Source organism: Klebsiella sp. K5-204 (assembly GCF_030128585.1).
Lineage (GTDB): Bacteria > Pseudomonadota > Gammaproteobacteria > Enterobacterales > Enterobacteriaceae > Klebsiella > Klebsiella quasipneumoniae.
On record NZ_JAKUZS010000003.1, the window covers coordinates 335,900 to 393,570 of the forward strand.

General features: G+C 56.1%; 51 protein-coding genes (2 of these 51 running past the window's edge). 39 read left to right on the forward strand and 12 right to left on the reverse strand.

Going from position 1 to position 57,671, the window contains the following annotated elements:
- Positions 1-1,314: the 5' portion of a nucleotide 5'-monophosphate nucleosidase PpnN gene (gene ppnN / locus MKR05_RS10350; protein ID WP_023290840.1), read on the reverse strand. It extends 54 nt beyond the left edge of the window; 1,314 of the gene's 1,368 nt are visible here — the first part of the coding sequence; it begins with the start codon at positions 1,312-1,314; the stop codon falls past the left edge of the window.
- A gap of 111 nt (positions 1,315-1,425) precedes the next feature.
- On the reverse strand, positions 1,426-2,271 hold the full coding sequence (gene queF / locus MKR05_RS10355) for an NADPH-dependent 7-cyano-7-deazaguanine reductase QueF (RefSeq protein WP_023290839.1): 846 nt from the start codon (positions 2,269-2,271) through the stop codon (positions 1,426-1,428).
- Between the two features lie 68 nt (positions 2,272-2,339).
- Between queF and syd the strand changes: the two genes are divergently transcribed.
- From syd to MKR05_RS10395, 8 genes are all read left to right on the forward strand, one after another.
- The gene (syd, locus tag MKR05_RS10360) at positions 2,340-2,885 is read left to right on the forward strand and encodes a SecY-interacting protein (protein ID WP_023290838.1); all 546 of its coding nucleotides are present in this window, start codon (positions 2,340-2,342) and stop codon (positions 2,883-2,885) included.
- A gap of 632 nt (positions 2,886-3,517) precedes the next feature.
- A complete protein-coding gene (locus tag MKR05_RS10365; protein ID WP_023290837.1) occupies positions 3,518-3,847 on the forward strand; it encodes a YqcC family protein in 330 nt (109 codons plus the stop codon).
- Entirely contained in the window at positions 3,847-4,641 is a 795-nt protein-coding gene (gene truC, locus MKR05_RS10370; protein WP_064157666.1) for a tRNA pseudouridine(65) synthase TruC, read from the forward strand. The genes MKR05_RS10365 and truC overlap by 1 nt, the downstream gene beginning before the upstream one ends.
- A 4-nt stretch (positions 4,642-4,645) precedes the next feature.
- The gene (locus MKR05_RS10375) at positions 4,646-5,089 is read left to right on the forward strand and encodes a flavodoxin (protein ID WP_004205560.1); all 444 of its coding nucleotides are present in this window, start codon (positions 4,646-4,648) and stop codon (positions 5,087-5,089) included.
- A 470-nt stretch (positions 5,090-5,559) separates the two neighbouring features.
- Positions 5,560-6,912: an MFS transporter gene (locus MKR05_RS10380; protein ID WP_023290835.1), complete on the forward strand. Its 1,353-nt coding sequence runs from the start codon at positions 5,560-5,562 to the stop codon at positions 6,910-6,912.
- 2 nt (positions 6,913-6,914) lie between these two features.
- The gene (locus MKR05_RS10385; RefSeq protein WP_023290834.1) at positions 6,915-8,255 is read left to right on the forward strand and encodes an enolase C-terminal domain-like protein; all 1,341 of its coding nucleotides are present in this window, start codon (positions 6,915-6,917) and stop codon (positions 8,253-8,255) included.
- 18 nt (positions 8,256-8,273) lie between these two features.
- Positions 8,274-9,614, forward strand: coding sequence for a glucarate dehydratase (gudD, locus tag MKR05_RS10390; RefSeq protein ID WP_060591965.1), 1,341 nt, complete (start codon positions 8,274-8,276; stop codon positions 9,612-9,614).
- A 72-nt stretch (positions 9,615-9,686) separates the two neighbouring features.
- Entirely contained in the window at positions 9,687-10,826 is a 1,140-nt protein-coding gene (locus MKR05_RS10395; protein WP_023290832.1) for a glycerate kinase, read from the forward strand.
- A 229-nt stretch (positions 10,827-11,055) separates the two neighbouring features.
- On the opposite strand, the gene barA is transcribed toward MKR05_RS10395, so the two are convergent.
- Complete coding sequence (gene barA / locus MKR05_RS10400; RefSeq protein WP_023290831.1) at positions 11,056-13,806, reverse strand: two-component sensor histidine kinase BarA; 2,751 nt, start codon at positions 13,804-13,806, stop codon at positions 11,056-11,058.
- 112 nt (positions 13,807-13,918) lie between these two features.
- On the opposite strand from barA, the gene rlmD reads away from it, so the two are divergent.
- The 5 genes from rlmD to eno all read left to right on the forward strand — a co-directional run bounded on the left by rlmD (position 13,919) and on the right by eno (position 21,783).
- Positions 13,919-15,223, forward strand: a complete 1,305-nt coding sequence (gene rlmD / locus MKR05_RS10405) for a 23S rRNA (uracil(1939)-C(5))-methyltransferase RlmD (protein ID WP_248569148.1) — start codon at positions 13,919-13,921, stop codon at positions 15,221-15,223.
- 121 nt (positions 15,224-15,344) lie between these two features.
- Entirely contained in the window at positions 15,345-17,582 is a 2,238-nt protein-coding gene (relA, locus tag MKR05_RS10410) for a GTP diphosphokinase (RefSeq protein ID WP_023290829.1), read from the forward strand.
- A gap of 111 nt (positions 17,583-17,693) precedes the next feature.
- Positions 17,694-18,485, forward strand: coding sequence for a nucleoside triphosphate pyrophosphohydrolase (gene mazG / locus MKR05_RS10415; protein ID WP_032453910.1), 792 nt, complete (start codon positions 17,694-17,696; stop codon positions 18,483-18,485).
- Between the two features lie 280 nt (positions 18,486-18,765).
- Entirely contained in the window at positions 18,766-20,403 is a 1,638-nt protein-coding gene (pyrG, locus tag MKR05_RS10420; protein ID WP_023290827.1) for a glutamine hydrolyzing CTP synthase, read from the forward strand.
- Between the two features lie 81 nt (positions 20,404-20,484).
- Positions 20,485-21,783, forward strand: a complete 1,299-nt coding sequence (gene eno, locus MKR05_RS10425; protein WP_002915213.1) for a phosphopyruvate hydratase — start codon at positions 20,485-20,487, stop codon at positions 21,781-21,783.
- A 63-nt stretch (positions 21,784-21,846) separates the two neighbouring features.
- Here the strand turns inward: eno and MKR05_RS10430 are convergent, their stop codons facing one another.
- Positions 21,847-22,956: an SDR family oxidoreductase gene (locus MKR05_RS10430; protein WP_023290826.1), complete on the reverse strand. Its 1,110-nt coding sequence runs from the start codon at positions 22,954-22,956 to the stop codon at positions 21,847-21,849.
- A gap of 478 nt (positions 22,957-23,434) precedes the next feature.
- Here MKR05_RS10430 and queE point away from each other — a divergent pair, with 478 nt between their 5' ends.
- A complete protein-coding gene (queE, locus tag MKR05_RS10435) occupies positions 23,435-24,106 on the forward strand; it encodes a 7-carboxy-7-deazaguanine synthase QueE (RefSeq protein ID WP_023290825.1) in 672 nt (223 codons plus the stop codon).
- A 40-nt stretch (positions 24,107-24,146) separates the two neighbouring features.
- Here the strand turns inward: queE and queD are convergent, their stop codons facing one another.
- On the reverse strand, positions 24,147-24,512 hold the full coding sequence (queD, locus tag MKR05_RS10440) for a 6-carboxytetrahydropterin synthase QueD (RefSeq protein WP_004174641.1): 366 nt from the start codon (positions 24,510-24,512) through the stop codon (positions 24,147-24,149).
- A 316-nt stretch (positions 24,513-24,828) separates the two neighbouring features.
- Here queD and cysJ point away from each other — a divergent pair, with 316 nt between their 5' ends.
- The 3 genes from cysJ (at position 24,829) to cysH (ending at position 29,173) form a co-directional block, all read left to right on the forward strand.
- A complete protein-coding gene (cysJ, locus tag MKR05_RS10445; RefSeq protein ID WP_048298136.1) occupies positions 24,829-26,628 on the forward strand; it encodes an NADPH-dependent assimilatory sulfite reductase flavoprotein subunit in 1,800 nt (599 codons plus the stop codon).
- Complete coding sequence (cysI, locus tag MKR05_RS10450) at positions 26,628-28,340, forward strand: assimilatory sulfite reductase (NADPH) hemoprotein subunit (protein WP_004205585.1); 1,713 nt, start codon at positions 26,628-26,630, stop codon at positions 28,338-28,340. The genes cysJ and cysI overlap by 1 nt, the downstream gene beginning before the upstream one ends.
- A gap of 98 nt (positions 28,341-28,438) precedes the next feature.
- Positions 28,439-29,173 (forward strand): phosphoadenosine phosphosulfate reductase, encoded by a 735-nt coding sequence (gene cysH / locus MKR05_RS10455; RefSeq protein WP_004205586.1) that lies wholly within the window; start codon positions 28,439-28,441, stop codon positions 29,171-29,173.
- Positions 29,174-29,241: 68 nt separating this feature from the next.
- On the opposite strand, the gene MKR05_RS10460 is transcribed toward cysH, so the two are convergent.
- The gene (locus MKR05_RS10460; protein ID WP_032453906.1) at positions 29,242-30,288 is read right to left on the reverse strand and encodes an aminopeptidase; all 1,047 of its coding nucleotides are present in this window, start codon (positions 30,286-30,288) and stop codon (positions 29,242-29,244) included.
- 246 nt (positions 30,289-30,534) lie between these two features.
- On the opposite strand from MKR05_RS10460, the gene cysG reads away from it, so the two are divergent.
- The 13 genes from cysG to rpoS all read left to right on the forward strand — a co-directional run bounded on the left by cysG (position 30,535) and on the right by rpoS (position 41,760).
- Positions 30,535-31,941 carry a siroheme synthase CysG gene (cysG, locus tag MKR05_RS10465; RefSeq protein ID WP_284118247.1) on the forward strand — a complete coding sequence of 469 codons (1,407 nt, stop codon included), beginning with the start codon at positions 30,535-30,537 and terminating at the stop codon, positions 31,939-31,941.
- 9 nt (positions 31,942-31,950) lie between these two features.
- Positions 31,951-32,859, forward strand: coding sequence for a sulfate adenylyltransferase subunit CysD (gene cysD / locus MKR05_RS10470; protein WP_002915160.1), 909 nt, complete (start codon positions 31,951-31,953; stop codon positions 32,857-32,859).
- A 9-nt stretch (positions 32,860-32,868) separates the two neighbouring features.
- Positions 32,869-34,296, forward strand: a complete 1,428-nt coding sequence (cysN, locus tag MKR05_RS10475) for a sulfate adenylyltransferase subunit CysN (protein ID WP_023290822.1) — start codon at positions 32,869-32,871, stop codon at positions 34,294-34,296.
- Entirely contained in the window at positions 34,296-34,901 is a 606-nt protein-coding gene (gene cysC / locus MKR05_RS10480; protein WP_002915158.1) for an adenylyl-sulfate kinase, read from the forward strand. Before cysN ends, cysC begins: the two co-directional genes overlap by 1 nt.
- Positions 34,902-34,951: 50 nt before the next feature.
- Positions 34,952-35,278 (forward strand): DUF3561 family protein, encoded by a 327-nt coding sequence (locus tag MKR05_RS10485; protein WP_004205590.1) that lies wholly within the window; start codon positions 34,952-34,954, stop codon positions 35,276-35,278.
- A gap of 140 nt (positions 35,279-35,418) precedes the next feature.
- Positions 35,419-35,736 (forward strand): cell division protein FtsB, encoded by a 318-nt coding sequence (gene ftsB, locus MKR05_RS10490; protein WP_002915156.1) that lies wholly within the window; start codon positions 35,419-35,421, stop codon positions 35,734-35,736.
- A gap of 19 nt (positions 35,737-35,755) precedes the next feature.
- Positions 35,756-36,466 carry a 2-C-methyl-D-erythritol 4-phosphate cytidylyltransferase gene (ispD, locus tag MKR05_RS10495; RefSeq protein ID WP_048298131.1) on the forward strand — a complete coding sequence of 237 codons (711 nt, stop codon included), beginning with the start codon at positions 35,756-35,758 and terminating at the stop codon, positions 36,464-36,466.
- Complete coding sequence (gene ispF / locus MKR05_RS10500; RefSeq protein WP_004181093.1) at positions 36,466-36,945, forward strand: 2-C-methyl-D-erythritol 2,4-cyclodiphosphate synthase; 480 nt, start codon at positions 36,466-36,468, stop codon at positions 36,943-36,945. Before ispD ends, ispF begins: the two co-directional genes overlap by 1 nt.
- Complete coding sequence (truD, locus tag MKR05_RS10505; protein ID WP_048298130.1) at positions 36,942-37,991, forward strand: tRNA pseudouridine(13) synthase TruD; 1,050 nt, start codon at positions 36,942-36,944, stop codon at positions 37,989-37,991. The genes ispF and truD overlap by 4 nt, the downstream gene beginning before the upstream one ends.
- The gene (surE, locus tag MKR05_RS10510) at positions 37,972-38,733 is read left to right on the forward strand and encodes a 5'/3'-nucleotidase SurE (RefSeq protein WP_004205600.1); all 762 of its coding nucleotides are present in this window, start codon (positions 37,972-37,974) and stop codon (positions 38,731-38,733) included. Before truD ends, surE begins: the two co-directional genes overlap by 20 nt.
- Positions 38,727-39,353 carry a protein-L-isoaspartate(D-aspartate) O-methyltransferase gene (locus tag MKR05_RS10515; RefSeq protein ID WP_023290820.1) on the forward strand — a complete coding sequence of 209 codons (627 nt, stop codon included), beginning with the start codon at positions 38,727-38,729 and terminating at the stop codon, positions 39,351-39,353. The genes surE and MKR05_RS10515 overlap by 7 nt, the downstream gene beginning before the upstream one ends.
- Positions 39,354-39,478: 125 nt before the next feature.
- Positions 39,479-40,609: a murein hydrolase activator NlpD gene (gene nlpD / locus MKR05_RS10520; RefSeq protein ID WP_023290819.1), complete on the forward strand. Its 1,131-nt coding sequence runs from the start codon at positions 39,479-39,481 to the stop codon at positions 40,607-40,609.
- Positions 40,610-40,767: 158 nt separating this feature from the next.
- Positions 40,768-41,760, forward strand: coding sequence for an RNA polymerase sigma factor RpoS (gene rpoS, locus MKR05_RS10525; RefSeq protein WP_002915106.1), 993 nt, complete (start codon positions 40,768-40,770; stop codon positions 41,758-41,760).
- Between the two features lie 52 nt (positions 41,761-41,812).
- Here rpoS and MKR05_RS10530 read toward each other — a convergent pair whose 3' ends face one another.
- Positions 41,813-42,190, reverse strand: a complete 378-nt coding sequence (locus MKR05_RS10530) for a hypothetical protein (RefSeq protein WP_032453902.1) — start codon at positions 42,188-42,190, stop codon at positions 41,813-41,815.
- Complete coding sequence (locus tag MKR05_RS10535; protein WP_023290817.1) at positions 42,187-43,389, reverse strand: MFS transporter; 1,203 nt, start codon at positions 43,387-43,389, stop codon at positions 42,187-42,189. Before MKR05_RS10535 ends, MKR05_RS10530 begins: the two co-directional genes overlap by 4 nt.
- Positions 43,390-43,497: 108 nt before the next feature.
- Between MKR05_RS10535 and MKR05_RS10540 the strand changes: the two genes are divergently transcribed.
- Positions 43,498-44,385 (forward strand): LysR family transcriptional regulator, encoded by an 888-nt coding sequence (locus tag MKR05_RS10540; protein WP_048298129.1) that lies wholly within the window; start codon positions 43,498-43,500, stop codon positions 44,383-44,385.
- Positions 44,386-44,393: 8 nt separating this feature from the next.
- Here MKR05_RS10540 and MKR05_RS10545 read toward each other — a convergent pair whose 3' ends face one another.
- On the reverse strand, positions 44,394-44,801 hold the full coding sequence (locus MKR05_RS10545; RefSeq protein ID WP_023290815.1) for a MarR family winged helix-turn-helix transcriptional regulator: 408 nt from the start codon (positions 44,799-44,801) through the stop codon (positions 44,394-44,396).
- 172 nt (positions 44,802-44,973) lie between these two features.
- Between MKR05_RS10545 and MKR05_RS10550 the strand changes: the two genes are divergently transcribed.
- The 4 genes from MKR05_RS10550 to MKR05_RS10565 all read left to right on the forward strand — a co-directional run bounded on the left by MKR05_RS10550 (position 44,974) and on the right by MKR05_RS10565 (position 47,823).
- Entirely contained in the window at positions 44,974-45,567 is a 594-nt protein-coding gene (locus MKR05_RS10550; RefSeq protein WP_048298128.1) for a non-oxidative hydroxyarylic acid decarboxylases subunit B, read from the forward strand.
- Positions 45,567-46,994 (forward strand): non-oxidative hydroxyarylic acid decarboxylases subunit C, encoded by a 1,428-nt coding sequence (locus MKR05_RS10555; protein WP_284118223.1) that lies wholly within the window; start codon positions 45,567-45,569, stop codon positions 46,992-46,994. Before MKR05_RS10550 ends, MKR05_RS10555 begins: the two co-directional genes overlap by 1 nt.
- 10 nt (positions 46,995-47,004) lie before the next feature.
- A complete protein-coding gene (locus MKR05_RS10560) occupies positions 47,005-47,241 on the forward strand; it encodes a non-oxidative hydroxyarylic acid decarboxylases subunit D (RefSeq protein WP_032453899.1) in 237 nt (78 codons plus the stop codon).
- Positions 47,242-47,670: 429 nt separating this feature from the next.
- Complete coding sequence (locus tag MKR05_RS10565) at positions 47,671-47,823, forward strand: Hok/Gef family protein (protein WP_048298707.1); 153 nt, start codon at positions 47,671-47,673, stop codon at positions 47,821-47,823.
- Positions 47,824-47,942: 119 nt separating this feature from the next.
- On the opposite strand, the gene mutS is transcribed toward MKR05_RS10565, so the two are convergent.
- Complete coding sequence (gene mutS / locus MKR05_RS10570) at positions 47,943-50,510, reverse strand: DNA mismatch repair protein MutS (protein WP_048298127.1); 2,568 nt, start codon at positions 50,508-50,510, stop codon at positions 47,943-47,945.
- A 147-nt stretch (positions 50,511-50,657) separates the two neighbouring features.
- On the opposite strand from mutS, the gene MKR05_RS10575 reads away from it, so the two are divergent.
- Together MKR05_RS10575 and MKR05_RS10580 are read left to right on the forward strand one after the other, a co-directional pair.
- Positions 50,658-52,112 carry a tyrosine-type recombinase/integrase gene (locus MKR05_RS10575; protein ID WP_072072807.1) on the forward strand — a complete coding sequence of 485 codons (1,455 nt, stop codon included), beginning with the start codon at positions 50,658-50,660 and terminating at the stop codon, positions 52,110-52,112.
- 14 nt (positions 52,113-52,126) lie between these two features.
- Positions 52,127-52,741 carry a hypothetical protein gene (locus MKR05_RS10580; protein ID WP_048298125.1) on the forward strand — a complete coding sequence of 205 codons (615 nt, stop codon included), beginning with the start codon at positions 52,127-52,129 and terminating at the stop codon, positions 52,739-52,741.
- A gap of 530 nt (positions 52,742-53,271) precedes the next feature.
- Here the strand turns inward: MKR05_RS10580 and MKR05_RS10585 are convergent.
- Positions 53,272-53,826 carry a hypothetical protein gene (locus MKR05_RS10585; protein WP_048298124.1) on the reverse strand — a complete coding sequence of 185 codons (555 nt, stop codon included), beginning with the start codon at positions 53,824-53,826 and terminating at the stop codon, positions 53,272-53,274.
- 996 nt (positions 53,827-54,822) lie between these two features.
- Here MKR05_RS10585 and MKR05_RS10590 point away from each other — a divergent pair.
- Positions 54,823-55,713, forward strand: a complete 891-nt coding sequence (locus MKR05_RS10590) for a site-specific integrase (protein ID WP_077263847.1) — start codon at positions 54,823-54,825, stop codon at positions 55,711-55,713.
- 104 nt (positions 55,714-55,817) lie between these two features.
- Positions 55,818-56,899, forward strand: a protein-coding gene (locus tag MKR05_RS10595) for an IS3 family transposase (protein ID WP_228703139.1) whose coding sequence is annotated in 2 segments (ribosomal slippage) — positions 55,818-56,049 and positions 56,049-56,899 — 1,083 coding nt in all. Because the reading frame shifts where the segments join, the coding sequence is not laid out codon by codon here.
- A 334-nt stretch (positions 56,900-57,233) separates the two neighbouring features.
- Here MKR05_RS10595 and MKR05_RS10600 read toward each other — a convergent pair.
- Positions 57,234-57,671, reverse strand: partial view of a retron Ec48 family effector membrane protein gene (locus tag MKR05_RS10600; protein ID WP_048298122.1) — the 3' portion only. Its footprint extends 225 nt past the window's final position; only the last 438 of its 663 coding nucleotides appear in the window; the start codon falls outside the window, past its right edge; its stop codon occupies positions 57,234-57,236.

Here is a 57,671-nt window from a genome sequence, read left to right on the forward strand (position 1 = left end):
GCGGTGCTGGGCGACGAAGCCCTGCAGCAGATCGTCCATGCGGCGCATCATCTCCGGGTCGCCGTGCAGCTTATAAGGACCGTACTGCTCGATGGCCTGGATGCCCACCTCTTTGACGTTACCCGCGACAATGCCGGAGAAGGCGCGGCGCAGGTCGGCGGCCAGCACTTCCACCGGCTGGTCCGGGGAGAGTTTGAGGTTGGCCATGTTTTCATGGGTCGGATCAAACGGCATCTGCAGGTCCGGCGAGATACGAATCGACCAGTTGAAGCTGTAGGCGTCGTCGGTCTCGCGACGGCTCTCTTTCACCAGCGGCATCGCTTTTTTCATCTGCCGCGCCACTTCCGCCGGGTCGTCGATGATGATCCGGTAGTGGCGACGGGCGGATTCGCCCAGAGTATGGGTGATAAATTCGTCCAGCACGCGGAAGTAGTCAGCGCTCTCTTTCGGTCCGGTGAGGATCAGCGGCAGCACCTGCGCTTTGTTATCCGGATGCATCAGAATACCCAGCAGGTAAAGCAGCTCTTCGGCGGTGCCGACGCCGCCCGGGAAGATGATGATCCCGTGGGCGATGCGCACGAAGGCCTCCAGACGCTTTTCGATGTCCGGCATGATGATCAGTTCATTGACCAGCGGGTTTGGCGGTTCCGCAGCGATAATGGACGGTTCGGTCATGCCGATAAAGCGGCTGTCTTTGTAGCGCTGCTGCGCGTGGCCGACGGCGGCGCCTTTCATCGGCGCTTCCATCGCGCCAGGCCCGCAGCCGGTGCAGATATTGAGTTCCCGCAGTCCCAGCTGCGTACCGACGCGGCGGGCGTAGAGGTATTCGTTTTCGTTGATCGAGTGGCCGCCCCAACAGACGATCATGTTCGGCGCTTCGCCGACGTGCAGCGCGCGGGCGTTGCGCAGGATCGAGAACACCAGGTTGGTGATATGGACCGAACTTTCGAGATCGAGGTTCGGGAAGCGAACGGTATTGTGGATCTGGCCGTACACGAACAGGATATCGCGCAGCACGGCGAACAGGTTGGCCTGCAGGGAACGAATAATGCGCCCGTCAACGAAGGCCTCTTCCGGCGGGTTGATCAGTTCCAGCTTCACGCCGCGTTCGCGACGCAGCACGTTAATATCGAAATTTTCAAAACGGGACAGAAGCTCCTTGCTGTTATCGGTCAGGCTCCCCGAGTTGAGCACAGCAAGCGAGCAGTTGCGAAAGAGTTGATACAGATCGCTGCTGGCGGTGCGCTTAAGCATATCCACTTCCAGCTGCGACAGCATATCCATTGAACCAAGCGGGCTAACATGTGTAATCAAGTGAACTCCTTACAGGACGCTTATGGTCTTCCTGTGATTACAATAGCCCTGCGAGCGGCGTTTCCACAACCTTGCGCGCGTCTAAACGCACGCAAATTGTGAAAATGTTTATTATTGTCGGGCGAGGCGGCCGGTGGCAGGGGAAAAGTCGCCGTTGCTGCGCCAGGGGTTGATATCCAGACCGCCGCGTCGCGTATAGCGGGCGTAAACGGAAAGCGATTCCGGCTGGCAGAAACGGAGAATATCGTTAAAGATGCGCTCGACACACTGTTCATGGAATTCGTTATGGTGGCGGAACGAGACCAGATAGCGCAGGAGCTGCTCGCGGTCGATTTTCGCCCCACGATACTGGATCTGCACCGAGCCCCAGTCCGGCTGGTGGGTGATCAGGCAGTTGGACTTCAGCAGGTGGCTGACCAGCGTCTCTTCCACGATTTTGCCGCTGGCGGCGCCCTGCAGGTAGTCGGCGCTGAACTGATAGTTATCGATCTCGATATCCTGATCGTCGATGCAGGCGCCGTGGAGGTGAGCAATCGGCTGGCCTTCCAGTTCATCCAGCCGATACAGCGAGACCTTGACCTCGCCCTGGGCGCAGGCGCTAAGATCGCGGGTCAGCGTCTCTTCAACCTCCTGCCAGCTGGCGAAACGCGTCTGGTTAAAACTGTTGAGATAAAGCTTAAAGCTTTTTGACTCCACCAGATTAACGCTGGTGTCGGGCAGTTCGACGTGGCCGACGGCCACCTGCGGCAGGCCTTTGCCGTTCAGCCAGGAGAGTTCGTACAGCGTCCAGATATCGGCGCCGTGAAACGGCAGGTTGTCGGCATGCAGGCCAAGCGGGTCGCGGTTAAGGCTGCGCGGAACGCCCTGCAGCAGCGAGGCGTCATAGGTATCGCGGTAATCGGTTGATTTACCGAGCGTCAGGCCGGCCAGCGCCTGATGATTATCGTAAGAAGACATGTTTCACCATAGTAAAGCGGGTACACTATGACCCCAGTGTATCCTGTCTAACGTGAAGAGAGAAACCGGTGGACCATCAGACCGCAGAAGCGCTGCATGCTTTTACCCAACGTTATTGCGCCGCCTGGCAGCAGCAGCGCCACAGCCTGCCGCGCAGTGAAGAGCTTTATGGCGTCCCGTCGCCTTGCGTCGTCGACACCCAGGGCGAGGCCGTGTTCTGGCAGCCGCAGCCGTTTTCGCTGGCACAAAATATCAGCGCGGTTGAACGCGCCCTGGATATTGTGGTACAACAGCCGCTTCATTCTTATTATACCACTCAGTTTGCCGGCGATATGACCGGCCGGTTTGCCGGCGAAACGCTAACGCTGCTGCAGACCTGGAGTGAAGAGGATTTCCAGCGGGTGCAGGAAAACCTCATCGGGCATCTGGTGGTGCAGAAGCGGCTGAAGCTGGCGCCGACGCTGTTTATCGCCACCCTCGAGAGTGAACTGGATGTCATTTCCGTCTGTAATCTCAGCGGTGAAGTCGTCAAAGAGACCCTCGGCACCGCCAAACGCATCACCCTTTCCCCCTCGCTTGCGGGTTTCCTCAACCAGCTTGAGCCGGTTCTGTAATCCAGTCTGCCTGGTCATTTGTGAGAGATCTCTTACAAAACCTGTAAGAGATCATCATCATTTAAGGCAAATTTAATCCAATCTTTTTTTGTTAACTTATTGGTATTAAATTGGATTTTTATTTTTTCGTCCTTTTGAGTGGGGACTAATCTTAAGAGATTGTCTCAAGAAGGGTTGTAAGAAGAGGCAGAATCAGTGATCCTATGTCTGTCGACAGGAAGTCGCGAAATGAAGCGAACATCAGGATGATGGCGCTTCTGCAGGACCCGCCAGGATGGCGTTGCAAGGACAGGCTTCAGGATGAAGCAAGGATAACGCAGGATCGCGTAATGGACACCTCCAGGATGGAGAATGAGAGCCGCTCAGGATGAACGGTGGATCTGGAAGATCGGGACAAACTTAAGGATAAGTCATTTCGCATCGGGGTGGTGTGAAAGCAGGATGCACGAGTTTATGGATGAACATGGTCAGGAGACCTCAGGAAAAGTTTTCAAGGACGAGCAGGGAGCACCAATGTAGCGGGAATGCTGCAAAACGAACCGGGAGCACTGTTTATACAGTGCTCCCTTTTTTTATTTCTCCTGCGGATTTGCTATCCTGCGCCCGGTTTTTAACTCATCGAGGTTTCCCCCATGACTCTTGACGATAGCGTGCGCGATCGCCTGCGCGCCATTGAAGCCCTGCTGCGCGAAACAGAGCACTGGCAGGAGACGGCGCCGGACAGCAGCGCCTTCGCCAGCGATAAGCCGTTTTGCCTGGATACCCTGGAGCCGCTGGAGTGGCTACAGTGGGTCCTGATCCCGCGTATGCATCAGCTGCTGGAGAGCGGCCAGCCGCTGCCGCAAAATTTCGCCGTTACGCCGTATTACGAAATGGCGCTGGATCAAGCCCACCCGGTTCGCGAATCCATGCTGGCGGAGCTGCTGCTGCTGGACGCGCTGTTTGCCGGTGAGCAGGCCTGATGCTGGAGATAATCTACCAGGACGACTGGCTGGTGGCGGTCAACAAACCGTCGGGCTGGCTGGTGCATCGCAGCTGGCTCGATCGCGATGAGAAAGTGGTGGTGATGCAGACCGTGCGCGACCAGATCGGCCAGCACGTTTTTACCGCCCATCGCCTTGATCGGCCCACCTCCGGCGTCCTGCTCATGGGGCTGTCAAGCGAGGCGGGGCGCCTGCTGGCGCAGCAGTTCGAGCAGCATCAGATCCAGAAGCGCTACCATGCGATCGTCCGCGGCTGGCTGATGGAAGAGGCGCTGCTCGATTATCCGCTGGTGGAAGAGCTGGATAAAATCGCCGATAAGTTCGCCCGCGAAGACAAAGGGCCGCAGCCGGCGGTGACCCATTACCGTGGTCTGGCGACGGTGGAGATGCCGGTGGCGACCGGGCGTTATCCCACCACCCGCTACGGGCTGGTGGAACTGGAGCCGAAAACCGGCCGCAAGCACCAGCTGCGCCGCCATCTGGCCCACCTGCGTCATCCGATCCTCGGCGACAGCAAGCACGGCGATCTGCGGCAAAACCGCAGCGCCACGGAGCATTTCGGCTGTCACCGCCTGATGCTGCACGCCAGCGAACTGTCGTTAACCCATCCCTTTACCGGTGAGCCGCTGACCCTGCGCGCCGGTTTTGACGACGTCTGGATGCGTGCGCTGTCGCAGTTTGGCTGGCGCGGGCTTCTCCCGCTAAATGAAAGGGTTGAGTTTGCCGACGACTGCGGTCAGGATGAAGAGAATAAGGTCAATCCAGGGAGATAATAGCATGGCGGAAGTCGGAATTTTTGTCGGCACCATGTACGGCAACTCGCTGCTGGTCGCGGAAGAAGCGGAAGCGATCCTCAGCGGACTGGGACACAAGGCTACCGTGTATGAGGATCCGCAGGTCAACGACTGGGAATCCTACACGGGTAAGTATGTGCTGGTGGTCACCTCCACCACCGGGCAGGGCGATCTGCCGGACAGCATCGTCCCGCTGTATGAGGGCATTAAAGATATGTATCAGCCTCACCTGCGCTACGGCATTATTGCGCTGGGCGACAGCACCTACGCCAACTTTTGCGGCGGAGGCCTGAAGTTCGATCAACTGCTGCAGGAGCAGGGCGCGAAGCGCATCGGCGAGATGCTGAAGATTGACGCCAGCGAAGATCCGGAGCCGGAGAGCGTCTCTAATCCATGGGTTGAGCAGTGGGCTACCCTGCTGGAATAAAAGCGCTGCCCTCTCCCTACGCAGAGGGCGCCCTTTCAAGATGTCGCGGCCAGATACGCGGACAGCAAAAGTGTATCCCTTTCCGGGCGGCACGCCTTCAGGCAAATGCACAATATCCTTAGCAATATCATGGGTTAAGCCAGCCGGTTTCACCGGGTCAAGAGAGGTATTTCACACTCCGGCTCTTATTGCTGCGCTTTTAACCACCCGCGGCGCTGGTTTTTCATTTCCGTGAACTTCCCCCCATTCTTTCAGGCATACGCCATAAACCACCTGCAATAGCGGCGTAAAAGCTGTGTAGATGCACGGTGAGCCGCGGTGTGCCTCTTCATATACTGCTCCAGCCAGTGATAAATGCAGTGCCAGATATAACGACAACTATCAAAACACGACCACGTCATTCTGATTACCCTACAGGTTGTGCTGTTCAGAATGAACGTAGCTAAACGCTATGATTCAGGAGTACAACAATGAGTTCATTAAGTCAGGCGGCGACGGCGGCTGAAAAGCGCACCAACGCCCGTTACTGGATAGTGGTGATGCTGTTTATCGTCACCTCTTTTAACTATGGCGACCGGGCGACGCTGTCGATCGCCGGTTCGGAAATGGCCAAAGATATCGGCCTGGATCCGGTGGGAATGGGATATGTCTTCTCCGCGTTCTCATGGGCTTATGTCATCGGCCAGATCCCGGGCGGCTGGCTGCTCGACCGCTTCGGTTCGAAGCGCGTCTATTTCTGGTCGATCTTCATCTGGTCGATGTTTACCCTGCTGCAGGGCTTCGTCGACATCTTCAGCGGCTTTGGCATTATCGTCGCGCTGTTTACCCTGCGCTTCCTCGTTGGCCTGGCCGAATCGCCGTCATTCCCGGGTAACAGCCGTATCGTGGCCGCCTGGTTCCCGGCGCAGGAGCGCGGCACGGCGGTGGCGATCTTTAACTCCGCCCAGTACTTTGCCACCGTTATCTTCGCGCCGATCATGGGCTGGCTGACGCATGAGGTGGGCTGGTCGCACGTCTTCTTCTTTATGGGCGGCCTGGGGATTGTGATTAGCTTTGTCTGGCTGAAAGTGATCCACGATCCGAACAACCATCCGGGGGTAAACAAGAAGGAACTGGAATATATCGCCGAAGGCGGCGCCCTGATCAACATGGATCAAAAGAGCAGCGCGCAGAAGGTGCCTTTCAGCGTCAAAATGGGGCAGATCAAGCAGCTGATCGGATCGCGGATGATGATCGGCATCTATATCGGTCAGTACTGCATTAACGCCCTGACCTACTTCTTTATCACCTGGTTCCCGGTTTACCTGGTGCAGGCGCGCGGCATGTCGATCCTTAAAGCGGGGTTTGTCGCCTCCATTCCGGCGGTGTGCGGCTTCGTCGGCGGGGTGCTGGGCGGGGTGATCTCTGACTGGTTAATGCGCCGCACCGGCTCGCTGAACATTGCCCGCAAAACGCCGATTGTGCTGGGGATGCTGCTCTCCATGACCATGCTGATGTGTAACTATGTCAACGTGGAGTGGATGGTGATTGGCTTTATGGCGATGGCCTTCTTCGGCAAAGGGATCGGCGCGCTTGGCTGGGCGGTGATGGCGGATACCGCGCCGAAAGAGATTAGCGGTCTTTCCGGCGGCCTGTTCAACATGTTTGGCAATATCTCCGGTATCGTCACCCCGATCGCTATCGGCTATATCGTCGGCACCACCGGCTCGTTCAACGGGGCGCTGGTTTACGTCGGCATTCATGCCCTGGTGGCGGTGCTGAGCTACCTGGTGCTGGTGGGCGACATCAAACGTATTGAACTGAAACCTGTCGCGGGGCGTTAATCATGACTACCCAATCCAGCCCGATAATTACAGAGATGAAGGTCATTCCGGTGGCCGGGCACGACAGCATGCTGCTGAACATCGGCGGGGCGCACAACGCCTGGTTTACCCGCAATATCGTGGTATTGACCGATAACGCCGGCAACACCGGCGTGGGAGAAGCCCCTGGCGGAGAGGTCATCTACCAGACGCTGCTGGCGGCGATCCCGCAGGTGGTAGGTCAGGAGGTCGCCCGTCTCAATCGCGTGGTGCAGCAGGTGCACAAAGGCAATCAGGCGGCGGATTTCGACACCTTTGGCAAAGGGGCATGGACCTTCGAACTGAAAGTCAACGCGGTAGCGGCGCTGGAGGCCGCGCTGCTCGACCTGCTCGGCAAGGTGCTCAATGTGCCGGTCTGCGAGCTGCTGGGCCCGGGTAAGCAGCGTGATGCCGTCACCGTGCTGGGCTACCTGTTCTATATCGGCGATCGGCAGAAAACCGACCTGGGTTATCTGGACCATACGCCGGGCGATCACGAATGGTATCGCCTGCGCCACCAGCAGGCGCTGAGCAGCGAAGCGGTGGTGCGCCTGGCGGAAGCCGCTCAGGATCGCTACGGTTTCAAAGACTTTAAGCTGAAGGGCGGCGTGCTGCCAGGCGAGCAGGAAATTGACACCGCCCGGGCGCTGAAAAAGCGCTTTCCGGACGCGCGCATCACCGTCGATCCTAACGGCGCCTGGCTGCTGGATGAGGCGATCGCCCTGTGCAAAGGGCTGCAGGATGTTCTGACCTACGCCGAAGATCCGTGCGGCGCCGAGCAGGGCTTTTCCGGCCGGGAGGTGATGGCCGAGTTCCGCCGCGCCACCGGGCTGCCGGTCGCCACCAATATGATCGCCACCAACTGGCGCGAGATGGGTCATGCGGTGATGCTCAACGCCGTCGATATTCCGCTGGCGGACCCGCACTTCTGGACGCTCTCCGGCGCGGTACGAGTGGCGCAGCTGTGCGACGACTGGGGGCTTACCTGGGGCTGCCATTCCAACAACCATTTTGATATTTCCTTGGCGATGTTTACCCACGTCGGCGCCGCCGCGCCGGGTCATCCCACCGCCATCGACACCCACTGGATCTGGCAGGAAGGCGACGCGCGCCTGACCAAAAATCCGCTGCAGATTATTAACGGCAAGATTGCCGTGCCAGACGCGCCGGGACTCGGCGTGGAACTTGACTGGGAGCAGGTGCGCAGAGCCCATGAGGCCTATAAAGCGCTGCCGGGCGGCGCGCGCAACGACGCGGGCCCGATGCAGTACCTGATCCCCGGCTGGACATTCGACCGCAAACGTCCTGTTTTCGGCCGCCACTAATTACAAAAGGATGATGCTATGACGACTTTCTCTTCCACGCCCGTTGTCACCACCATGCAGGTGATCCCGGTTGCCGGCCATGACAGTATGCTGATGAATCTGAGCGGGGCCCACGCTCCGTACTTCACCCGCAATATCGTGATTATCAAAGATAACGCCGGCCATACCGGCGTCGGTGAAATTCCGGGGGGCGAAAAAATTCGCCAGACTCTGGAGGATGCCATTCCGCTGGTGGTGGGCAAAACGCTGGGCGAGTATAAAAACGTGCTCGGCGCGGTGCGCAATCAGTTCGCCGACCGTGACGCCGGCGGCCGCGGCCTGCAGACCTTTGACCTGCGAACCACCATCCACGTGGTGACCGGGATCGAAGCGGCGCTGCTGGACCTGCTGGGCCAGCACCTTGGGGTCAACGTCGCCTCGCTGCTCGGCGATGGGCAACAGCGCAGTGAAGTTGAAATGCTGGGCTACCTGTTCTTTATCGGTAACCGCCACGCCACGCCGCTGGCCTATCAGAGCCAGCCGGATGAACAGTGCGAGTGGTATCGCCTGCGCCATGAAGAGGCAATGACGCCGGATGCGGTGGTCCGCCTCGCGGAAGCGGCCTATGAAAAATATGGTTTCAACGACTTTAAGCTGAAGGGCGGCGTACTGGCCGGTTTTGAAGAAGCCGAAGCGATCAGCGCCCTGGCGAAGCGCTTCCCGGATGCCCGCGTGACCCTCGATCCGAACGGCGCCTGGCTGCTTGAAGAAGCCATTCAGATTGGCAAGCAGCTGAAGGGCGTGCTGGCCTATGCTGAGGATCCGTGCGGCGCTGAGCAGGGCTTCTCCGGCCGCGAAGTGATGGCGGAGTTCCGTCGCGCGACGGGCCTGCCGACCGCCACCAATATGATCGCCACCGACTGGCGGCAGATGGGCCATACGCTCTCCCTGCAGTCGGTGGATATCCCACTGGCGGACCCGCACTTCTGGACCATGCAGGGGTCGGTTCGCGTGGCGCAGATGTGTCATGAGTTCGGCCTGACCTGGGGTTCGCACTCCAATAACCACTTCGACGTGTCGCTGGCGATGTTCACCCACGTCGCGGCTGCGGCGCCGGGCAAGATCACCGCTATCGATACCCACTGGATCTGGCAGGAGGGCAACCAGCGTCTGACCAAACAACCGTTTGAAATTAAAGGCGGAATGGTGCAGGTGCCGAGCACGCCGGGTCTGGGGGTTGAGCTGGATATGGACCGCGTAATGCAGGCAAATGAGCTATATAAGAAACATGGCCTTGGCGCCCGCGACGATGCGATGGCGATGCAGTACCTGATCCCGGGCTGGACCTTTGACAACAAGCGTCCATGCATGGTGCGCTAAAAGGCCGCCGGCCTCTGCGGGGGCCGGCATTGCGCGATAGCGACAGGGGTTAGCTCAAAGTAAGGACTGCAGATGAAAATAGTGATCGCACCGGATTCCTGGAAGGAGAGCCTGACCGCGCTGGAAGTAGCCAGTGCGATAGAGCAAGGCTTTCGCGAGATTTATCCTGACGCGGAATATGTCAGGCTGCCGGTTGCCGACGGTGGGGAAGGGACGGTGGAAGCCATGGTGGCGGCGACCGGCGGGCATCAGGTGCCGCTGACGGTGACCGGGCCGCTGGGAGAGCCGGTAGAGGCATTTTATGGGCTGTCCGGCGATCGCCAGTGCGCCTTTATCGAAATGGCGGCGGCCAGCGGGCTGGAAAGCGTTCCCCCGGCGCAGCGTAACCCGCTGCTGACCACCTCCTGGGGCACCGGGGAGCTGATTCGCCATGCGCTGGACGCTGGCGTGCGGCAGATCATTATTGGCATTGGCGGCAGCGCGACCAATGACGGCGGCGCCGGCATGGCGCAGGCGCTGGGAGCGAAATTGCTGACCGCCGACGGTCAGCAAATCGCGCCAGGGGGCGGTGCGCTGGAAACGCTGGCGCGCATCGATCTTGGCGAGCTTGATCCACGGCTGGCAGATTGTCGGATTGACGTGGCCTGCGATGTCACCAACCCGTTGACCGGCCCGCAGGGTGCCAGCGCGGTATTCGGCCCGCAAAAAGGGGCGACGGCGCAGATGATCGACCGGCTTGACAGCGGCCTGCGGCACTATGCCCGGATCATCGCCCGTGATTTAGATTGCGACGTGCTGAGCCTGGAAGGCGGCGGCGCGGCGGGCGGGATGGGCGCCGCGCTGTATGCGTTTTGTGGCGCGCAACTGCGCCCGGGCATTGAGATTGTCACCGATGCGCTGCAGCTGGCGGAGCGGGTGGCGGATGCTGATTTAGTGATCACCGGCGAAGGACGTATCGACAGTCAGACTATCCACGGCAAGGTGCCGGTGGGAGTGGCCCGGGTGGCGAAGCGATTTAACGTACCGGTGATCGGGATTGCCGGCAGCCTTACCGCCGATGTCGGCGTCGTGCATCAGCACGGGCTGGATGCGGTATTCAGCGTGTTGTACACCATCTGCACGCTGGATGAAGCGCTGGCCAATGCCGCCGCCAACCTGCGGATGACGGCGCGAAACGTCGCCGCGGTTTTGCAGATGGGCGGTAAGCTGTAATGGAGGTATCCCGGCTGGCGCGGCCACCCGGGAATGTCTAAGCGATGTTGAGGCCGCCAGCACCGGCAGTTTTCGCAGCGCAAGCGGGTAAATTAACGGCAGGCTGCACGGACCGTAGGCCGGGCAAGGCGTCGCCGCCGCCCGGCATAAAAGCGGCTCCGTGTCCGCTCTCCTTGCCCGGCGGCGCGATGCCTGGCGAGCCGGGTGCAGGCCGGGAAGCCCTGTGGTTTTAGCCCCCCATCCGGCAGGCTTCGCGCGCCACGTTATCCATCTCATCCAACAGCTCAAGCAGCTCCGGCTCCAGATCCTCGGCGGCGGTGCCTGCGCGCAGCTGGCTCTCCAGAGTGTGGCAGAGCTTTTTCAGCCGCGGCACGCCGCTGTAGCTGCAGCTGCCGTGCAGTTTGTGGATCAGATCCACCAGCCCTTCCGGCTGCTCGCCGACCAGTTGCTCTTCCACTTTGTTACGCACCTCCGGCATAAAAGCGATCAGCATCTGCAGCATCTCCCTCGCCAGATCCGGCTTCATCGCCGCCTGACGCAGCGCCAGCTGCCAGTCGAGCGTCTGGTTATGGTCGATGACCGGCTCTGCGGGCGGTATCGCCGCCGGGGCGATGCTGTGTACTCCAGGCTGATAGCGCAGCAGCAGGGCGTGCAGTTTCTCTTCTTCGATCGGCTTCGCCAGATAGTCGTTCATGCCGGCGCTCAGTAGCTTCTCGCGCTGGCCCTCCAGGGCGTGCGCGGTGACGGCGATAACCGGCGTTTGCTGGTGATGCGGCAAATGATGGATAAGCTCACAGGCGCGGATGCCGTCCATATCCGGCATCTGAATATCCATCAGGATCAGATCCATCTGCAGTTGCTTGGCCTTGTCCACCGCCTGCTGGCCGCTGTCGCAGAGGATCACCTGCTGCACAAGGTCATCCAGCAGGGCGCCAATGAGCTTCAGGTTTGCCGGATTGTCGTCGACGGCCATCACGGTCATCGGCAGCTTATGGCTGTCGGCCTGGGTCAACGGCGCGGAGGCCGTCGCATGATGGGTGGCCACCAGCGCCGGCAGCAGACGGGTGGTGGTGAGCGGTTTCAACAGACAGGCGGCGATGCCATCGCGCTTCAGGGCTTCGGCGCTGACCTGGGCATGACATGGCAGAGCCAGCAGTACGTTATCTGACATCGCGCAGGCTTTGGCTAATTTTTCCCGGTGCGGCGACAAATCGCGCATTGAGACCGGAATACCGACCAGCAGAATGTCGTACTGGGCTTCCGCCAGCGCAGAGAAGGTGGGGCTGTAAATCACCTCCAGCGGCGTGGCGGCCAGCATCTCCAGCGTGCACTGCGCCGCCGTCGCGTTGGCTTCCACATAGGCCAGACGCTTGCCCGCCAGCCCGTCGGTATTCAGCGTATCCGGAATGGCGTTCGGGTTGAGATCGAGGCTGATATGGAACCAGAAGGTGGAGCCGCGGTTTGGCTGACTGTGGAACGAGATATCGCCGCCCATCTCCTTAACCAGACGCTGGGTGATCACCAGCCCGAGCCCGGTACCGCCGTGGCGGCGTGAAATACTGGCATCGGCCTGACGGAAGGCCTGGAACAGCCGGGACTGGTCGCGCTCGGGGATGCCGATGCCGGTATCGTGGATCTGAATTTCGATCTGCACCCGCGAATTACTGATGGCTCGCTGCTCCACCAGCACATCGATATTACCGTGCTCGGTAAATTTGATGGCGTTGCCTACGAGGTTGGTCACAATCTGCTGCAGACGCAGCGGGTCGCCGATGACGTTATCCGGCACGTTGTTCTTAATGTTCAGCGTCAGCTCCAGCCCTTTATCGTGCGCGGAATGCGCCAGCAGGGTGACCACCTCATCAAGCGAGGTGCGCAGCAGGAACGGAATGCTCTCCAGGATCAGCTTCCCGGCTTCCAGCTTGGAAAAGTCGAGCACGTCGTTGATGATCGCCAACAGATTATTGGCCGAGCGTTCGATGGTGGTCAGGTGGTCGCGCTGCGTGGCGTTGAGATCGGTTTTCAACGTCAGACGAGTAAAGCCGATCACCCCATTGAGCGGGGTGCGCAGTTCGTGGGACATATTGGCCAGGAATTCAGACTTAATGCGCGCCGCCTCCTGGGCGCGCTTTTTCGCCAGGTCCAGTTCGACGTTCTGAATCTCCATCTGCTCAAGGGTTTCCCGCAGATCGGAGGTCGCCTGGTCGACGTTGTGCTGCATCTCCTCATGGTACGCCGCCAGCGACATGGCCATCGAGTTAATGCCGTTTTTCAGCATATCCAGTTCGCCGAGCATAAAGCCCTCGACGCGGCTGTCCAGCTGTCCGCGGCGGATGCGGTCGACGGTGTTGACCATATTGCGGATAGGGCCGGTGACGTCGCGCATCAGGCGCCAGCCGAAGATCAGCGCGATACCGATGCAGAACAGCATCATCACGCTGGAGATGAAAATCTCTTTGTACTGCTGGAGGCGCACCGATTTCAGATCCAGCTCCAGCGCGACGTAGCCCAGCATATTGCCCGGCATTTTGGCATCGGATTCGGGGGATTCATCCGGGGAATAACTTTCCGAGACGATCGGCGTGCGCAGGATCATCATGTCGCCGTCGCGGATGACGCTCAGACGACGGGGAAACGCTTCGCCTTTCGGGATCTGCAGGTCGCTGGGGTTGAGCTGGTAATTGGAGGTGACAAACAAGCGGTTATGCGAATCGTACACCGAGATGGCCCGCACGATCTCCGAGTGGCGACGATGCAGAACGCTGATCAACTGGCCGATAGATTCGCGGTTTTGCAGATTCATGCCATATTCGCTGGAGACCGCCAGCGGCTCAATAATGCTGGTGCCGGCGTCCTCCAGCTGACGTTGCAGGTCGTTATAACGGTGAGCGACAAAGAAAACACTGAGCAACAGCCCTATCAGGACGGTTGGCGCCAGAATCAGAATCATCATGCGAGCACGCAGGCTGTAGTTGGTCATGCGGTTCCATTATGGGAGAATATAGACATCATCGTTCGGTGCGCGTCGGTGCGCCTCGCGGCGCTGCCGCTCTGAACGAGCTCGTTTTATTTGATTGAGACAACTCTCTACGATGGCGCAATTCTACTCTGCAAAACGGCGTGTGACGACGCGCCAGATCATAACCGTTACAGTCAACGACCTCGATCCCTTTGGCCAGGGCGTGGCCCGCCACCAGGGGAAAGCGCTGTTCGTCGGCGGCGTGCTGCCGCAGGAGCAGGCAGAGGTGGTGCTGGTGGAAGACAAAAAGCAGTACGCCCGCGCCCAGGTGAAACGCCGTCTGACCGACAGCCCGCAGCGCCAGGCGCCGCGCTGCCCTCATTTTGGCGTTTGCGGCGGCTGCCAACAGCAGCATGCCAGCATCACGCTTCAGCAGCAAAGTAAACGCGCCGCGCTGGCGCGCCTGATGAAGCGCGAGGTGGATGAGATCATCGCCGGCGAGCCGTGGGGCTATCGCCGGCGCGCGCGCTTAAGCTTGAATTATCAGCCAAAGACCCAACAATTGCAGATGGGTTTTCGTCAGGCCAGCGATAAAGCGATCGTCGATGTGGTGCAGTGCCCTGTTTTGGTGCCCCAACTTGAGGCGCTGCTGCCCGCCGTACGCGAGTGCTTAAGCGCGCTGAGCGCATTACGCCATCTTGGCCACGTCGAGCTGGTGCTGGCGGACAACGGCCCACTGATGGTGCTGCGCCATACCGCTGCGCTGCCGGCGGCTGACAGGGAAAAACTGGAACGTTTTTCGCAAACTCACGGTCTTTCCCTGTACCTCGCGCCGCAAAGCGAGATACTGGAACATATTCACGGCGAAGCGCCATGGTATACCTCAGACGGACTACGCTTAGTGTTCAGTCCGCGGGATTTTATCCAGGTCAACGACGGCGTGAATCAGCAGATGGTGCGTACCGCGCTGGCGTGGCTGGATCTGCAGCCGGAGGACCGGGTGCTGGATCTGTTCTGCGGGATGGGCAATTTTACCCTGCCGCTGGCGACTCGCGCCGCCCACGTGGTTGGGGTGGAAGGGGTGCCGGCGCTGGTGGAGAAGGGGCGGGAAAACGCCGCCCTCAATAGTTTATCAAATGTCACCTTCTTCCATGAAAATCTGGAAGAGTATGTCACCCGCCAGGCCTGGGCGAAGCATGGCTTTGATAAAGTGCTGCTGGACCCGGCCCGCGCCGGCGCGCCGGGCGTGATGCCGCATATTATAAAACTGGCGCCGCGGCGGGTGGTGTATGTTTCCTGCAACCCGGCGACGCTGGCGCGAGACAGCGAAACCCTGTTGCAGGCTGGATATCAGATTCAACGCCTGGCGATGCTGGATATGTTCCCGCATACCGGTCATCTGGAATCAATGGTGTTGTTTGAGCGCAGGCTTACATAAGGTCATTCACAACGTCGCAGAAGAGCCGCCCCGGCCATCAATGCTGACGCGACCTGCAGGATGACATGTAGAAAGTTGAGGCTTGCCGACTTCGGCAGGCCGGTCCCTTAAGGAGAGGACAATGGTTGCGGTAAGAAGTGCACATCTTAATAAAGCTGGTGAATTTGACCCGAAGAAATGGATCGCGAGTCTGGGGATTTCCAGCCAGCAGTCGTGTGAGCGCTTAGCCGAAACCTGGGATTATTGTCGCGAAAAAACGCAAGGACACCCGCTGGCGGACCTGCTGCTGTGGCGGGGCGTCGAAATGGTGGAGATCCTCTCCACCCTGAGTATGGATATCGATACCCTGCGCGCGGCGCTGTTGTTCCCGCTGGCCGACGGCGAAGTCGTCAGCGAAGAGGTCATGCAGGAAAGCGTGGGTAAATCGGTCGTGACCCTGATTCATGGGGTACGGGACATGGCCGCCATCCGTCAGCTGAAAGCCACTCATACCGACTCGGTATCTTCCGAGCAGGTGGATAACATTCGCCGCATGCTGCTGGCGATGGTTGACGATTTCCGCTGCGTGGTTATCAAGCTTGCCGAACGTATCGCGCATCTGCGCGAGGTCAAGGACGCGCCGGAAGATGAGCGGGTGCTGGCGGCGAAAGAGTGCACCAATATCTATGCTCCCCTGGCTAACCGCTTAGGTATCGGCCAGCTGAAGTGGGAGCTGGAAGATTACTGCTTCCGCTACCTGCACCCGGCAGAGTACAAGCGCATTGCCAAACTGCTCCACGAACGCCGTATCGACCGCGAGCATTATATCGACGAGTTCGTCGGCCACCTGCGGGCAGAAATGAAAGCCGAAGGGGTCAAGGCCGAGGTCTATGGTCGGCCGAAGCATATCTACAGCATCTGGCGCAAAATGCAGAAAAAACACCTCGCCTTTGACGAGCTGTTTGACGTACGCGCGGTGCGCATCGTGGCCGAGCGGTTGCAGGATTGTTATGCCGCGCTGGGGATCGTTCATACCCACTACCGTCACCTGCCGGATGAGTTCGATGACTATGTGGCCAACCCGAAACCCAACGGCTACCAGTCTATCCATACCGTGGTGCTGGGGCCGAGCGGCAAGACCGTGGAGATTCAAATCCGCACCCGGCAGATGCATGAAGACGCCGAGCTGGGCGTGGCCGCGCACTGGAAGTACAAAGAGGGCGCGGGAGCGGGGACCAGCGGCGGCCGCGGCTATGAGGACCGTATCGCCTGGCTGCGCAAGCTGATTGCCTGGCAGGAAGAGATGGCCGACTCCGGCGAAATGCTCGACGAAGTGCGCAGCCAGGTCTTTGACGACCGGGTGTATGTCTTTACGCCGAAAGGCGACGTGGTGGACCTGCCGGCGGGGTCGACGCCGCTCGATTTTGCCTACCATATACACAGCGACGTCGGTCATCGCTGCATCGGCGCCAAAATTGGCGGCCGCATCGTGCCGTTCACCTATCAGCTGCAGATGGGCGATCAGATCGAAATCATTACCCAGAAGCAGCCGAACCCGAGCCGCGACTGGCTCAACCCTAACCTCGGCTATGTCACCACCAGCCGCGGACGCTCCAAAATTCACGCCTGGTTCCGTAAGCAGGACCGCGACAAGAACATTCTTGCCGGCCGACAGATCCTTGACGACGAGCTGGAGCATCTGGGCATCAGCCTGAAGGATGCGGAAAAGCACCTGCTGCCGCGCTACAACTTCAACGAGCTCGATGAACTGCTGGCGGCCATCGGCGGCGGCGATATCCGTCTCAACCAGATGGTTAACTTCCTGCAGGCGCAGTTCAATAAACCGAGCGCCGCCGAGCAGGATGCGGCAGCGCTGAAGCAGTTGCAGCAGAAAACCTATGCTCCGCAGAACCGCACCAAGGACAATGGCCGGGTGGTGGTGGAAGGGGTTGGCAATCTGATGCACCATATTGCCCGCTGCTGCCAGCCGATCCCGGGCGATGAGATCGTCGGCTTTATCACCCAGGGGCGCGGGATTTCCGTGCATCGCGCCGACTGCGATCAGCTCGCTGAACTGCAGTCGCATGCCCCGGAGCGCATCGTCGATGCGGTATGGGGCGAAAGCTACTCGGCCGGATATTCGCTGGTGGTCAGGGTGGAGGCGAACGATCGCAGCGGGTTACTGCGCGATATCACCACCATCCTCGCCAATGAGAAGGTGAACGTGCTGGGCGTTGCCAGCCGCAGCGATACCCGTCAGCAGCTGGCCACCATCGATATGACCATCGAGATTTACAACCTGCAGGTGCTGGGCCGGGTGCTCGGTAAGCTGAACCAGGTGCCTGATGTCATTGACGCGCGCCGTCTGCACGGCGGTTAATTCGTCTCCAGGCCGGATAAGGCGAAGCCGCCATCCGGCAATTTCGCCACGTCGGATAAGGTCGAAACGCCTTATCCGGCCGACTATTTTTTACAATTCCAGGATTGTCACATGACCCAAATCGACCGCTTGCTCGGCATCATGCGCCGCCTGCGCGACCCGGAAAACGGCTGCCCGTGGGATAAAGAGCAGACCTTTGCCACCATCGCTCCCTATACCCTCGAAGAAACCTATGAAGTGCTGGACGCCATTTCGCGAGAGGATTTTGACGACCTGCGCGGTGAGCTGGGCGATCTGCTGTTCCAGGTGGTGTTCTATGCGCAGATGGCGCAGGAAGAGGGACGTTTTAACTTTGACGATATCTGCGCCGCCATCAGCGACAAGCTGGAGCGCCGCCATCCCCATATCTTCGCTGATGCCACTGCGGGAAACAGCAGCGAAGTCCTGGCCCGCTGGGAGCAGATCAAAAGCGCGGAGCGGGCGGAAAAAGCCCAGCACTCAGCGCTGGACGACATTCCGCATAGCCTGCCGGCGCTGATGCGCGCGCATAAAATCCAGCGTCGCTGCTCGGCGGTCGGTTTTGACTGGACCTCGCTGGGCCCGGTGCTCGACAAGGTGCATGAAGAAATTGATGAAGTGATGCATGAAGCGCAGCAGGCGGTGGTGGATGAAGCGAAACTGGAAGAGGAAGTGGGCGATCTGCTGTTCGCCACGGTGAATTTATCCCGCCATTTAGGGGTCAAAGCCGAGGTGGCGCTGCAGAAGGCGAACCTCAAATTCGAGCGCCGCTTCCGCGAAGTCGAGCGCATTGTCGCTGCCCGCGGCCTGGAAATGACCGGCGTCGACCTCGATACCATGGAAGAAGTATGGCAACAGGTAAAACGCCAGGAAACTGATCTCTAACGAGTTTTCGTGATCAAGCGCGATTTGTGTGATTTTATAAATAACAAGCGCTTGATTTACGTCAAAAACATTTCGCCAAAAGCGTCTATTTTCTCTTTCCGTTATGTCGTTGAAACACCATGTAGCCTGCCTCTTCGAGTTGTTCGGGTCGCAACACAGGTGCAACTTGAAGAACGAAGGGGAGGGGAAGAATGAAAGTTTGTGGCGTCACGCATGTTCGGGTATACTACTTTCCCGTCCTGGTTATTCCATCGTTTTACCCTAACTTCTCAGGTTCAGCATGACAACGAACTATATTTTTGTGACCGGCGGGGTCGTATCCTCTCTGGGTAAAGGCATTGCCGCAGCCTCCCTGGCAGCCATTCTTGAAGCCCGTGGTCTCAACGTGACCATCATGAAACTGGATCCGTATATCAACGTCGATCCGGGCACCATGAGCCCAATCCAGCATGGGGAAGTGTTCGTTACTGAAGACGGCGCAGAAACCGATCTGGACCTGGGCCACTACGAGCGTTTCATCCGTACCAAGATGACTCGCCGCAACAACTTCACCACCGGCCGTATCTACTCTGACGTGCTGCGCAAAGAGCGCCGTGGCGACTACCTGGGCGCGACCGTTCAGGTTATCCCGCACATCACCAACGCTATCAAAGAGCGTGTGCTGGCGGGCGGCGAAGGCCATGACGTGGTGCTGGTGGAGATTGGCGGTACCGTCGGCGATATCGAATCCCTGCCGTTCCTCGAAGCCATTCGTCAGATGGCGGTAGAGATTGGCCGCGAGCATACCCTGTTTATGCACCTGACTCTGGTGCCGTACATGGCCGCCGCGGGCGAAGTCAAAACCAAACCGACTCAGCACTCCGTGAAAGAGCTGCTCTCCATCGGTATTCAGCCTGACATCCTGATCTGCCGCTCCGATCGCGCTGTTCCGGCCAACGAACGGGCGAAAATTGCTTTGTTCTGTAACGTTCCGGAAAAGGCTGTTATTTCTCTGAAAGACGTCGATTCCATTTATAAAATTCCAGGCCTGTTGAAATCTCAGGGGCTGGACGATTATATTTGTAAACGATTCAGCTTAACTTGTCCGGAAGCAAACCTGGCCGAATGGGAACAGGTAATCTATGAAGAAGCCAATCCGGCAGGCGAAGTCACCATCGGTATGGTCGGTAAGTACATTGAACTGCCGGACGCCTACAAGTCGGTGATTGAAGCGCTGAAACACGGTGGTCTGAAAAACCGCGTTACCGTCAACATCAAGCTGATCGATTCGCAGGATGTGGAAACGCGCGGCGTCGAAATCCTCAAGGATTTAGATGCTATCCTTATCCCGGGCGGCTTCGGCTACCGCGGTGTGGAAGGTAAGATCGCCACCGCGCGCTATGCGCGTGAGAACAATATTCCTTATCTGGGCATTTGCCTGGGTATGCAGGTTGCGCTGATTGAGTTCGCGCGCAACGTAGCGGGTATGGAAAACGCCAACTCGACGGAATTTGTGCCAGACTGTAAATACCCGGTTGTGGCCCTGATTACCGAATGGCGTGACGAAGATGGCAACGTCGAAGTCCGCTCCGAGAAGAGCGATCTGGGCGGCACCATGCGCCTGGGCGCGCAGCAGTGCCAGCTGGATGATGATTCTCTGGTACGCCAGCTGTACGGCGAGCCGACCATCACCGAGCGCCATCGTCACCGCTACGAAGTCAACAACATGTTGTTGAAACCGATTGAAGCTGCCGGTCTGCGCGTTGCGGGCCGTTCCGGGGATGATCAGTTGGTCGAGATCATCGAAGTGCCGAACCATCCGTGGTTTGTGGCCTGCCAGTTCCACCCGGAGTTTACTTCGACGCCGCGTGATGGACACCCGCTGTTTGCCGGCTTTGTGAAAGCCGCCAGCGAGTACCAGAAACGCCAGGCGAAGTAAAAAGAGTTAGAACGGCAATGCACCCATCCGGGTGCATTGTTTGTCTGGAGTTTTAGTTTAACTTGTACTGAGGAAAACCTAATGTCCAAAATCGTTAAAGTCATCGGTCGTGAAATCATCGACTCCCGTGGTAACCCGACTGTTGAAGCCGAAGTACACCTGGAAGGTGGTTTCGTCGGTATGGCAGCTGCTCCGTCAGGTGCTTCTACTGGTTCCCGCGAAGCGCTGGAACTGCGCGATGGCGACAAATCCCGTTTCCTGGGTAAAGGCGTAACCAAAGCTGTTGCTGCGGTAAACGGCCCGATCGCTCAGGCAATCCTGGGCAAAGATGCCAAAGATCAGGCTGGCATCGACAAGATCATGATCGACCTGGACGGTACTGAAAACAAATCTAACTTCGGTGCGAACGCAATCCTGGCCGTTTCTCTGGCGAACGCCAAAGCAGCAGCTGCCTCCAAAGGCCTGCCGCTGTACGCGCACATCGCTGAACTGAACGGCACTCCGGGCAAATACTCCATGCCGGTTCCGATGATGAACATCATCAACGGCGGTGAGCACGCTGACAACAACGTCGACATCCAGGAATTCATGATTCAGCCGGTTGGCGCGCCGACCCTGAAAGAAGCAGTACGCATGGGTTCTGAAGTGTTCCATCACCTGGCGAAAGTGCTGAAGTCCAAAGGCATGAACACTGCCGTTGGTGACGAAGGCGGCTACGCGCCGAACCTGGGTTCCAACGCCGAAGCGCTGGCTGTTATCGCTGAAGCGGTTAAAGCTGCAGGCTACGAGCTGGGCAAAGACATCACCCTGGCGATGGACTGCGCTGCGTCTGAATTCTACAAAGACGGTAAATACGTTCTGGCCGGCGAAGGCAACAAAGCGTTCACCTCTGAAGAGTTCACTCACTTCCTGGAAGAGCTGACCAAACAGTACCCGATCGTCTCCATCGAAGATGGCCTGGACGAATCTGACTGGGAAGGTTTCGCTTACCAGACCAAAGTACTGGGCGACAAAATCCAGCTGGTTGGTGACGACCTGTTCGTAACCAACACCAAGATCCTGAAAGAAGGCATCGAAAAAGGCATCGCTAACTCCATCCTGATCAAATTCAACCAGATCGGTTCTCTGACCGAAACTCTGGCGGCTATCAAGATGGCGAAAGACGCTGGCTACACCGCTGTCATCTCTCACCGTTCTGGCGAAACTGAAGACGCGACCATTGCCGACCTGGCTGTGGGTACCGCTGCAGGCCAGATCAAAACTGGTTCTATGAGCCGTTCTGACCGCGTTGCTAAATACAACCAGCTGATTCGTATCGAAGAAGCGCTGGGTGAGCAAGCGCCGTTCAACGGTCGTAAAGAGATCAAAGGCCAGGCTTAATCCTGTCTTTGTGAAATAAGCATGCCAGCCTTCGGGCTGGCATTTTTTTTATGCCTGCGGCCATTATTTAAAATCGACGGCCATTTGCTGAGGGATCGACAGCCCGCGAGTGGTTTCCACGCAGCGGTCGATGTAATCGGTAAAGCGCGGCGGTTTTGGCATCCCCATGCTCAGCAGCTTGTCGTTGCTAAAGCGCACGTTCAGCGTGGCGAACGCGCCATATAAGCGCATCGCTTTCAGCATCAGTCGCTCATTGCACGGCCCAAAAATTCCTTTCAGTTCGCGACGCATTTTGACCAGCGTTTCATAGCTCACCTGGGCGTACTTGTCTCCCACCGGCGCCTGCTCCAGCGCCAGGGCCATCGCCCGGTCGATTTCGGCAAACTTCACGCTGTTCTCCTCGCCGGCAGAGATATGCACCACCTCACCGCGGGCCAGCGGCTGGTTAAGCAGCATCAGCAGGGCATCGGCGCAGTAGTCCACCGGAATAACATCGATCCGATCCTCCATCGCGCACATAAATTTCTGCAGCATCAGCCCCATGCTGAACACCCAGAAAATACTGCTGGAAGGCCGGCAGCCATGATGGGTATGGCCCACCACAATAGAAGGGCGGGCAATGACCAGCGGTAGCGTAGGGCAGTGCTGCTGCATCAGTTGCTCGATGGCCGATTTCGAGTGGGTATATTCCACCAGATGCTCGGCGCGCTGCCGAAACTCCGCGCTCTCGGCGACCAGCGAATCCGGCTCTGGTGAGCAGGACATTGCGGTGCCGACGTGCAGAAAACGCTGCAGACCCGCCACCTGCGCCATCCGTTGCGCCAGACGCAGCGTACCCGCAACGTTAACCTTCCAGATGAGCGGGTTGCTGCCAAATGAGGCGACAGCGGCGCAGTTGAGGACATGGGTAACTTGCTCAAGCCGCGGGTCGTTAAGAAAATGCTCCGGAGAGGCGAGATCGCCCAGCAGGATCTGCTGCGGGCGCAGCATCGCCAGTTTCTCCTCGGCGATGTTGAACTTACGCATGTTCTCCTTGACCCGCTCCAGGCCTGCGTCGGGACTGTCGGCACGCACCAGCAGCAGCAGATCTAACTGGCTATCCTGATGGAGTATTTTCTCTAACGCCGCGCCGCCCAGAAAACCGGTGACGCCGGTAATGAATAATGTGGTCATAAACGCTATCTCATTATGGTTGGTCTGCGGAATTCTAGGAGGGACAAAGTAAACGACGATTAAATAAAAAATGGCGGGCAACAGGACTTTATTAAGAGGGGCTTAAGCTTATTTTCGGCGGTGGATTGGATTCGACTCTCAGACCAGATAAATAATTCACTCTTTCATGTATCAGTTTGTACAATGCTGTATTTAAAAGTGTTTTTGTTTTTATGCTGACGTTTTACATGTTCTGGTTTATAACGCGAAAAACATCTTCTGTTACATCTTTCTTTACGGTGGCATGGCGCGCCGTTTATTTTAATCCTTACCACACTAATGAAATAAACGAAAACAGAGGCATGCTTTTAATTAACAATGAATAACCTCCGGGGAGAGAAAGCGACGCCGTGAGGGAAAAAACGATCGCAGCGCAGGACAAGACCTGGACAGTGAAATCTGCGATAATAAGCGTTTATCACCCTAAACAGAGATGACTATGCAGTACCCGATTAACGAGATGTTCCAGACCCTGCAAGGCGAGGGTTACTTCACCGGCGTGCCTGCCATTTTTATTCGTCTGCAGGGATGCCCGGTAGGATGCGCGTGGTGTGACACCAAGCATACCTGGGACAAACTGGCCGATCGGGAAGTGTCGTTGTTCAGCATCCTGGCGAAAACCAAAGAGAGCGATAAGTGGGGGCCGGCAAGCAGTGAAGATCTGCTGGCGATTATCGGTCGTCAGGGGTGGACTGCCCGCCACGTGGTCATTACCGGCGGTGAGCCCTGCATTCATGATTTAACGCCGTTAACCTCGCTGCTGGAGCAAAACGGCTTTAGCTGCCAGATTGAAACCAGCGGCACTCACGAAGTTCGCTGTACGCCTCATACCTGGGTGACGGTATCGCCGAAGGTGAATATGCGCGGCGGGTATGACGTGCTGTCTCAGGCCCTGCAGCGGGCGGATGAGATCAAACATCCGGTAGGGCGCGTCCGCGACATCGAAGCGCTGGACGAGCTGCTGGAAACGCTGAGCGATGACAAACCGCGGATCATCGCCCTGCAGCCAATCAGCCAGAAAGAAGACGCGACGCGCCTGTGTATCGACACCTGCATCGCCCGTAACTGGCGCCTGTCCATGCAGACACATAAATATCTGAATATCGCCTGATAAAAAAGCCCGGCAGCGTACTGACCGGGCTTTTTTTCGCTTACTCGCCGCGATAGACGCAGCCGGCGGTGCAGGTCTCTTTCACCATCACCGCGCTCAGCAGCGGTACCCGCGGTTTCATCTCATCCCAGATCCATTTGGCCAGCACTTCGCTGGTAGGGTTTTCCAGACCGGGGATATCGTTCAGATAATAGTGGTCCAGGCGATCGTAGGTCGGCTTGAAGGCGGCCTTCAGCTCGGCAAAATCCATGATCCACCCGGTATGGGGATCGACTTCACCGGTTATCTCCAGACGCACCATAAAGGAGTGGCCATGCAGGCGACCGCATTTGTGTCCTTCCGGGACGTGCGGCAGGTGGTGGGCGGCTTCGAAGGTGAAATCTTTAAACAGCGTGGTGGACATCATTGACTCTCAACAGGACGAAAAAAACCGCCGTAGGGTACCGGAAAGTACATTTTTTCGCATTAACTAAAACGGCCCTGAACAGAAAATCGACACATTTATCTGGGTTAAGTGAATTAAGTTGTGATATTTCAAATAGTTATTTAATCGATTTTGTTGTTAATAACTACAACTAAAACAGGTTAGTCCATTTGGTTATTTATTATTTCCATCCCTTCTTTAATTGTTACTATGCCCGCCGTTAACCTTCTATTCTCTTCTGTTTTTGTCGCGCTGACAGGGTGCGAATAACAGCTTTGCTTACTGGAACAAACGACGCATGACGACACAGGCCCCACCTTCCAACTTGCTGCCGCTCAACCCGGAGCAACTGGCGCGCCTTCAGGCGGCCACCACTGACTTCACGCCCACTCAGCTCGCCTGGGTGTCTGGCTATTTCTGGGGCGTGCTGAATCAGCAGTCCGGCGCGGCAGCCGCCGTTCCCGCCCCGGCCGCCGAGGTCCCGACGATCACGCTGATTTCCGCCTCGCAAACCGGCAACGCTCGCCGCGTCGCCGAAGCGCTGCGCGACGATCTGCTGGCGGCGAAGCTGAACGTGAAGCTGGTGAATGCAGGCGATTATAAATTCAAACAAATTGCTGCTGAAAAACTGCTGGTGGTCGTGACCTCCACCCAGGGGGAAGGTGAGCCGCCGGAAGAAGCGGTCGCATTGCATAAGTTCCTGTTCTCGAAGAAAGCGCCGAAGCTGGACGGGACCGCATTCGCCGTCTTTGGCCTCGGCGATACCTCTTATGAATTCTTCTGCCAGTCCGGCAAAGATTTCGACAGCAAGCTGGCCGAACTTGGCGCGGAACGCCTGCTCGATCGCGTCGACGCCGACGTTGAATATCAGGCCGCGGCCGCTGAATGGCGCGCGCGCGTCGTTGAGGTGCTGAAGGCCCGTGCGCCGGTCGCCGCGCCCGCTCAGCTGTCCGCCAGCGGCGCAGTGAACGACATTCACACCAGTCCCTACACCAAAGAGGCTCCGCTGACGGCGACCCTGTCGGTCAACCAGAAAATCACCGGCCGCGATTCAGAAAAAGATGTACGCCATATCGAAATTGACCTCGGTGATTCCGGTCTGCGCTATCAGCCGGGCGACGCCCTGGGCGTCTGGTATCAAAACGATCCTCAGCTGGTGAAAGAGCTGGTGGAGCTGCTGTGGCTGAAAGGCGACGAGCCGGTGACCGTCGAGGGCAAAACCCTGCCGCTGGCGGAAGCCCTGCAGTGGCATTTTGAGCTGACGGTTAATACCGCGACTATCGTCGAAAACTACGCCACCCTGACCCGCAGCGAATCGCTGCTGCCGCTGGTGGGCGATAAAGCTCAACTGCAGCAGTATGCCGCCGCGACGCCGATCGTCGATATGGTCCGTTTCTCCCCCGCGCAGCTGGACGCCGAGGCGTTAATCGGTCTGCTGCGCCCGCTGACGCCGCGTCTGTACTCTATTGCCTCCTCGCAGGCGGAAGTGGAGAGCGAAGTGCATGTCACCGTGGGCGTGGTGCGCTATGACATCGAAGGCCGCGCCCGGGCTGGCGGCGCCTCCAGCTTCCTCGCCGACCGCGTGGAAGAGGATGGCGAAGTCCGCGTCTTTATCGAGCACAACGACAACTTCCGTCTGCCAGCTAACCCGGAGACGTCGGTGATCATGATTGGCCCTGGCACCGGTATTGCGCCGTTCCGCGCCTTCATGCAGCAGCGCGCAGCGGACGGGGCGCCAGGTAAGAACTGGCTGTTCTTCGGCAACCCGCACTTCACCGAAGATTTCCTCTATCAGGTGGAGTGGCAGAGCTATGTGAAAGAGGGTCTGCTGACCCGTATCGATCTGGCCTGGTCCCGCGATCAACAACAAAAAATCTATGTGCAGGACAAACTGCGTGAGCAGGGGGCTGAGCTGTGGCGCTGGATCAATGATGGCGCCCACATTTATGTCTGCGGCGACGCCAATCGTATGGCGAAAGACGTGGAACAGACTTTACTGGAAGTGATTGCCGAATACGGCGCGATGGACGCCGAAGCGGCGGACGAATTTTTAAGTGAGCTGCGCGTTGAGCGCCGTTATCAGCGAGATGTCTACTAATGAGCGAAAAACATCCGGGGCCTTTAGTGGTCGAAGGTAAACTGACCGATGCCGAGCGTATGAAGCTCGAGAGCAACTACCTGCGCGGCACCATTGCGGAAGATTTAAACGACGGTCTGACCGGCGGTTTTAAAGGCGATAACTTCCTGCTGATCCGTTTCCACGGTATGTACCAGCAGGACGATCGCGATATCCGCGCGGAGCGCGCCGCTCAGAAGCTGGAGCCGCGTCATGCGATGCTCCTGCGCTGCCGTCTGCCGGGCGGGGTGATCACCACTACCCAGTGGAAGGCGATCGATAAGTTTGCCGCCGAGAACACCATTTACGGCAGTATTCGCCTGACCAACCGGCAGACTTTCCAGTTTCACGGCATTCTGAAAAAGAACGTCAAGCCGGTGCATCAGATGCTGCACTCGGTGGGGCTGGACGCGCTGGCCACCGCCAACGATATGAACCGTAACGTGCTGTGCACCTCCAACCCGTACGAATCGCAGCTGCACGCTGAGGCCTACGAGTGGGCGAAAAAGATCTCCGAGCATTTGCTGCCGCGCACCCGCGCCTATGCCGAGATCTGGCTGGATCAGAAAAAGGTCGCCACCACTGACGAAGAGCCGATCCTCGGTCAGACCTATCTGCCGCGTAAGTTTAAAACCACGGTGGTGATCCCGCCGCAGAACGATATCGATCTGCACGCCAACGACATGAACTTTGTGGCGATCGCCGAAAACGGCAAGCTGGTGGGCTTTAACCTGCTGGTGGGCGGCGGTCTTTCCATAGAACACGGTAACAAAAAAACCTACGCCCGCACGGCGAGCGAATTCGGTTATCTGCCGCTGGAGCATACTCTGGCGGTGGCGGAAGCGGTCGTGACTACCCAGCGCGACTGGGGTAACCGTACCGACCGTAAGAATGCGAAAACCAAGTACACCCTTGAGCGCGTTGGCGTCGAAACCTTTAAGGCGGAAGTGGAGCGCCGGGCAGGCATTAAGTTTGAGCCGATCCGCCCGTACGAATTCACCGGCCGCGGCGACCGCATCGGCTGGGTGAAGGGGATCGATGATAAATGGCACCTGACGCTGTTTATTGAAAACGGCCGCATTCTGGATTATCCGGGGCGCCCGCTGAAAACCGGTCTGCTGGAGATTGCTAAGATCCATCAGGGCGAATTCCGCATCACCGCCAATCAGAACCTGATCGTCGCCAGCGTACCGGAAGATCAGAAGGCGCGGATCGAGAAGCTGGCGCGGGATCATGGTCTGATGAATGCCGTCACCCCGCAGCGCGAAAACTCAATGGCCTGCGTCTCCTTCCCGACCTGCCCGCTGGCGATGGCGGAAGCCGAGCGTTTCCTGCCGTCGTTTATCGACAAGGTGGAAGGGGTGATGAGCAAGCATGGCGTGAGCGATGAGCATATCGTCACCCGCGTCACCGGCTGTCCGAACGGCTGCGGCCGCGCGATGCTGGCGGAAGTGGGGCTGGTGGGGAAAGCGCCAGGCCGCTATAACCTGCACATCGGCGGTAACCGCAGCGGCACCCGCATCCCGCGGATGTACCGTGAGAACATTACCGAGTCGGAAATTCTCGACTCGCTAGACCAACTGGTAGGGCGCTGGGCGAAAGAGCGCGAAGCGGGTGAAGGCTTCGGCGACTTTACGGTGCGTGCGGGCATCATTCGCCCGGTGCTCGATCCAGCCCGCGATTTCTGGGAGTAACATCCTGGTGCCCGGTGGCGCGTAGCGATCCGGGCCTGTAAAACCCGTAGGCCGGGCAATCGCAGTGCCGCCCGGCAAAACAGGCAAACGAGGTTCTTATGTCCGTACTCGATCTAAACGCGCTTAATGCATTGCCGAAAGTGGAACGCATTCTGGCACTCGCGGAAACCAACGCCCAACTGGAAAAGCTCGACGCCGAAGGGCGTGTGGCCTGGGCGCTGGAAAACCTGCCGGGAGACTATGTGCTGTCGTCAAGCTTTGGTATTCAGGCGGCGGTGAGTTTGCACCTGGTGAATCAGATCCGCCCGGACATTCCGGTGATCCTCACCGATACCGGTTACCTGTTCCCGGAAACCTACCAGTTTATTGACGAACTGACGGACAAGCTCAAGCTGAACCTGAAGGTCTACCGCGCGGCCGAAAGCGCGGCCTGGCAGGAGGCGCGCTACGGCAAGCTGTGGGAGCAGGGCGTTGAGGGCATTGAGAAATACAATGAGATCAACAAGGTTGAACCGATGAACCGGGCGCTGAAAGAGCTGAACGCGCAGACGTGGTTTGCCGGTCTGCGCCGCGAGCAGTCGGGCAGTCGGGCGACGCTTCCGGTGCTGGCGGTCCAGCGCGGGGTGTTCAAGGTGTTGCCGATTATCGACTGGGATAACCGGACGGTGTATCAGTATCTGCAAAAGCATGGGCTGAAATACCATCCGCTGTGGGATCAGGGGTATCTGTCGGTAGGCGATACCCACACCACCCGCAAATGGGAGCCGGGCATGGCAGAAGAAGAGACCCGGTTCTTCGGGCTTAAACGCGAGTGCGGATTGCACGAGGGTTGATTAGCGCTTCCTGAGGGAATGGTGTGAAAGAGAACACGCGGGTGATGCCGCGTGTTCATTTGCACCCGTCAGCTTTTCTTCTCTACCTTCGCCAGCTCTTTCACCAGCGGCAGCATCACTTTCACGACATCGCGCCCGCGATGCTCGATCCGTCCCGGCAGCGCGTTGTCGATATATTGCTGATTATCCAGCTGAACGTCATGCCAGCTGATTCCCTGCGGGAAGCTGCGCGATTTGCTCCGCTGCTGATAGCCATCTTTCTTGCCTAATGACCAGTTGGTCGCTTCGACCGACAGCACCGGGATCCCCGCGTTGTCGAAGACGCTGGCGTCATTACAACAGCTGGTGCCTTTCGGGTAAGCCGGATTGAGTCCCGGATTAGTGTAGGCGGCGATGCCTTTGCTGCGGGCGATAGCCAGCGCGCGATCGCGGGTCAGCTTGCGCACCGAGGCCGGCGTGCGGCGGCCGCTGTTGAAGTAAAGCTTATCGCCCACCACCAGGTTATCGAGATTGATCACCAGCAGGGTATTTTTCTTTTCCGCCTCGCTCATCCGCTGCAGCAGGTTTTGCGCGCCGAGACGACCTTCCTCTTCGCCGCTGGTGGCGATAAAGCGAATGCCATAGCGGGTGGGGACGTTCTTTAAATGCTCCGCCAGCTCCAGCATCACCCCGAGCCCCATCGCGTTGTCGTCAATTCCCTGCAGCGTCAGGCCGCCGAGGTTGTTTTCGACGTCTTTATCGCTCTGCGGCGCGTAGGTATCGAGGTGCGCCATGATGATGATTTGCTGGCGAGACTGGCCTTCATGGGCGGCGATCACCGTACTGCCGGTGACGTTATGCCAGTTTTTACGCTGGTTGCTGTCGGTATAGATGTAGCGGGTATTGAAGCTCCGCACGTCGCTCTGATAGCCCATCCGGGCGAACTGCTGACGCAGATAGTCAGCTGAGAGCATTTCCGGGGGCGTTCCGGTCATTCGTCCCGGGAAGACGGTGGCGATATGGCGAGCCTGACTACTGGCGGTGTCGCCCAGCGCGCTGAATGCGGGGGCGGCGGCGAAAACAAAACCGGTGCCGAGCGCCAGCGGAAGCAGACGGCGGCACAACGCGGAAAACATAAGGGGTCCTTACACGAACGAGACAATTTGACGCGTACAGTATGAAACTGTGACCGCGGTTAAACAATTTCAATTGCTCTTAAATAGCGGAAAAATAGCGTGTTAAGCACTTTTTGATATTTAGATTTCCACCGCGTTATTCCTTTGTGTCACAACTCATTCCATTTCGTAATTTCATTTGCTCTAAGGCGCACCCTATAGTCGCAGTATCGCTGATTGTAAGAGAGTTGTTACCCCGTGGATTACTTGCCCCTTTTTGCCGAACTGAAACAAAGGCCCGTGCTGGTGATCGGCGGCGGTGAGATTGCTGAACGCAAGATCAAGTTTCTGCTGCGCGCCCAGGCGCAGGTGCAGGTGGTCGCCGGGACGCTGTCTCCGGCGCTGGCCGATCTGGCGGCGCGCCAGGCGCTTAGCTGGCGGGCGACGGAATTTAGCGACGCTCTGGTGGATGATGTCTTTCTGGTGATTGCCGCCACGGAGGACGAGGCGCTTAACCAGCGGGTGTTTGCGGCGGCAAACGCGCGCTACCGGCTGGTCAACGTAGTGGATAACCAGGCGCTCTGCTCGTTTGTCTTCCCTTCTATCGTCGACCGTTCGCCGCTGCTGGTGGCGATCTCCTCCAGCGGGAAAGCGCCGGTGCTGTCGCGTATTCTGCGCGAAAAAATCGAAGCGCTGCTGCCGACGAACCTCGGGCGTCTGGCGGAATCGGCGAGCTACTGGCGCAATCATCTGAAAACCCGTCTGACGACCACCGAAGCGCGTCGCCGCTTTTGGGAGCGGGTCTTTACCGGCCGCTTCGCCAGCCTGATGGTGGCGGGCAACGCTGCGGAGGCGGAAAAAGCGCTGCAGGATGAGCTGGATAAGCCTGAACGCGAAATAGGTGAAATTATTCTGGTGGGGGCCGGACCGGGCGATGCCGGGCTGCTGACCCTGCGTGGCCTGCAGGCGATCCAGCAGGCGGACGTGGTTTTCCACGACCATCTGGTGACCCAGCCGGTTCTCGAACTGGTGCGCCGCGATGCCGAGCTGGTTTGCGTCGGTAAGCGCGCCGGCGAGCACTCGGTGCCGCAGCATGAAACCAATCAGCTGCTGGTGGAGGCGGCGAAGGCGGGGAAAACCGTCGTGCGTCTGAAGGGCGGGGATCCGTTTATTTTTGGCCGCGGCGCAGAAGAGCTGCAGGCTGCCGCCGCCGCGGGCATCCCGTTCCAGGTGGTGCCTGGCGTCACTGCCGCCGCCGGCGCGACGGCCTACGCCGGTATTCCACTGACCCATCGCGATTATGCGCAAAGCGCCGTCTTTGTCACCGGGCACTATAAGCCGGACAGCGCTCCCTTCGACTGGGCGCTGCTGGCGAAGAGCCAACAGACGTTGGCCATTTACATGGGCACCATGAAGGCGGCGGAAATCAGTGCCCAGCTGATCGCCCACGGTCGCGACAGCAATACGCCGGTAGCGGTGATTTCCCGCGGTACCCGCGACGATCAGCAGACGATAACCGGCACATTGCAACAACTCGAACACCTGGCGAAAGACGCCCCGATGCCCGCCCTGCTGGTGGTCGGCGAAGTGGTGCAGCTGCATCAGCAGCTCGCCTGGTTTCAACATACATCATCCGCCGAGGGGTTTAACTCTTCGGTGGTCAATCTGGCTTAAGGAACGGTTATGGACCAAAAACGACTCACTCACCTGCGGCAACTGGAGGCGGAAAGCATCCATATTATTCGTGAGGTGGCCGCCGAATTTTCTAACCCGGTGATGATGTACTCCATCGGGAAAGATTCCAGCGTAATGCTGCATCTGGCGCGCAAAGCGTTTTATCCGGGAACCCTGCCGTTCCCGCTGCTGCACGTCGATACCGGCTGGAAATTCCGTGAGATGTATGAGTTCCGCGACCGTACCGCCAAAGCCTATGGCTGCGAGCTGCTGGTGCATAAAAACCCGGAAGGGGTGGCGATGGGCATCAACCCGTTCGTCCACGGCAGCGCCAAACATACCGATATCATGAAAACCGAAGGGCTGAAGCAGGCGCTGAACAAATACGGCTTTGACGCCGCATTCGGCGGCGCGCGGCGTGATGAGGAAAAATCCCGCGCCAAAGAGCGCATCTACTCCTTCCGCGACCGCTTCCACCGCTGGGACCCGAAAAACCAGCGTCCGGAGCTGTGGCACAACTACAACGGCCAGATTAACAAAGGCGAAAGCATCCGCGTCTTCCCGCTCTCCAACTGGACCGAGCTGGATATCTGGCAGTACATCTATCTGGAAAACATCGAAATCGTGCCGCTGTATCTGGCCGCTGAGCGCCCGGTGCTGGAGCGCGACGGCATGCTGATGATGATCGACGACGACCGTATCGATCTGCAGCCGGGCGAAGTGATTGAAAAACGGATGGTGCGTTTCCGTACCCTCGGCTGCTGGCCGCTGACCGGCGCGGTGGAGTCTGAAGCGCAGACGCTGCCGGAAATTATTGAAGAGATGCTGGTATCCACCACCAGCGAACGTCAGGGGCGCGTCATCGATCGCGACCAGGCCGGCTCGATGGAGCTGAAGAAACGTCAGGGTTATTTCTAAGGAGCCGCCATGAACACGACCATTGCCCAACAAATTGCCAATGAAGGCGGCGTAGAAGCTTATCTGCACGCGCAACAGCACAAAAGCCTGCTGCGTTTTCTGACCTGCGGCAGCGTCGATGACGGTAAAAGCACCCTGATTGGCCGTCTGCTGCACGATACCCGCCAGATCTATGAAGATCAGCTCTCTTCGCTGCACAACGACAGCAAGCGTCACGGCACCCAGGGTGAAAAACTGGACCTGGCGCTGCTGGTGGATGGTCTGCAGGCCGAGCGCGAGCAGGGCATCACCATCGACGTGGCCTATCGCTACTTCTCGACGGAAAAACGCAAATTTATCATCGCCGACACCCCGGGGCACGAGCAGTACACCCGCAATATGGCCACCGGCGCGTCCACCTGCGATCTGGCGATCCTGCTGATCGACGCGCGTAAAGGCGTGCTCGACCAGACCCGCCGTCACAGCTTTATCTCCACCCTGCTGGGCATTAAACACCTGGTGGTGGCGGTCAACAAAATGGATCTCGTCGAGTTTAGCGAAGCGCGCTTCAACGAGATCCGTGAAGCTTACCTGACTTTTGCTGAGCAGCTGCCGGGCAACCTCGATATTCGCTTTGTGCCGCTGTCGGCGCTGGAGGGCGATAATGTCGCCAGCCAGAGCGCGAACATGCCGTGGTACAGCGGCCCGACTCTGCTGGAAGTCCTCGAAACGGTGGAGATCCAACGGGTAGTGGAGAGCCAACCGCTGCGCTTCCCGGTGCAGTATGTTAACCGTCCGAACCTCGATTTCCGCGGCTTCTCCGGTACGGTCGCCTCCGGTACCGTGCAGGTCGGCCAGCGTCTGAAGGTGCTGCCGTCGGGCGTCGAGTCGAGCGTGGCGCGTATCGTCACCTTCGACGGCGATCTGCAGGAAGCCGCCGCCGGGGAAGCCATTACCATTGTGCTGAAAGATGAAATCGACATCAGCCGCGGCGACCTGCTGGTTGACGCGCAAGCCACGCTGCCGGCGGTGCAAAGCGCCAGCATCGACGTGGTGTGGATGGCCGAGCAGGCGTTGACCCCGGGGCAGAGCTACGACATCAAAATCGCCGGTAAGAAGACCCGCGCCCGCGTGGATGCTATCCGTTACCAGGTAGATATTAACAACCTGACCCAGCGTGAAGTCGAGTCTCTGCCGCTGAACGGCATCGGGCTGGTGGAGCTGACCTTTGACGAACCTTTAGTGCTGGATCCCTATCAGCAAAACCCAGTGACCGGCGGGCTTATCTTTATCGATCGTCTGACCAACGTCACCGTCGGCGCCGGGATGGTCAACGAGCCGCACCTGCAGGCGCCGACGTCGGCATCGCAGTACAGCGCTTTCGAGCTGGAACTGAACCAGCTGATCCGCAAACACTTCCCGCACTGGGACGCCCGCGACCTGCTGGGAGGCAAATAATGGCCCAGCATGACGAAAACGTCGTCTGGCATGCCCATCCTGTGACCCAGCAGCAGCGGGAACAGCATCACGGCCATCGCGGCGTGGTGCTGTGGTTTACCGGCCTTTCGGGGTCGGGTAAATCTACCGTCGCCGGGGCGCTGGAGGAAGCCTTGCATGAGCGCGGCGTCAGCACCTATCTGCTGGACGGCGATAACGTACGTCATGGCTTGTGCAGCGACCTGGGATTCAGTGATGAGGATCGCAAAGAGAACATTCGCCGCGTCGGTGAAGTGGCCAGGCTGATGGTCGATGCCGGACTGGTTGTATTGACGGCATTTATATCTCCGCACCGCGCGGAGCGACAGATGGTGCGCGAGCGCCTGGGGGAGGGACGCTTTATCGAAGTGTTCGTCGATACCCCGCTGGCCATCTGCGAGGCGCGGGATCCGAAAGGATTGTATAAGAAGGCGCGGGCAGGGGAATTACGCAATTTCACCGGTATAGACTCGGTCTATGAGGCACCGGAAAAGGCGGAAATTCATCTGGATGGTGAACAATTGGTAACAAATTTGGTGCACCAACTATTAGACCTGCTGCAACAGAGCGATATTATCAGATCCTGAAACGGCAGCGGCATCGAGGGGTGCCGGTTGCCCGGTCTACAGGATTCGATATGCGCAATACCCAGAACCTCAGTATTATTCGTTCAGAACCGCCTCCGGCGACCGGCGACGAGACCACCTGGTCTTTGTCAGGCGCTGCCGTGGGCTTTATTTCATGGCTGCTGGCGCTGGGTATTCCCTTCCTTCTCTATGGCAGTAATACACTTTTCTTCCTCCTCTACACCTGGCCATTCTTCCTTGCGTTGATGCCGGTGGCGGTGGTGGTCGGTATTGCGCTGCACTCTCTGCTCAATGGCAAACTGCTCTATAGCGCCAGCGCGACCATCCTGACCGTCGGGCTGATGTTTGCGCTCCTCTTCCTCTGGCTGTTGGGATAACCCGTTTCTGGTATGAATCAAGCATGGGTATCAGCAGCAAAAATATGGTACAGTCCCCGCGTTACGCGGCATCGTCCGCGCGCCCCGGTAGCGTACCCGGGCGAGTTTTGGGATGATGATGCCGTTTTTCAGGGGGCAGGATGGGTAAACTAACGCTGCTATTATTAGCTTTGCTGGTCTGGCTACAGTATTCGCTGTGGTTCGGTAAAAACGGCCTGCATGACTACACGCGGGTTAACGACGACGTCACCGCCCAGCAGGCGACTAACGCCAAATTAAAAGCACGCAACGATCAGCTGTTTGCCGAAATTGACGACCTCAACGGCGGTCAGGAAGCGATCGAGGAGCGTGCGCGCAATGAACTCAGCATGACCCGCCCGGGCGAAACCTTCTATCGTCTGGTACCGGATGCGTCTAAACGCAACCAGGCATCGGGGCAACAGCAGAACAATCGATAACCAGGCCCAGGATTACAACATGGCAGCCACTTTTCCGGGCATTTGCGCCGTGGTGCCGGCAGCCGGTTTCGGCCGCCGCATGCAAACGGAATGCCCGAAACAATATCTCTCAATCGGTAACAAAACGATTCTCGAACATGCGGTCGCCGCGCTGCTGGCGGATCCGCGCGTCCAGCGCGTGGTGATTGCCGTCAGCCCCGGCGATCGGCGCTTCAGGCAGCTGCCGCTGGCCCAGCACCCGCAAATTACCGTCGTGGATGGCGGCGCCGAGCGCGCCGATTCGGTGCTCGCCGGCCTGCAGGCGTTGCCGGAGGCGCAGTGGGTGCTGGTGCATGACGCCGCGCGCCCCTGCCTGCATCAGGATGACCTCAGCCGCCTGCTGGCACTCTGTGAAACCAGCCGCGTCGGCGGGATCCTCGCAGCGCCGGTGCGCGACACCATGAAGCGCGCCGAGCCGGGCAAAACCGCCGTCGCCCATACCGTCGATCGTAATGACCTGTGGCACGCGCTCACCCCGCAATTTTTCCCTCGCGATCTGCTGGTGGATTGCCTCACCCGGGCGCTGAACGAGGGGGCCACCATCACCGATGAAGCCTCGGCGCTGGAGTACTGCGGCTTCCATCCGCAGCTGGTCGCCGGACGCGCTGATAATATTAAAGTGACGCGCCCGGAAGATCTGGCGCTGGCGGAATTTTACCTCACCCGTTCCCGACACCAGGAGAAAGCTTAATGCGAATTGGACATGGTTTTGACGTACACGCTTTTGGCGGTGAAGGCCCAATCATCATTGGCGGGGTACGCATTCCTTATGAAAAAGGGCTGCTGGCCCACTCCGACGGCGACGTCGCGCTGCATGCGCTGACCGATGCGCTGCTGGGCGCCGCGGCGCTCGGCGATATTGGCAAGCTGTTCCCGGATACCGATCCGGCGTTTAAAGGCGCCGACAGCCGCGAACTGTTGCGCGAAGCGTGGCGCCGCATTCAGGCCAAAGGCTATACGCTCGGCAACGTCGACGTCACCATTATCGCCCAGGCGCCGAAAATGCTACCGCATATCCCGCAGATGCGCGTTTTTATCGCTGAAGATCTCGGCTGCCATATGGACGACGTCAACGTGAAAGCGACCACCACCGAGAAGCTGGGCTTCACCGGCCGCGGGGAAGGGATCGCCTGCGAAGCGGTCGCGCTGCTGCGTAAGGCCGACAAATGATCGCCTTTGACCAACTGACCTGGCTGCACGGCAAGCCGCAGAGCAGCGGGCTGCTGAAAGCCAATCCGGAAGATTTCCTGGTGGTTGAAGACCTGGGCTTCGCCCCGGACGGCGAAGGCGAGCACGTGCTGGTGCGGATCCTCAAAAACGGCTGCAATACACGCTTTGTCGCCGATGCGCTGGCGAAATTCCTCAAAATCCATGCCCGTGAAGTGAGCTTCGCCGGGCAAAAAGATAAGCACGCCGTCACCGAGCAGTGGCTGTGCGCCCGGGTGCCCGGCAAAGAGATGCCGGATCTGAGCAAATTTCAGCTCGAGGGCTGCCAGGTACTGGAATATGCCCGCCATAAGCGTAAGCTGCGATTAGGCGCGCTGAAGGGCAACCAGTTTACCCTGATCCTGCGCGAGGTAAGCGATCGCCAGGAGGTGGAGACGCGTCTGCAGGCCATCGCTGAACGGGGCGTGCCGAACTATTTCGGCGCTCAGCGCTTTGGCAACGGCGGCAGCAATCTGCAGGGCGCGCTGCGCTGGGCGGAGAGCGGCGCGCCAGTGCGCGATCGCAATAAGCGCAGTTTTTGGTTGTCGGCGGCCCGCAGCGCGTTGTTTAATCAGCAAGTCAGTATTAGATTAAAAAAAACGGAATTTAATCAGGTTGTTGATGGCGATGCGCTACAATTAGCGGGGCGTGGGAGCTGGTTTGTCGTCACACCGGAAGAACTCGAGGTTTCGCAGGCGCGGGTGCATAACCGCGAACTGATGATCACGGCTGCGCTGCCGGGCAGCGGCGACTGGGGAAGCCAGCGCGACGCTCTGGCCGCCGAGCAGGCCGCCATCGCCGAGGAAACCTTGCTGCAGACACTGCTGGTGCGGGAGAAAGTCGAGGCGGCGCGCCGGGCGATGCTCCTCTATCCGCAGCAGCTGAGCTGGAACTGGTGGGATGATGTAACCGTTGAACTGCGTTTCTGGCTGCCGGCGGGCAGCTTCGCCACCAGCGTGGTCAGGGAGCTTATCAATACAACGGGTGACTATGCGAATATTGCTGAGTAACGATGACGGGATCCATGCGCCGGGGATACAGACCCTGGCGAAGGCCTTAAGGGAGTTTGCCGAGGTCCAGGTGGTTGCACCCGATCGTAACCGCAGCGGGGCTTCGAATTCGCTGACGCTGGAATCGTCACTGCGCACCTTTACCTATGAAAATGGCGATATCGCCGTCCAGATGGGGACGCCGACGGACTGCGTCTACCTTGGCGTGAACGCGCTGATGCGCCCGCGTCCGGACATCGTCGTTTCCGGAATCAACGCCGGGCCCAACCTGGGCGATGACGTCATTTACTCCGGCACCGTGGCGGCGGCGATGGAAGGCCGCCATCTGGGGTTCCCCGCGCTGGCCGTGTCGCTCAATGGCTATCAACACTACGACACCGCCGCAGCGGTGACCTGCACTCTCCTGCGCGGACTCAGCCGTGAACCGCTGCGCACCGGGCGGATCCTCAACGTCAATGTCCCGGACCTGCCCCTTGACCAGATCAAAGGTATCCGCGTGACCCGCTGCGGCAATCGCCATCCTGCCGACCAGGTGATCCCGCAAAAGGATCCGCGCGGCAATACCCTTTACTGGATTGGCCCGCCGGGCGATAAGCGCGACGCCGGGCCGGGCACCGATTTTGCGGCAGTGGATGAAGGCTATGTTTCCGTTACGCCATTGCACGTCGATTTAACCGCCCATCAGGCGCATGAGGTGGTCACCGATTGGCTGGAACGTGTCGGGGTTGACAGGCAATGGTAAGTAAACGTGTTGAAAGTTTGTTGAATCAACTGCGCACGCAGGGCATCGTCGATGAACGTGTCCTCGAGGCGATCGCGCGCGTCCCGCGCGAAAAATTTGTTGATGAAGCCTTTGAACATAAAGCGTGGGAAAACACCGCGCTGCCGATTGGCCAGGGGCAAACCATCTCCCAGCCGTACATGGTGGCGCGGATGACCGAGCTGCTGGCGCTGACGCCGGAGTCGCGGGTGCTGGAGATCGGCACCGGTTCCGGTTACCAGACCGCCATCCTGGCGCACCTGGTGCATCACGTTTGCTCGGTAGAGCGAATTAAGAGTTTACAGTGGCAGGCGCGTCGTCGCCTGAAACAACTTGATTTACATAATGTTTCAACCCGTCATGGCGATGGGTGGCAAGGTTGGCAGGCGCGGGCGCCGTTTGATGCCATTATTGTGACGGCGGCGCCGCCGGAAATACCGACCGCGCTGCTGGCGCAGCTGGATGACGACGGCGTGCTGGTACTGCCGGTCGGCGAGGAGCATCAGTTTCTCAAACGGATCCGTCGCCGGGGCAACGAATTTATCATTGATACCGTCGAGGCCGTTCGCTTTGTTCCCCTGGTGAAAGGGGAGCTGGCCTGAGACCCGGATTATTCCAGGTTTTTTTTGCCTGACTTTAGGCGTAGGGTGGACACATTTTTCAGTGTCCTGGCCGGGCGTCGCCCGGTAAGCAAGATATTGGCAGTTAACATATTCCTGGGGGATAAATGAGCGCGGGAAGCACCAAATTTACCGTCAGCCGTATTGCGGCTCTTTCACTGGTTTCACTCTGGCTGGCCGGATGTACCAACACCAATAATCCGCCTGCGCCGGTGAGCTCTGCCGGCGGTGCCGCCTCTTCCAGCACCAATTCCGGCATGTTGATTACGCCGCCATCCTCCGGCGTCCAGTCTGCTCCTCAGGCGCAGCCGATCCAGCCGGTGCAGACCCAGACCATTCAGCCGCAGCCAATGGCGCAGGAACCGGTGCAGACGGTGAATGGCAAGATCGTTTACAACCGCAAATATGGCGATATTCCGAAAGGTAGCTATACCGGCGGCAGTACCTATACGGTCAAACGCGGCGACACCCTGTTCTATATCGCCTGGGTCACCGGCAACGATTTCCGTGACCTGGCGCAACGCAACAATGTCCCGGCCCCGTACGCCCTGAACGTCGGTCAGGTGCTGCAGGTCGGCAACGCTTCAGGCCAGCCGATCACCGGTGAAAACGCCGTTTCTCAGGCCAGCGCAAGGGCGAGCGGCGGTGCGACGGCCACCACAACTTCTGCACAAAAATCGACCGCGGTGGTTGCTTCACAACCGACTATTACGTATTCTGAATCCTCAGGTGAACAAAGTGCTACCAAGATGTTGCCTAATAATAAACCAGCGACCACGACCTCGACGGTTGTCGCGCCGGTGACGGCACCTACAACGGTGAGCACAACCCAGCCGACTGCAAGCAGTACGTCAACCAGTTCGCCGATCTCATCATGGCGCTGGCCGACTGATGGCAAAGTTATCGAGAACTTTAGTGGCGCGGAAGGCGGCAATAAAGGTATCGACATTGCAGGCAGTAAGGGACAGGCTATTGTCGCGACCGCCGATGGGCGCGTCGTCTATGCCGGTAACGCACTGCGCGGCTACGGTAATCTTATTATCATCAAACATAACGATGATTACCTGAGTGCCTACGCTCATAACGATACCATGCTGGTTCGGGAGCAACAGGAAGTCAAAGCGGGGCAGAAAATCGCTACCATGGGTAGCACCGGAACCAGCTCAACAAGATTACATTTTGAAATTCGTTACAAGGGGAAATCCGTCAACCCGCTGCAGTACTTACCGCAGCGATAATTTGGCAAAGTACGGATAAGCGAAGCATTAGCTAACAGGCGCCAGGGCGGTGTCTATGCGCCTCTCGCTGAGAGGAGTAGGGGAAATCGTCCTGGCGTCTTTTGTTGATGCGCCGTGGAAGGTGCTTTGCTCAGGGATCACGGGTAGGAGCCACCTTTATGAGTCAGAATACGCTGAAAGTTCATGATTTAAATGAAGACGCGGAATTTGATGAGAACGGAATTGAGGTTTTCGACGAGAAGGCCTTAGTAGAAGAGGAACCCAGTGATAGCGATCTGGCTGAGGAAGAGCTGCTGTCGCAAGGCGCAACGCAACGCGTGCTTGACGCCACTCAGCTTTATCTTGGAGAGATTGGTTATTCCCCACTGCTGACCGCGGAAGAGGAAGTCTATTTCGCGCGTCGCGCACTGCGTGGTGATGTCGCTTCACGCCGTCGCATGATTGAAAGCAACCTGCGTCTGGTGGTGAAGATTGCCCGTCGTTACAGCAATCGTGGTCTGGCGCTGCTGGATCTGATTGAAGAAGGTAACCTCGGCCTGATCCGCGCCGTTGAGAAGTTTGACCCGGAACGTGGGTTCCGTTTTTCGACCTATGCGACCTGGTGGATCCGCCAGACTATTGAACGGGCGATCATGAACCAAACCCGTACGATCCGTTTGCCGATCCACATTGTCAAAGAGCTGAACGTCTATCTGCGTACCGCGCGCGAGTTGTCCCACAAGCTGGACCACGAGCCGAGCGCGGAAGAGATTGCCGAACAGCTGGACAAACCGGTCGATGACGTCAGCCGTATGCTGCGTCTGAACGAGCGCATCACCTCGGTGGATACCCCGCTGGGTGGCGATTCAGAAAAAGCGCTGCTGGATATTCTGGCCGATGAGAAAGAGAACGGCCCGGAAGACACCACGCAGGACGATGATATGAAACAAAGCATCGTTAAATGGCTGTTCGAACTGAACGCCAAGCAGCGTGAGGTTCTGGCGCGTCGTTTCGGTCTGCTGGGTTATGAAGCCGCCACCCTGGAAGATGTGGGCCGTGAAATTGGCCTCACTCGCGAGCGTGTGCGTCAGATCCAGGTGGAAGGTCTGCGTCGCCTGCGGGAAATTCTGCAGGGGCAAGGACTGAATATCGAAGCGCTCTTCCGCGAATAAGATCTTTTCTCTCAAAAAGGCCCCCTCGAAAGACGGGGCCTTTTTCTTTGCGCTAGCCGAGGCGGGTTTCCTGCAGATGGCGCCAGACAATTTTCCCTTCCGCTTGCTGAAAAATCGCCGTCGACCAGCGTACGTTCTCACTGCCATCAGCCAGCGTTTGGCGTTCACGGTACAGCACGGCGGCGCCGTCGTGCCACTCGCTGATGATTTTCGCCTGATCCACCACAATGTGTAATTCCGGACGGCTTGCGCCCGCCTGGTGGAAAAAACGGCTCACCGTCGGGTAGTCCATCTTCTCGCCGCTCAGAGGGATCATGGTGAATTCGGCGGCAAAACGGCTCATCAGCGCCTCAGCGCTTCCTTCCCCGTGGCTTAACCAGCGTTCGATAAGGACATGGGCGTCGACGACTTCCTGCAGATAAGGGTTCATGACTTCTCCAGAGTAGTGTGCAGGCGATGGATAATCGCCCGATTATTCAGCCGCAGGCAAAACAGCAGCGGCAACAGGGTTATGGCGGCGGCGCAGCTAAACGCGCCCTGCCAGGCGTAGGCCGGCGGGAATACCCTCAACAGCAGGGCGAGCAGCGCGCTGCCGGCAAAGAAGCTGAGCTGGCGGTTAAGGTTCCACAGCGCGCTGGCGTCAGGCATCTCTTCGCCAGGCGTATGCAGGAAAGCGCTGCTTTGCGCGGTGCTGCTGCATAAGCTGCCTCCGCCGCCCATCAGTGTAAAGGCCAGAATCAACAGCGCCAGCGGGCTGTGTGCATCGACCTGCAGCAGCAGCAGGATCCCCGCCGCCTGTAGCAGGCAGCCGACCATCACCAGCGGCCGCGGCCCGAAGCGGTTGAAATACCTGCCGGTAAAGGTGATGGCGGCAAATGAGGCCAGCGACCACGGCACCATCAGGGCGCCAGTGGCCCCCGGCGCCATCCCGGTGACGCGTTGCAGGTAGAACATTCCCACCACGTTGACGGCAATAAACATCCCCGGTACGCAGAGATAGATCAGCATGGCGAAGCGCAGGAGAGGATCGGCCAGCAATGACAGCGGGAGAAAGCGGGTCGGCCGGACGGGAGCGGGGCTGTTGTTTAGCCATCGCGCCGCCAGCATAAAGGTAAGCAGGGCGACAGGCAGGCTGGCGAAAAAGACCCAGCGCCAGCTGAACGCCTGGACGAGCAGACCCCCGATCGCCGGCGAGCAGGCGGGCGCCAGCAGGCCGACCAGCATCACCGCCGCCGACAGCTTCGCCCGCTCCTGCGGCTGAAACAGCGGCCACGTCAGCGCCTGGCCGAGGGGGATTAACAGCCCGCCGCCCATCCCCTGCAGCGTACGCCAGAAAATCAGCTCACCCAGGCTATGGGCCAGCCCCGATGCCAGCGCGCCGAGGCTGAACAGCCCCAGCGAGAGTAAAAACAGCCGTTTTGGCCCACAGCGCTGGCTGAGCCAGGCGCTGAACGGTACGACGGCCGTCAGGCCAAGAATATAGGCATTGCTGACCCACGCCAGCTGCGAGACGGACACCGCCAGCTCGTGGCTGATAGCCGGGAAGGCAATGCTGGCGATAAACATATTGATTAGGTCGAGAAAAAAGCCGAACAGAAAAACGGTGGCAACGCGGTGGCGATAGGTCATGATTCACTCCCTCAGACAGGCGGCTACTGTAAACCCGGCGCCGCGGGGGATAAACGGGGCGAATCGGGATATACTGTCTGAATATTTTTGACAATCATCCGGACGACGATGCTAAACCTTCAGCGCGTGACCATGTTTATCGCCGTGGTGGACGCCGGCAGCTTTACCCAGGCCGCCGCGGCGCTGGGGCAGACCAAGGCGGTGGTCAGCTTTAACGTACGGCAACTGGAAAATGAGCTGGGGGTGACGCTGCTGCTGCGCTCGACGCGCCGTCTGCGGCTCACTGACGCCGGGGCGCTGTTCTATCAGCGTGGGGTGGCGCTGCTCAAAGCGGCGGAAAATCTGCAGGATGAGGTCCGGGCCAGCCATAGCGGTTTAAGCGGAGAGCTGCGGATCACCACCACGCCGGAGTATGGCGCGCAGGTCATCATCCCGGCGCTGGCGGCGTTTTCCCGTCATCATCCGGCGCTACGGGTGCGGCACGTCTCGTCCTCCCATCATGCGGATCTTATCTCCGAACGATTTGACGTGGCGATACGCCTCGGTATGCTGGCCGATTCCCGCTATCGGGCGACGCGGATAGCCAGTTTCGCGATCCTGCCCGTCGCCTCCCCGGCCTGGCTGGCGAGCCATCCGGTGCTGACGCTGTCCGATCTGGCGCAAGCTGACTGGATTATTCACGAGCGTCTGCCGGCCCCGCTGCGCTGGCAGCTGCGAACGGATGAACAGGCAGAGGTGGATTTTACGATAGTCAACGCGCCACGGTTTTCAGCCGACAGCGCCACGGCGCTGATGAGCTTTGCTCTGGCCGGATGCGGCATCGCTTTGCTGCCAGCCTGGCTGGTGGCCGGTAAACTGGCGCAGCGGGAGCTGGTGGCTGTCCTGCCGGAATACCATTTCCCGCCGCAGGGAGTGTATGCCCTTTATCCCGATGCGCAGCATATGCCTACCCGGGTGCGGACGTTTATCGACTTCCTGCGCGAGCAGCTCGGCTAGGCGCTTGCTCAGGGAACCATCATTTTACGCACCAGCCGGGAGAACTGTTCGCGTTCATCATCGCTCAGGCGGCCAAGAAACTCGTCATCGACCTCATTGCCTTGCGGAATGGAACGGTTAAGCAGCGCCTCGCCTTCGTCGGTCAGATAGACAAAACGGCGGCGTTTATCGGCCGGATCGTGCTCCCGGCGCACCAGGCCGCGCGCTTCCATCCGGCTGAGCATCTCCGCCAGCGTGGCCTTCGTACTGACCGCCGCTTCAATCAGCACCACCTGTTCGATACCCGGTTGCTCCGCAACCGAGCGCATCACCGCATACTGAGGCTTAGTCAGGTCCGGTAACGCCTGCTGCCAGCGGGCGGTATGTTGTTGAAAAAGCTGGCGCAGCAGGTGGAATGCTTCGTTTCGTAACTCCATGGATACTCCGTAACAAAACTGTCACCTCTATGATAGCCGTTCGTACGCCTTTTTATACCTTTTCCCTGTTTGATTAAAAATGCGAACGTATACGAACGATCTTGTCATTCGGCTCAGGAGAGGGTAATTTAAGCATAAAGTTCGTGTACGAACAAATTGAATGAGGTCTGGAATGAAACTGATTGTTGGGATGACAGGGGCCACCGGGGCTCCGCTTGGGGTGGCATTACTGCAGGCGCTGCGCGATATGCCGGGGGTGGAAACCCATCTGGTGATGTCGAAGTGGGCCAAAACCACCATCGAGCTGGAAACGCCCTGGACGGCACGGGAAGTGGCCGCGCTGGCGGACTTTTCCCACAGCCCGGCCGACCAGGCCGCCACCATCTCATCAGGTTCATTTCGTACCGACGGCATGATCGTGATTCCCTGCAGTATGAAAACGCTGGCAGGCATTCGCGCAGGCTATGCCGAGGGGCTGGTGGGGCGTGCGGCGGACGTGGTGCTTAAAGAGGGGCGCAAGCTGGTGCTGGTCCCGCGGGAAATGCCGCTCAGCACGATCCATCTCGAGAACATGCTGGCGCTGTCCCGTATGGGCGTGGCGATGGTGCCGCCGATGCCGGCTTACTATAACCACCCGGAGACGGTTGACGATATCACCAACCACATTGTGACCCGGGTGCTGGATCAGTTTGGCCTCGACTATCACAAAGCGCGCCGCTGGAACGGCTTGCGCACGGCAGAACAATTAGCACAGGAGATCGAATAATGGCTTTTGATGATTTGCGCAGCTTTTTGCAGGCGCTGGATGACCAGGGACAACTGCTGAAAATCAGTGAGGAGGTGAACGCTGAGCCAGACCTGGCGGCGGCAGCCAATGCCACCGGACGCATCGGCGACGGCGCCCCGGCGCTGTGGTTCGATAATATTCGCGGCTTTACCGATGCCCGGGTGACGATGAACACCATCGGCTCGTGGCAGAACCATGCCATCTCGCTGGGCCTGCCGCCCAACACGCCGGTGAAAAAGCAGATTGATGAATTCATCCGCCGTTGGGATAACTTCCCGGTGACGCCAGAGCGCCGCGCCAACCCGGCATGGGCGGAAAACACCGTGGATGGCGATGATATCAACCTGTTCGATATTCTGCCGCTGTTCCGCCTCAACGATGGCGACGGCGGGTTCTACCTCGACAAAGCCTGTGTCGTTTCGCGCGATCCGCTTGACCCTGACAACTTCGGTAAGCAAAACGTCGGTATCTACCGTATGGAAGTGAAAGGCAAGCGCAAGCTCGGCCTGCAGCCGGTGCCGATGCACGATATCGCCCTGCATCTGCATAAAGCGGAAGAGCGCGGGGAAGACCTGCCGATCGCCATTACCCTCGGTAACGACCCGATTATCACCCTGATGGGCGCCACGCCGCTGAAATACGATCAGTCAGAATATGAAATGGCCGGCGCGATGCGCGAGAGCCCGTATCCCATTGCCACCGCGCCGCTGACCGGCTTTGACGTGCCCTGGGGTTCGGAAGTGATCCTCGAAGGGGTGATTGAAGGCCGTAAGCGTGAGATAGAGGGGCCGTTCGGTGAGTTTACCGGCCACTACTCCGGCGGTCGTAACATGACGGTAGTGCGCATCGACAAAGTCTCGTATCGCAGCAAACCGATTTTTGAATCGCTCTATCTCGGTATGCCGTGGACCGAAATCGACTATCTGATGGGCCCGGCCACCTGCGTGCCGCTGTATCAGCAGCTGAAGGCAGAGTTCCCGGAAGTGCAGGCGGTCAACGCTATGTACACCCACGGTCTGCTGGCGATTATCTCCACCAAAAAACGCTACGGCGGTTTTGCCCGCGCGGTGGGTTTGCGGGCGATGACCACTCCCCACGGCCTTGGGTATGTGAAGATGGTGATCATGGTTGATGAAGACGTCGACCCGTTCAACCTGCCGCAGGTGATGTGGGCGCTCTCCTCGAAGGTTAACCCGGCGGGAGACCTGGTGCAGTTGCCGAACATGTCGGTCCTTGAACTTGACCCAGGCTCCAGCCCGGCGGGCATCACCGACAAGCTAATTATCGACGCCACCACCCCGGTTGCGCCGGACCTTCGCGGCCACTACAGCCAGCCGGTGCAGGATCTGCCGGAAACCAAAGCCTGGGCTGAAAAACTGACCGCTATGCTGGCCAACCGTAAGTAAGGAGAAGAAGATGATTTGTCCACGTTGCGCCGATGAAAAGATTGACGTCATGGCGAAATCGCCGGTGAAAGGAGTCTGGACCGTGTATCAGTGCCAGCACTGTCTGTATACCTGGCGGGATACCGAGCCGCTGCGCCGCACCAGCCGTGAGCACTATCCTGAAGCGTTCCGGATGACGCAGAAAGATATTGATGAAGCGCCGCAGGTGCCGCACGTCCCGCCGCTATTGTCGGAAGATAAGCGTTAATGAAAAGAGCCCGCTAAGGGCTTATCCTGTTAAGGTTATTTTACCTGCCATTTTAAAATTGGGTCTGCGCAAACTGCCTGCGACCATCACGCCGACTGGGATAATCTCTCCGTCGGCTTTTTTATATTTCGCAAAATGATAAAAGTTATTTACTCATTAAATCCAGAAATTATGTAAAGGGGTAATATAATGGGGCGACTTTGCGAGTCGGCTTCCAGATTAATATAAAATCCGTCTGATTAATTCCTTGCAGATAAATTTCACGCCATGACGAGTATAGAATAGCGGCGGGTGCTTGAGGCTGTCTGGCCTTGAGCAAGACCAGGCCCCAGACAGACGAAAGCCCCAGGAGATATTTCTATCAACTGAGGCTGACGGATGAACCTGAACAATTCAGATGTTAGTCTCTTCTTTGCAGGGAGGCAAGACATGCTAACAAAATATGCCCTTGTGGCAATCGTCGTACTGTGTATTACGGTACTGGGATTTACGCTTTTGGTGCGCAGCTCGCTGTGCGAACTCAATATTAAAGAGCGTAGTATGGAGTTTAAAGCTGTTCTCGCTTACGAATCGAAGAAATAGCATCCGCGCGGGGGAAACCCCGCGTATTGGTTGTCAGGACGCATCCTCTCGCACCCATTTTGCATTTGTTAAAACGGCAGCACCGCAGGGCGCTGCCGTTTTTTCACGTTAAAAGAGACCTACACCAGGCTCTTCAGGCGATAGATCCACTCCAGCGCCTGACGCGGGGTCAGGGAGTCCGGATCAAGATTCTCCAGCGCCTCAACCGCAGGCGAGGTCTCTTCCGGAGCGGTGAGCAGCGACATCTGCGTGCCGTCGACCTGGGTCGCCGCCGCGTTGGGCGAGATACTCTCCAGCTCGCGCAGTTTCTGCCGCGCGCGCTTGATCACCTCTTTCGGCACCCCGGCCAGCGCGGCGACCGCCAGGCCGTAGCTCTTGCTGGCCGCGCCATCCTGCACGCTGTGCATAAAGGCGATGGTGTCGCCATGCTCCAGCGCGTCGAGATGGACGTTGGCGACGCCTTCCATTTTCTCCGGCAGCTGAGTGAGCTCGAAGTAGTGGGTGGCGAACAGCGTCAGCGCCTTGATTTTGTTGGCCAGATTTTCCGCACAGGCCCATGCCAGCGACAGACCGTCGTAGGTGGACGTGCCGCGGCCAATCTCATCCATCAGCACCAGGCTGTGTTCGGTGGCGTTGTGCAGGATATTGGCGGTTTCAGTCATCTCCACCATAAAGGTCGAGCGGCCGCTGGCCAGGTCATCCGCCGCGCCGACGCGGGTAAAGATGCGATCGATGGGGCCTATCTCCACCTTCTGCGCCGGGACGTAGCTGCCGATATAGGCCAGCAGCGCAATCAGCGCGGTCTGGCGCATATAGGTACTTTTACCGCCCATGTTCGGCCCGGTGATGATCAGCATCCGCCGCTGCGGCGCCAGCTGCAGCGGGTTGGCGATAAACGGCTCTTTCAGCACCTGCTCGACCACCGGATGGCGGCCTTCGCTGATGCGAATGCCCGGCTTATCGCTAAAGGTCGGGCAGCAGTAGTTGAGGGTTTCCGCGCGTTCCGCCAGGTTGACCAGCACGTCCAGCTCGGCCAGCGCGCTGGCGCTCGCCTGCAGGTCGGCAAGGTGCGGCAGCAGCAGGTCGAACAGTTCGTCATAAAGCTGCTTTTCCAGCGCCAGCGCTTTGCCCTTGGAGGTCAGCACCTTATCTTCGTATTCCTTCAGCTCAGGAATAATATAGCGTTCGGCGTTTTTCAGCGTCTGGCGACGCACGTAGTGGATCGGCGCGAGGTGGCTCTGGCCGCGGCTGATCTGGATGTAGTAGCCGTGGACGGCGTTGTAGCCGACCTTCAGGGTGTCGAGGCCCAGCCGCTCGCGCTCGCGGATCTCCAGCTTATCGAGATAATCGGTGGCGCCATCGGCCAGCGCCCGCCACTCGTCCAGCTCTTCGCTGTAGCCTGGAGCGATGACCCCGCCGTCGCGGACCAGCACCGGCGGGGCGTCGATCACCGCGCGCTCCAGCAGTTCGCGCAGTTCACTAAACTCGCCCATTTTTTCGCGCAATTTTTGCACCGGCTGACTGTCAACGTCAGCCAGCTGCTCGCGCAGCAGGGGCAACTGCTGCAGGGCATGACGCATGCGGGCTAAATCGCGTGGACGGGCGGTACGCAGCGCCAGACGCGCCAGAATACGTTCCAAATCACCAACCTGGCGCAGCACCGGCTGCAGCTCGGTATAGCGCTCCTGCAGCGCGCCGATGGTCTGCTGGCGCTCCACCAGCACGGCGGTATCGCGGACCGGCATATGCAGCCAGCGCTTGAGCATCCGGCTGCCCATCGGCGTCACCGTACAGTCGAGTACCGAGGCCAGAGTGTTATCGGTGCCGCCGGCGAGATTCTGGGTGATCTCGAGGTTACGGCGGGTGGCGGCATCCATAATGATGCTGTCCTGCTGGCGCTCCATGGTGATGGAGCGAATATGCGGCAGCGAGGTGCGCTGGGTGTCTTTGACATACTGCAGCAGGCAGCCGGCGGCGCACAGGCCGCGGGGGGCGTTTTCCACGCCGAAGCCGACCAGATCGCGGGTGCCGAACTGCAGGTTAAGCTGCTGGCGCGCGGTGTCGATTTCAAATTCCCACAGCGGGCGACGGCGCAGACCGCGGCGGCCTTCGATCAGCGACGATTCGGCAAAATCTTCCGCGTACAGCAGCTCCGCCGGATTAGTACGCTGCAGCTCTGCCGCCATGGTTTCGCGGTCGGCCGGTTCGCTCAGGCGGAAGCGGCCGGAGCTGATGTCCAGCGTCGCGTAGCCAAAGCCTTTGCTGTCCTGCCAGATGGCGGCCAGCAGGTTGTCCTGACGCTCCTGCAGCAGCGCTTCATCGCTGATGGTGCCCGGCGTGACGATACGCACCACTTTACGCTCGACCGGCCCTTTGGTGGTGGCCGGGTCGCCTATCTGCTCGCAAATAGCTACCGACTCGCCCTGATTAACCAGTTTCGCAAGATAGTTTTCCACCGCGTGGTGGGGGATGCCGGCCATGGGAATGGGTTCGCCCGCGGAGGCGCCGCGTTTGGTCAGCGAGATATCGAGCAGCTGCGACGCGCGTTTCGCATCGTCATAAAACAGCTCGTAAAAATCCCCCATCCGGTAAAACAGCAGAATGTCAGGATGTTGCGCCTTCAGCTTGAGATACTGCTGCATCATCGGCGTATGGCTAGAGAAGTCCTTATCAAATGATTCATTCATGTTGATTTTGCTCGTTTTTTAAGTCTTTTGGGTACTCAGGTGGCCCCATGTGAAACCCTTAAAAACCCATGTGAACCGATTAATTTGTATACCATATGTATTCTAGTTAGTATCTGATATACACACTTGAACTGCTGGTATACATTGATGAAAATGACACTCAATCAGTCGATTATAATCAATAAGTTATCAATCGACGTCAAACCAAGTCTCGATCCGCAAGGCAGAGTAGTCTACTTACCCAATCCAGAGCGAAAAGCGTATCTTATCACTGACAGCCATCGTGATTCACCCGTTGGTTTTGGTGTCAAAATCAGTGCCACGAAAAAGACCTACTTCATCCAGCGGCGTGTGTCATCAGCAGAAAACAGGCCTTCTACGGGTGGTAGGGCACCTCAAGAGGTTATCAGGTCTACTATTGGTAATGTCTCTGATTTTGCCAGCATTGAACAGGCACGCGATGTAGCCCGCAATTTTGTGCAAACGATGAAGTTGACCAAAAGGAATCCTAATGCAGTGAGGCGGGAGGCCGATGCTTCAGAACTCACTATCAGCGAAGTCTTTGCTCAATACAGAAATCATTTGATGGGTAGATCTAAACCAGCGAAACCCAACACACTTAATGTGCTGAGCAAAGCAGAAAACAGGCTTTCTGAATGGTCAGGACTTCGAGTGAAGGATTTAACAGGCAATGAAATTCTTCGCAAGTTTGATGAAATCGCAAGTAGAGCAAGGACGGCCGCAGAGCAAACATTCCGCTGGGCTAACGTTGCTGTAAAACACGCAATCGAGATTGAAGCAGGGAATGCTCAGACCCAGCAACGACAACCCTCTTTGTCCTACAATCCATTCTCTATCTTGAAAGTTCAGAAGAAGTTCAGGACTCGATCAGAACTGGAAGACAGCTACAAAGCAAAAGGTGTCAGAAATCCGCTTTCTCCAAAAGATACTCTTGGACGATTTTTAACAGCATTACATAACAAGAGAAGCTTCAACCGTCTTGGCTGTGATTACCTTCTGCTGACTATCCTTCTTGGTGCTCGTAAGGAAGAAACAGCTTCTCTGTGCTGGCGAGAGTCTCTTACAAATGAAGAAGCTAAAACGACAAGCTATGTAGATCTTGAAAATCGGCTCATTCGATTCTACGACACTAAGAATCGAAACGATCATGAGCTTCCAATCTGTGATGCTGTGAAACGCATCCTTGAAGACAGGCACGATATCGTATTTGATGCGGAAACTCGTCCAGAGAGGCGGAAATGGGTTTTTCCCGCACGTTCGACCAGAAGTAAGGTTGGCCATTATTCGGATAGCAAAAGTTTACGTGAATACCTTTGCGTAGAAGCAGATATCGTCAAGCTTGGTATGCATGATCTGCGTCGAACGTTTGGTCGTGTTGCAGAAGAACTTACTTCTTATGCTGTTGTTAAGCGATTACTAAATCACCGAAACACTACTGATCCAACTGAAAGATATGCTACACCTGACCAAGATCGAGTATTTGAAGCTCTGCAACGCATTGAGTTGCACATGTTGATGGCTGCGCCTAAGTTATACAATGTGCTTTTAGCCTCAGCCAAATATCCACCATTGCCAGAATAAAACAGGATACACATATGAGTGTCGTTGCGACATTGAGAGAGCTATCTGAGGTCTGGAAGCTTTTTAGCGACATGCCTGATGACACTACGTTAAGTGTCGATTTAGCTGCTCTCTATTTAGGTATTAGTGTTAAAACATTAGCAAGATATCGGCAAAACGGTGATGGACCCACTTATATCCAATATCAATCAGAAGACAGTAAAGCAAGAAACCAAAGAGTCAACTACTTGTTGGGAGACCTTCGTTCATGGCGTGATATTCATAAAGTGAAGAGCACAATGCACGCAGCACAAATCAGAGGGTTGACCTTCAGTACGCTGAACGACTTCATTAAGCCACAACCTTTCTGGTGCATTTTTGACAAAAATAGATCAAGAAATGAAATTGAAGTAGTATCCCATGCTCTGACTATTTCTGATAATGACTTCATGGACACTCTCTTAAATCCCAATATTGATGTAGTTTGGATCTCAGTTGAAAAAGTTATTTTTCATAAATGGAAAGATAAAAACGAATGGATGATTTGGTATGCGATGTTCACGTCTACAATAAACAATATTAGTCTTGCAGCTAAAGCGGAACAGGAAAGACTAATATTGAATGATGCTTTGGGTTATGTGAACCTGTGATATTATATATCGCAAAGGGTTATTTTTTGTCTATAAGGGTTATTAAAATAAAAAGGAACATAATCAAAAAACATAAAATCGCAAGGGGGAATGGGGATATATTGCCCTGAACAATATCATGTGAATGGTTGGTGCAATAGAAAAGCAATGGTGGCACAAGTATAAAATATATAACTGCAAATGTGGTTTTGTATATTTTTATTTGTTTTTTTGTTTTCAAGGGATGTCTCCGGGTTATTATTATATTAATTTAAAAATTACATTTAATTATTTAGAAAGTCAAATAATATTATATATGGGGTTTTATGGTTCATGGAGATATATACTGGTTTTAGTTTCTTGTTTTATCATCAAGAAATATGTACATCAGCTCTAAATGGTATTGTTTGTGCTTCGGACACTGAAAAGGGAAGTATATGATTAATAATACGCTAGAGGACTAATTATGATTAATGAGAGTTGCCATAAAGACCAAGGTTTATATCAAGTTATGGTCGATATAGACCGACCATTTAACTTGTAGAACTTGCTTATTTTACTCTTTTCATTACTATATCAAAGTTGTTCCCAAATGGGTTTATACCCTCTAATAGCTTTTGATCATGATTATTATTTTTTATGAGGTAAGACTGACTTGCGCCTGGTGCTGTGAAATCTTCTATGGTCTTAAGTTTCTGATTGGAAATTCGTTCTATCATGTCAAAATCTTGAGATCCTAACACCTTACCTTTATAAATCATTTTAGTAGGAATAGACTTTAGAGTATTAAGTGTTGTTATCAATTCTTTATCGTGAATATCCCAATCTCCAGCGCCGTTAATAGCAAAGGTTATGGTGGTTGCGCTATCTGGTTGAAAAGACATATCAGCATTAACATTGTATTTCCCATTAGAGAAGTATGATGTTTCTCCATTTATATTTATTATAATCCCTCCGCTATCATATGAATAATCTGATGTCCATACGCCAATGATGTCATCTGTCTTTTGAGTATCAGAGCTTCTGGGGAAAATGTAGGAGAAGATTCCAACAAGAGCTGACACAATAAATATTGTATTCGTTGTTGGCTTTGTGAATTTTTTCATAAAAATTCCATTTAGAATGAGTGATAGAGATAGGTGTATTTTATCATTTTCAATCCATTTATGAAAATAAATTTGAAATTACTAATTAGGATGTGATTATATATTGAGAGGTAAATTAGAATAGTTAATTTTTTTGGCAGCATAATTTTTGCTTTATCTTCTATATTTAAAATGAACAATGGTTTAAACAGTAGTTTTAACAATAGGATTTTAACTCTCAGTTATACAGAATTAATGGTGTTTTTCAGGGGGGATGGACTATGTTGAAGAAATTGAGTTAATGGAAGAGAGTGAGAAATATATTGAGTGGTTAAGCTACTTCTTTGTTGCTGAAATGTAAGATGTGTTGGATGTTATTAGCGAGCATGGATATGCTTGACCAAATTTCCGTTTTTGATTTTTTGTTTAAGCTTATCCAATCAAGAAATGAGATGGAATTCCTGGCAAGAACTATTATCTATTATAAGTCGAGAATTCTTGTTTGATATAAATTGAATGTAAAAAGTTTAGTGCTTTTTGAAAAAAGTAAATATTCATCTAAATAATATTCTTATTTTTTACTAAAGTATTTGCAAATAATTTTAATGTGCTTTATTTATAATGGATTGACAGGGGGGGATTACTATCAGGTGTATACAATGCTCATTATGTACTACTGATAACAATAAGTAAATTATTCTCCTCTTTAAAGTGCATGTTAATTGGGTTGAAGATTGTTCTTTATTTGAAAAGAATAGTAAATTTTTTCATATGATAATATATCATATGATACAGCTATACTTATTTTGTAAAATAAATATTTGAATATTAGAGGTAAGGAAATGAAGAAAATAGGAACGCGTTTATTTTTAATGGATAGTGGAGAAAGATTCTGTGTTGTATTGAATAAAACTACCGGAGTACCGCTTCATTATCCTAATATATATCATTATTAATGAATATAGAAATTGTGGGAAGTCTATATCGACAATAGAATTGGTTGGAGCAAGTATTTCCATGCTGTATAATTTTCTATCAGATATGGGGATAGATCTTGTAGATAGAATTCTTTCTCAATCATTTTTATCTATTAACGAAATTGATGCCTTGAGGGATTTTACCACAATAAATACAAAAAGAATTAATATAATAAAGCGCAGTAAAAGTAGACATTATAATATATCAGTTAGACCAGCCACTAAATACTTTAGATTAACATCTATGGCTAATTATCTTGAGTGGTTATGTCAGATTCTTTTGATGGATTTAGATGTAAATCAAGAGAGAATAAACGTTTTTATTAAGCAGATTGAAAAGAGAAGGCCAGTAGTGAAAAAAAGAAATGCTCTATCAGTAGAAGATAAAGGTCTAAATGAAGAGCAGATTGATTTATTATTAAAAACAATTCAAATTAATTCAGACATTAATCCGTTCATCACTGATGTTCAGGTTAGAAACAGATTGATGATACTCATACTTTATACATTAGGTATCAGATGTGGAGAGCTACTTAACCTGCAAATCACAGATATCGATTTTCATGATGGTAGTATATCTATTCGTAGAAGGGCTGATGAGAAATCTGATCCTCGAAGAAGGCAACCTTTAGTTAAAACATTAGAAAGGAAAATAGAACTTTCAGATGTTTTACTTAAAGAGATTCGCAACTATATGCTAAATGAAAGACGTAAGTTTAAGAAAGCCAGAAGACATAGCTATCTATTTGTTACTCATAAATCAGGGCCAACACAAGGTCAGCCAATCTCTAAGAGTGGATATAACAACATCATTAGTGAGATTAAAAAAACATCATTAGAACTCAGTGATTTTGCCGGACATCAGCTAAGACATACATGGAATAATAATTTTTCTAAAGCTATGGATGCTTCTGGCGACGTTGGTGTGTAAGTATCCCGGTAAAGCGGACCATTCACATTTAGAGATCTTCCTGCATACTGATTATGTTCCTGGAGGAGATCGCCATGCGCTAAGCCCGATTCACCGAACACCAGATCATTGCCGTTCTGAAGTCCGTCGAAGCCGGACGCACCGTCAAAGATGCGTGCCGCGAAGCCGGGGTTTCTGAGGCCTCGTACTACAACTGGAAAGCGAAGTTCGGCGGTATGGAAGCCTCTGATATCAAAAAGATGAAGGACCTCGAAGATGAAAACCGCCGGTTGAAGCAGATGTTTGCGGACCTGAGCCTCGAGTGCCGCGCATTGAAAGACGTTATTGAAAAAAAGCTTTAAAACCAGCGATAAAGCGTGAGCTGGTCAGCTATCTGACCGCGCAGTTTGCCATGAGCTTACGTCAGGCATGCAGGATATTGTCGCTGAGCAGGACGGTATTTCGTTATCAGCCGGATACGCAACGTGATGAGCCAGTCATTATGGCGCTGACCGTGGCGGCTGAACGCTATCCGCGATACGGATTTAAAAAGCTTTTTCAGGTGCTGCGCAGGCAGGGCAAAAGCTGGAACCATAAGCGCGTTCACCGGATTTACTGCCTGCTGAAACTGAATTTTCGCCGTAAGGGAAAACAGCGCCTGCCAGTGCGCAATCCGGTTCCGCTGGTGACGCCAGAGGTGATGAACCAGAGCTGGTCCATCGATTTTATGCACGATGCGCTGGTGTGCGGCAGACGCTTCCGGACCTTCAACGTGGTGGATGATTTTAACCGCGAAGCACTGGCGATCGAAATTGACCTGAATATCCCGGCGCAGCGAGTCGTGAGAGTGCTGGACAGGATCGTGGCAAACCGCGGATATCCGCTAAAGATGCGGATGGATAACGGTCCGGAACTGGTCTCGCTGACGCTGGCACAATGGGCAGAAGAGCATGGTGTGATGCTGGAGTTTATCAGGCCCGGCAAGCCAACGCAGAATGCCTTTATCGAACGGTTCAACCGGACATACAGAACAGAAATACTGGATTTTTATCTGTTCAGAACACTGAATGAAGCACGGGAAATTACAGAGCGCTGGCTGGCTGAATATAACGGCGAGCGCCCCCACGAATCCCTGAATAACCTGACGCCGGAAGAATACCGGCTGATGGCTGAAACCGCGGAAATCTCAAAAAGTGCGTGGAACTAAAACGGGTGCGCTTACACGTTCTTCACCCACTAATGACTCCTTGCTAAGGGGAAATGACTTTCTGTGGATATTTTATTATTATAACATCAATAGGATTTAGCTTTAATTATTGTAAATGTGATCAATATCACGTTTGTGGCGGGGTTTGCAACATGTGGCTAACTTTCTCTAAAGAATCTGTATTCTTTTATCTTCGTTTTCTGATAGTGAAGCTGGGAAGCGGCTATGTGATCAAAGAATAGACTTGTTTTCCTTTTCAACCGAAGGGAAGAAAAGCAAGGGAACTTAGTGAAGCGTAGCTTCGATAAGTTAGCCCTTGCTTTGATATATGAAGTTATTCTTTTGATATGTTGATATTGAACCATACCTCAATGATCTCTATCAATAGAGTACATATATTATTAGTGATTTCATCTAAGCGTTCTATATCAACTTCTTCTTCGATGTTGAATCCGAAGTGTATTGTAATAGAAGCTAGAACTGCTTCGTAATTATTTTTTTTATCACCATTAAGTGCGCCGAGTAAGCCAGTTGTTCCTCTTAATTTAATATAGGAACGTATTTTTTCTTGGGCATCGGTCTTGAAGTTTAAGTGTTCATCAAAGAGTGCGTTGTACAGTTTTTTCTTGTTAAGTATTTCTATCAATTCTTTTTGTTCATTTGTGTTTTCTTTTAAATAAGAATAAAAATCACGCTCTTTATTAAGTGTGTTGTTGTTTTTCGCATTTATTATCGCCAGCTTATAATTATATAGGCCTATAAAAAATACAAA

What these genes read in the sequence shown, in the direction of transcription:
- queF (WP_023290839.1), bottom strand. Translation starts at nt 2,271, where the DNA reads ATGTCTTCTTACGATAATCATCAGGCGCTGGCCGGCCTGACGCTCGGT.
- MKR05_RS10365 (WP_023290837.1), top strand. Translation starts at nt 3,518, where the DNA reads ATGACTCTTGACGATAGCGTGCGCGATCGCCTGCGCGCCATTGAAGCC.
- truC (WP_064157666.1), top strand. Translation starts at nt 3,847, where the DNA reads ATGCTGGAGATAATCTACCAGGACGACTGGCTGGTGGCGGTCAACAAA.
- MKR05_RS10375 (WP_004205560.1), top strand. Translation starts at nt 4,646, where the DNA reads ATGGCGGAAGTCGGAATTTTTGTCGGCACCATGTACGGCAACTCGCTG.
- MKR05_RS10380 (WP_023290835.1), top strand. Translation starts at nt 5,560, where the DNA reads ATGAGTTCATTAAGTCAGGCGGCGACGGCGGCTGAAAAGCGCACCAAC.
- MKR05_RS10385 (WP_023290834.1), top strand. Translation starts at nt 6,915, where the DNA reads ATGACTACCCAATCCAGCCCGATAATTACAGAGATGAAGGTCATTCCG.
- gudD (WP_060591965.1), top strand. Translation starts at nt 8,274, where the DNA reads ATGACGACTTTCTCTTCCACGCCCGTTGTCACCACCATGCAGGTGATC.
- MKR05_RS10395 (WP_023290832.1), top strand. Translation starts at nt 9,687, where the DNA reads ATGAAAATAGTGATCGCACCGGATTCCTGGAAGGAGAGCCTGACCGCG.
- barA (WP_023290831.1), bottom strand. Translation starts at nt 13,806, where the DNA reads ATGACCAACTACAGCCTGCGTGCTCGCATGATGATTCTGATTCTGGCG.
- rlmD (WP_248569148.1), top strand. Translation starts at nt 13,919, where the DNA reads ATGGCGCAATTCTACTCTGCAAAACGGCGTGTGACGACGCGCCAGATC.
- relA (WP_023290829.1), top strand. Translation starts at nt 15,345, where the DNA reads ATGGTTGCGGTAAGAAGTGCACATCTTAATAAAGCTGGTGAATTTGAC.
- mazG (WP_032453910.1), top strand. Translation starts at nt 17,694, where the DNA reads ATGACCCAAATCGACCGCTTGCTCGGCATCATGCGCCGCCTGCGCGAC.
- pyrG (WP_023290827.1), top strand. Translation starts at nt 18,766, where the DNA reads ATGACAACGAACTATATTTTTGTGACCGGCGGGGTCGTATCCTCTCTG.
- eno (WP_002915213.1), top strand. Translation starts at nt 20,485, where the DNA reads ATGTCCAAAATCGTTAAAGTCATCGGTCGTGAAATCATCGACTCCCGT.
- MKR05_RS10430 (WP_023290826.1), bottom strand. Translation starts at nt 22,956, where the DNA reads ATGACCACATTATTCATTACCGGCGTCACCGGTTTTCTGGGCGGCGCG.
- queE (WP_023290825.1), top strand. Translation starts at nt 23,435, where the DNA reads ATGCAGTACCCGATTAACGAGATGTTCCAGACCCTGCAAGGCGAGGGT.
- queD (WP_004174641.1), bottom strand. Translation starts at nt 24,512, where the DNA reads ATGATGTCCACCACGCTGTTTAAAGATTTCACCTTCGAAGCCGCCCAC.
- cysJ (WP_048298136.1), top strand. Translation starts at nt 24,829, where the DNA reads ATGACGACACAGGCCCCACCTTCCAACTTGCTGCCGCTCAACCCGGAG.
- cysI (WP_004205585.1), top strand. Translation starts at nt 26,628, where the DNA reads ATGAGCGAAAAACATCCGGGGCCTTTAGTGGTCGAAGGTAAACTGACC.
- cysH (WP_004205586.1), top strand. Translation starts at nt 28,439, where the DNA reads ATGTCCGTACTCGATCTAAACGCGCTTAATGCATTGCCGAAAGTGGAA.
- MKR05_RS10460 (WP_032453906.1), bottom strand. Translation starts at nt 30,288, where the DNA reads ATGTTTTCCGCGTTGTGCCGCCGTCTGCTTCCGCTGGCGCTCGGCACC.
- cysD (WP_002915160.1), top strand. Translation starts at nt 31,951, where the DNA reads ATGGACCAAAAACGACTCACTCACCTGCGGCAACTGGAGGCGGAAAGC.
- cysN (WP_023290822.1), top strand. Translation starts at nt 32,869, where the DNA reads ATGAACACGACCATTGCCCAACAAATTGCCAATGAAGGCGGCGTAGAA.
- cysC (WP_002915158.1), top strand. Translation starts at nt 34,296, where the DNA reads ATGGCCCAGCATGACGAAAACGTCGTCTGGCATGCCCATCCTGTGACC.
- MKR05_RS10485 (WP_004205590.1), top strand. Translation starts at nt 34,952, where the DNA reads ATGCGCAATACCCAGAACCTCAGTATTATTCGTTCAGAACCGCCTCCG.
- ftsB (WP_002915156.1), top strand. Translation starts at nt 35,419, where the DNA reads ATGGGTAAACTAACGCTGCTATTATTAGCTTTGCTGGTCTGGCTACAG.
- ispD (WP_048298131.1), top strand. Translation starts at nt 35,756, where the DNA reads ATGGCAGCCACTTTTCCGGGCATTTGCGCCGTGGTGCCGGCAGCCGGT.
- ispF (WP_004181093.1), top strand. Translation starts at nt 36,466, where the DNA reads ATGCGAATTGGACATGGTTTTGACGTACACGCTTTTGGCGGTGAAGGC.
- truD (WP_048298130.1), top strand. Translation starts at nt 36,942, where the DNA reads ATGATCGCCTTTGACCAACTGACCTGGCTGCACGGCAAGCCGCAGAGC.
- surE (WP_004205600.1), top strand. Translation starts at nt 37,972, where the DNA reads ATGCGAATATTGCTGAGTAACGATGACGGGATCCATGCGCCGGGGATA.
- MKR05_RS10515 (WP_023290820.1), top strand. Translation starts at nt 38,727, where the DNA reads ATGGTAAGTAAACGTGTTGAAAGTTTGTTGAATCAACTGCGCACGCAG.
- nlpD (WP_023290819.1), top strand. Translation starts at nt 39,479, where the DNA reads ATGAGCGCGGGAAGCACCAAATTTACCGTCAGCCGTATTGCGGCTCTT.
- rpoS (WP_002915106.1), top strand. Translation starts at nt 40,768, where the DNA reads ATGAGTCAGAATACGCTGAAAGTTCATGATTTAAATGAAGACGCGGAA.
- MKR05_RS10530 (WP_032453902.1), bottom strand. Translation starts at nt 42,190, where the DNA reads ATGAACCCTTATCTGCAGGAAGTCGTCGACGCCCATGTCCTTATCGAA.
- MKR05_RS10535 (WP_023290817.1), bottom strand. Translation starts at nt 43,389, where the DNA reads ATGACCTATCGCCACCGCGTTGCCACCGTTTTTCTGTTCGGCTTTTTT.
- MKR05_RS10540 (WP_048298129.1), top strand. Translation starts at nt 43,498, where the DNA reads ATGCTAAACCTTCAGCGCGTGACCATGTTTATCGCCGTGGTGGACGCC.
- MKR05_RS10545 (WP_023290815.1), bottom strand. Translation starts at nt 44,801, where the DNA reads ATGGAGTTACGAAACGAAGCATTCCACCTGCTGCGCCAGCTTTTTCAA.
- MKR05_RS10550 (WP_048298128.1), top strand. Translation starts at nt 44,974, where the DNA reads ATGAAACTGATTGTTGGGATGACAGGGGCCACCGGGGCTCCGCTTGGG.
- MKR05_RS10555 (WP_284118223.1), top strand. Translation starts at nt 45,567, where the DNA reads ATGGCTTTTGATGATTTGCGCAGCTTTTTGCAGGCGCTGGATGACCAG.
- MKR05_RS10560 (WP_032453899.1), top strand. Translation starts at nt 47,005, where the DNA reads ATGATTTGTCCACGTTGCGCCGATGAAAAGATTGACGTCATGGCGAAA.
- MKR05_RS10565 (WP_048298707.1), top strand. Translation starts at nt 47,671, where the DNA reads ATGCTAACAAAATATGCCCTTGTGGCAATCGTCGTACTGTGTATTACG.
- mutS (WP_048298127.1), bottom strand. Translation starts at nt 50,510, where the DNA reads ATGAATGAATCATTTGATAAGGACTTCTCTAGCCATACGCCGATGATG.
- MKR05_RS10575 (WP_072072807.1), top strand. Translation starts at nt 50,658, where the DNA reads ATGAAAATGACACTCAATCAGTCGATTATAATCAATAAGTTATCAATC.
- MKR05_RS10580 (WP_048298125.1), top strand. Translation starts at nt 52,127, where the DNA reads ATGAGTGTCGTTGCGACATTGAGAGAGCTATCTGAGGTCTGGAAGCTT.
- MKR05_RS10585 (WP_048298124.1), bottom strand. Translation starts at nt 53,826, where the DNA reads ATGAAAAAATTCACAAAGCCAACAACGAATACAATATTTATTGTGTCA.
- MKR05_RS10590 (WP_077263847.1), top strand. Translation starts at nt 54,823, where the DNA reads ATGCTGTATAATTTTCTATCAGATATGGGGATAGATCTTGTAGATAGA.